Below are 51,371 nucleotides of genomic sequence, written 5' to 3'. Positions count from 1 at the left end.
TAACGCTGTTCGCCAACAAGACCGATATCCCCCATCAAGTGGCGATGGTGGATTATGACACCATCAAAGCGAGCGATTATAATTTGGCGGTGAGCTCTTATGTAGAAGCCAAAGATACCAGAGAAGTGATTGATATTGATGTGCTAAATGATGAGATTAAAAGCACCGTTACCAAGATTGATACGCTACGCCGTCAGATTGATGAGATAGTCGGGCAGATTGAGGGGGCGTAAGATGAGTGAATTAACGACTTCTTTGGTTGCTAGAAATAATATTTTAAACAATCAATATGCCATTAATGAACTTGAAACACATTTGCAATTGGGTGGGTTGTCATTTGAGGGTGAAACCGTTTTTACCAAAGCTCAAGTTGCTCAGATTTTGGAAATTGATATTCGAACGATTGAAAGATATTTGAGTGATTATATAGATGAATTGCAACAAAATGGTTATCGTGTTTTAAAAGGAAAATCTTTAAAAAACATAATTTTATTATATGTCTCCGACACAAATGTCGGAGACATCAGTGCAAAAACACCAGCACTGGGTATTTTTAGTTTTCGGGCGGTGCTAAATCTTGCGATGCTGGTTACAGAGAGCGAGCGAGCTAAGTTTATCCGCTCAAAAATGCTAGATATCGTGATTGATGTCATCAATCAAAAAGCAGGTGGCTCAACCAAATACATCAACCAAAGAGATGAAAACTATCTTTCTAGTGCTTTTACGGAAGAAAACTATCGGCGACAGTTTACAGACGCTTTAAAAAACTATCTAGAAATGGATAGGCATAAATATATTGTTTATACCAATAAAATTTATAAAGCAATTTTTTGTGGAAATGCTCAGGAGTACAAAAAAATCTTAGACCTTGCCAAAAAAGATAGAGTCAGAGATACCATGTATACTGAAGTGTTGCAAATTATCGGTAGTTTTGAAAATGGCTTGGCAACCCAAATGAAAGAATTATCTGAAAAATTAGGTAGGAAATTGTATCCAAAAGAACTGGATGAATTGATTAAACAAGCCGAGAATAGTCCTTTTATAAAACCTTATATTTTGGATGCTAGAATAAAAATGTCTAGCCGTGATTTATGTTTTAGAGATGCTTTACATTATAAATTACAACAATATGTTCAAGTAGTGCCACAAGGTGATTTTGAGAAATTTTTGGGTGAAAAAAGTCGCTCGCTCCAAGAACAGCTATCCGACCCTGAAACTTTGGCGGTATTAAAACGCTTAAAGGATAGATGATGGAGCTTACGATATTTTATTTTGATGTAAATTACGCAATAGCTACTCATGACTGGATTATTGAGCAATCAGGCGGATTGTCAGGTGTATACCCTGATGGCTATGGTAAGATTGAAAGTGTGCTAGAACATATCCAAAACGATTTTTATTATCCCAGTTTTGAAGATAAATTAACACATTTGGTGTATTCTATCAATAAACTTCATGCTTTTTGTGATGGTAATAAGCGTTCAAGTTTGGTTTTGGGTGCGTATTTTTTGGAATTAAATGGCTATGATTATTGTGTCAAAAAATTTACTTTGGAGATGGAAAATATTGTCGTTTGGCTGGCTGAAAGTAAAATATCCAAAGAAGTATTATGTAAATTGATAGGCTCTATTATTAATTATGAAGATGAGTACTCTGAAGAATTAAAATACGAACTTATCTGCTCAATGCAAGGTTGGGAGAATTAAATCATGCACCCATTTTTACAACAATTATTACAAGGGCAAGCGGTAGAGTGGAAAACTTTGGGGGAGGTTGCAAACTTAAATCGTGGTAGAGTGATGTCAAAAACCTATTTGGCTGATAACATTGGGGAATACCCTGTTTATAGTTCTCAAACGGCAAATAATGGAGAAATTGGCAAAATTAATACATTTGATTTTGAAGGAGAATTTATTACTTGGACAACCGATGGAGCAAATGCAGGAACAGTTTTTTATAGAAATGAAAAATTTTCTATTACCAATGTTTGTGGTTTGATTACATTGAAATACGATTATTTAACTTATAAGTTTTTATTTTATTGGCTGTCAATCCAAGCTAAAAAACATGTTTATTCAGGAATGGGAAATCCGAAGTTAATGAGTAATCAAATGGAAAAAATCCAAATCCCAATCCCGCCCCTATCCGTCCAAAGTCAAATCGTGCAGATTTTGGACACATTTACCGAGCTGACCGAACAGCTGACCGCCGAGCTTAGCATGAGACAAAAACAATATCACTATTATCGGGATTTGTTATTATCAGAACATGAATTGGCAAAAGTGGGATTTGAGTGGAAGCGTTTGGGGGAAGTGGCTAAGATTAAGCATGGCAAAGATTGGAAAAAATTAGCTATTGGTGATATCCCTGTTTATGGTAGTGGTGGCATTATGGGTTATGTGGATACATTTTCTTATGACAAGCCAAGCGTTTTAATTCCACGAAAAGGATCAATTACTAATTTATTTTATGTTGAAACACCTTTTTGGAATGTTGATACTATTTACTATACTCAAATTGACACAAGCCAAATTTTACCAAAATTCCTTTACTACTTTATAAAAACAATTGATTTGATGCAATTAGATACAGGGTCAGGCAGACCGAGTTTAACTCAGGCAATTTTAAATAAAATCCAAATCCCAATCCCACCCCTATCTATCCAAAGTCAAATCGTGCAGATTTTAGACACATTTGACGCGCTGACCCAATCCATAAGCGATGGTCTGCCCAAAGAAATACAGCTACGCCAAAAGCAATATGAGTATTACCGTGAGCTGCTGCTTGGGTTCCCAATGATTTAAGATGAGATTCCAAAAAATAACTGATAAACATTCTAAACTTATAGAAGGGAGTTGCGATGCATATTGATCTTACTGGTAATGATTTATTCATACGCAATAAAATTATATTTGATAAAAAAGTTAATTTTATTTTTGGTAAAAATGGTTGTGGGAAGTCTACAATCACTAAATTGGTAAAAGATCAATGCAATAACTATGATGTCAGAATATTTCAAGGATTTGAGAGTGTTATTAGTGAAAATAATACTCTAGATACCGTTATTCTAGGAGAAGAAAATGCTCAAATTAATCAAGAAATATCTAAAAAAGAAAACCAAATAGAGGGTATTAGAAAGGATATAGAATCCATTCGAAAGAATATCATCAATAATGGAACGGAAAATTTATGGAAAGAGTATGAGGCAAAACAAAAAGAATTAGAAAATATTCAAAATGAGATTGATGATTTTTGCAGAAATAAAGCAAGAGAGATCAAAAATCGTAGTTTGAAGATATCTTCAACATCATATGATATCGGAGCATTTAAAAAAGATATATTATATGCTAAAGGCTTGGAGACACAAGAGATTGAAAAGCTTGAATCATTACTGAGGTCTGAAGTTAAATCAGCTCAAATAATAAATAAACTAAACATCAATCTAAGCAATGAATTAATGGATGTAAATACATTGCTTCAAGAAAAAGTTGTAGAAAAAACGAGGTTAAGTCGTTTGGATGACAACGCTCAAAAAAGAGATTTTGCTGAAAAAGGACTGGTTCTACATCAAGCAGGAGATCATTGTGTCTTTTGTAATCATATTGTTTCAGAAGAAACATTAGCAGAACTAGCGAGTTATTTTTCGGCAAATGAGGTGAAAAATTTTAGATACGAGATAAAAAATAAAATTGAAAAATTAAAATCTTATATCAGCGATATTCAAAATATCAGTATAGATAGCTCAAATTTTTATGCCGATTATCAATCTAAAATTGATGAAATCAACCATGATATAGAAAAATTAAAAAATGAATATCAACATTTTTTAAACGAATTAATGTCCAAATTAACTAATAAGTTGGCTTATTTATTTGAAGAGTGTGAAAAACTCACTCTGACTTGTCCTGATAATATTGATTTTATGATTGATCATTATAATCAGATTGTGAATGACAATAATAGTAGCGACTTAATAAAAAAACAAACAGATGCTCGTGAAGCCCTGCGTTATCATTTTGTGAAAGAGTATTGTGATGAATTTCAATACGAAGTAAATAAGTCTAAATTGGCTCAACATCAGAGTCTGCTTCAAGCTTTAAAAAATAAAGTTGATGATGAAAAATCAAATATCAAAGCATTAGAAAATCAAATTAACGGAATTGAAGAAAATATCAAGCAATTATTGGAAAGTACAAAAAATGAAAAAATTCTAGTTGAAAGAATAAATAAGAAATTAAAACTTTATGCCAGTTTTGAGCTGATTCATCAAGAGACAAGCAATGATTATAAAGTCAAGTGCTTAAGAAATTTAAATATAAGAAGCGTTCAAGAGCTATCTACTGGAGAGAAAAATCTGATTGCTTTTTTATATTTTATTGAAAAATTAGATGAATTGATTGATAACTCTAATTTAAATCAAAGATGTATTGTTTTTGACGATCCAATGAATTCCAATGATGATGCGGTTCAGTATTTAATTATTGAAGAATTGCAGAGATTAAAAGATAAGCATCTTTGTGATAATGATATATTTATTTTATTAACACACAATATTCATTTCTATTTAAATGTAAAATATGGTTGCAAATATGATAAGTGTAATTTTTATCATTTAAGAAAGGTTAAAAATAGCGTTGATATATTTAGAATAGTTAGTGCAGAAAAAGATTTTAAAACAAACTATGCTGCACTTTGGCAGGAGTTACAGTTTCTTTTGAGTCAGGATAATGCTAGCCCAAACATGCTTTTAAATCCTATTAGAAGGATTATTGAAACTTATACTAAATTTAATGGATTGAATCAAAGTGATTTTTTTGTCAATACACCAGGTGCAAGAAAGTTATTCAATGTGAATTCTCATTCTATAGATGATTTAGAAGCCGAATTAAATGGAAAATTAAAACAAGAGATTGTTGCGTTATTTAAAAGTTGTTTTGAAGAAAATAATGCTATAGCACATTTTCAGAAATTTTTTGGAGATAACTCATGACAACCCAAACCACCCCCATCACTGAAACCAATCATTTTATCGTACTGGATAAATATGACAAAATCGAGCAGGTCGGTAGCTATCAGACCGAGAGTGAAATGGAAAAGGAGTTGATCGCCGACCTTGTGGCTCAAGGCTACGAATATCGCACCGATCTAAATACGCATGATAAATTACTTGCCAATGTGCGTGCACAGTTACAGAAGCTGAATAATACAACTTTCACTGATTCAGAATGGCATCGCTTCGTGGCTGAATATTTGGATAAGCCCAGTGAGCATATGATAGAAAAAACTCGTAAGCTGCATGATGACAGTGCTTATGATTTTGTGTTTGATAATGGGCGTATCCAAAATATTCATCTGCTGGATAAGATGAATCTGGGCAATAATAAGCTGCAAGTCATTCATCAATTTGAGCAAACAGGCACACACGCCAACCGCTATGATGTGACCATTTTGGTCAATGGTCTGCCATTGGTGCAAATTGAGCTAAAAAAACGAGGCGTTGCCATTCGTGAAGCCTTTAACCAAATCCACCGCTATACCAAAGAGAGCTTTAATAAAGACAATTTGCTGTTTAAATACTTACAAATCTTTATCATCTCAAACGGCACCGATACCCGCTATTTTGCCAATACCACCAAACGAGACAAAAACAGCTTTGATTTTACGATGAATTGGGCAAGGGCGGATAATACGCCGATTAAGGATTTAAAGGATTTTAGTGCCACATTTTTTGAAAAGAAAACCCTATTAAATGTACTCATCAATTATAGTGTATTTGATATCCGCCAAACCCTGCTTATCATGCGACCGTATCAGATTGCGGCGACCGAGCGGATTTTGTGGAAAATTGCCAGTTCATACCACGCCAAAAACTGGTCAAACCCAACCAGCGGCGGCTATATTTGGCACACCACAGGTTCAGGCAAGACGCTGACGAGCTTTAAGGCAGCAAGACTTGCCACAGAGCTTGATTTTATTGATAAAGTGTTTTTTGTGGTGGACCGTAAGGATTTGGACGAGCAAACCATAAAAGAGTATAAGCGGTTTAGCCCTGACAGCGTCAATGGCTCAACCAGCACCACCCAGCTAAAACAAAATTTAGAGCAAGATGATAATAAAATCATCGTGACCACCATTCAAAAACTCAATAACTTAATCAAATCTGAAAATAACCTGCCCATTTATGATAAGCAGGTGGTGTTTATCTTTGATGAATGCCATCGCAGTCAGTTCGGTGAAGCCCAAAAAAATATCCAAAAAAAGTTCAAAAAGTTCTATCAATTTGGCTTTACAGGCACGCCGATTTTCCCTGACAATGCCAGCGATGCCCAAACAACCGCCGATGTGTTTGGTCAGCAGCTACATTCTTATGTCATCACCGATGCCATTCGTGATGAAAAGGTGCTTAAATTTAAGGTGGATTATCATAATGTTTTGCCCAAGTTTAAAACCGATGAAAACGAGCAAGATTTGGCAAAACTCTCCGCCGCCGAAAACCGTAAGGCACTCATGCACCCTGAACGCATTCGTGAGATCAGCCGCTATATTTTGGACAGATTTCACCAAAAAACCCACCGTAACAACGCCACAGGCAAGGGCTTTAATGCCATGCTGGCGGTCAGTAGCGTTAATGCTGCCAAGCTGTATTACAAAACGCTAAATAACCTTCAAAAAGACCATGCCAAGCCATTAAAAATTGCCACCATTTTTTCTTATGCTGCCAACGAAGCACAAGACGCCATCGGTGAGATTGAAGATGAGAGTTTTGAAGTGTCAGCGATGAACAGCACCGCCAAGGAGTTTTTGCAGTCTGCCATTAACGATTATAACGCTTATTTTAAGGAAAATTTTGGCGTCAGTAGCAAAGAGTTTGAGAATTATTATAGGAATCTCAGCAAGCGGGTCAAAAACCAAGAGATAGATTTGTTGATTGTTGTGGGCATGTTTTTGACAGGGTTTGACGCCCCAACGCTAAACACCTTATTTGTGGATAAAAATTTGCGTTATCATGGCTTGATACAGGCGTATTCTCGCACCAACCGCATTTATAACGCCACCAAGACCTTTGGGAACATCGTTACCTTTCGTAACCTAGAAGAGCCGACCATTGAAGCCATTAAATTATTTGGCGATAAAAATACCCGCCATGTCGTGCTAGAGAAGCCCTTAGATGACTATTTAGATGGCTATACCGATGTATTGTCAGGCGATGCCCATCGTGGGTTTATTGCCATCATCAATGAGCTAAACGAACGCTTTGGCGAGCCTGATAATATCATCAGCGAAACAGACAAAAAAGACTTTGCCAAACTGTTCGGTGAATATCTACGCACCGAAAACGCCCTAAAAAACTTTGATGAATATCAAGCGATGATGGAGCTAAACCGCCTGCCAGCAATCAGCGATGAGATGGACGAGGCGACGGCAGCCCAAATTGCCCAAAGCATTCAAGAGATTCAAAATAAATACCAACTTGATGATGACACTTTGGGCAGATTGGACGCCATCGCTTTGCCAAGTGAGCGGATGATACAGGATTATCGTTCTACTTATAACGACATTTGTGATTGGATCTCTCATAACAAACACGCCCAAACACAGGCAGATTCTACCATCAGTTGGGATGATGTGGTCTTTGAGGTGGATTTGTTAAAATCCCAAGAGATTAATTTAGATTATATTTTGGGGCTGATTTTTGAGCATAATCAACAAGCCCAAGATAAAACCGCCATCGTCGATGAGATTCGCCGCCTGATTCGTTCAAGTTTGGCGCACCGTGCCAAAGAAAGTCTGATTGTGGATTTTATCAATCAAACCGACTTTGATGAGTTGCCTGATAAAGCAGGCGTGATAGAGTCCTTTTATCAATTCGCCCAAGATAGGCAGAAAAAAGAGGCAGATGGGCTCATCACGGATGAAAATCTAAACCAAGATGCCGCCTTGCGTTATATCGCCGCATCGTTAAAACGAGGATACGCCAGCGAAAACGGCACAGGGTTAAATGACATGTTACCCAAAATGAGTCCGCTAAACCCCAACTATCTGACCAAAAAACAAAGCGTATTCCAAAAAATCGCCCATTTTGTGGAAAAGTTTAAGGGCATTGGTGATTTGGCTGGGTTATTAAATAAGGAACACAACTGATGGCACAACATTCATTTTTACAAAATCTGTTACAAGGGCAGGCGGTTGAGTGGAAAACTTTGGGGGAAGTGGCTGTTATAGGCACAGGAAACTCAAATCGCCAAGATGAAAGTGAAAATGGAGATTATCCATTTTATGTTCGTTCAAAAAATGTTTTACGCTCTGATAGTTATCAGTTTGATGAAACCGCCATTGTTATTCCAGGGGAAGGGGGCGTTGGTGATATTTTTCATTATGTGGAGGGCAAGTATGCCTTACATCAAAGAGCGTACAGAATTTGCATTCATGATGGGGATATTAATACTAAATTCTTATATCATGTTATGCGTAATAGTTTTAAACAATATATATTATCAAAAAGTGTGGGTGCAACTGCCACATCAATTAGAAAGCCGATGTTAGAAAAGTTTCTAATCCCAATCCCACCCCTATCCGTTCAAGCCAAAATCGTGCAGATTTTAGATACATTTACCGAGCTGACTGAACAGCTGACCGCCGAGCTTGGCATGAGACAAAAGCAATATCAATATTATCGTAATAAACTATTGACATTTGATTTTGAAGCCGTACAATCCTTGGCGACAGCGAGCGACAGCGAGCGACAGCGGATGGCACTGGTATGGAAGACTTTGGGTGAGGTGGGTGAGCTTATTCGTGGTAATGGCTTAACCAAAAAAGATTTAACAGATGATGGTGTGCCTGCCATTCATTATGGGCAAATTTATACACGCTACGGACTAAGTACAGAAAAAACACTTTCTTTTGTTTCAACAGAATTAGCCAAAAGATTAAGAAAAGTGGATACAGGCGATGTTGTCATCACCAATACCAGTGAAAATTTAGCCGATGTTGGCAAATCATTGGTATATTTGGGCAAAGAGCAAGCGGTAACAGGTGGGCATGCGACTATTTTTAAACCTAATAAACAAATCATTTTGGGTAAGTATTTTGCTTATTTTACCCAAACTGATAATTTTGCCACACAAAAAAGAAAATATGCCAAAGGTACAAAGGTTATTGATGTCTCTACAAATGATATGGCAAAACTTAAAATCCCAATCCCGCCCCTATCTGAACAAGCCCGAATTGTCACCATTTTGGACACATTTGACACGCTGGTCAATTCCATCAGCAACGGTCTGCCCAAAGAAATACAGCTGCGTCAAAGGCAATATGAGTATTATCGCAATGTACTGCTTGGGTTTTAGCGTACCTGTTTTGGGCGACTGATGGCGTGCCAATTTTTAAAAAATGTGTTAGAATCAAAGTTTTATTTAACATTGAGAGCCTGCCTTTATGTCAAGCACATCCCATCTATCCAAACACAAACAAGCCCTACTGTGCAACGACCCACAATCCATCGCCGATTATGAACGCACGATGACGCACGCCGTCCAAGCGGTCAAGACATGGCTACAAGATGATAACATGTATACAGGTGGCAGTATCAGCCAGTTGCGTTCACAGATTGCTTTTAACCCAACCAAAGACGGCTTAGGCATTGATGGGGCGTTAGAGCGTGCGATAAATCTGTTTTTAAACAACAGCCTAAAAGTACATCATCCGCATTCGCTTGCTCATTTGCATTGCCCAACCATGGTAACATCACAAATCGCCGAGATACTCATTAACGCTACCAACCAATCAATGGACTCATGGGACCAGTCGCCAGCAGGCTCGCTCATGGAGGTTTTGCTCATTGACTGGTTACGCCAAAAAGTGGGCTATGGGGCAGGGCAGGCAGGCGTGTTCACATCAGGCGGTACGCAGTCTAACCTGATGGGCGTGCTTTTGGCTCGTGATTGGTGTATTGCCAAACATTATACCGATAAAGACGGCAAACCGTGGTCGGTACAGCGTGATGGTATCCCCCCTGATGCCATGCAAAATGTCAAAGTACTGTGCTCCCAAAATGCCCATTTTAGCGTACAAAAAAACATGGCGATGATGGGCATGGGTTTTGCTTCGGTTGTAAGCGTCCCTGTCAATGACAACGCCCAAATGGATACCCAAGCCTTAGCCGATATCATGGCAGATTTGCACGCCAAGGGTAACATCGTGGCGTGTGTTGTGGCAACGGCAGGGACAACCGACGCAGGGGCGATTGACGACATTAAAGCCATCCGTGCCTTGTGCGATAAATTCGGTGCGTGGTTACATGTAGATGCGGCGTGGGGCGGGGCGTTATTACTGTCTAATGATTATCGTTCTATGCTGGACGGCATTCATCTGACCGATTCGGTGACGCTGGATTTTCATAAGCACTATTTTCAAAGCATCTCTTGTGGGGCGTTCTTGCTAAAAGATGAGCAAAATTACCGCTTTATGCACTATGAGGCGGAGTATCTCAACTCAGCCTATGATGAAGAGCATGGCGTGCCAAATCTGGTCTCAAAATCCTTGCAAACCACACGCCGATTTGATGCCCTAAAACTGTGGCTGACGATAGAGGCGTTGGGCGAAGAGCTGTACGGCTCTATGATTGACCATGGGGTAAACTTAACAAAACAAGTGGCGGATTATATCCGTCATGCTGATGGGCTAGAATTGCTCGTTGAACCGCAGTTTGCTTCTGTGCTGTTTCGTGTCGTGCCAAAGGGTTATCCTGATGAGTATTTGGACAGCCTAAACCAAAATGTGGCAGATGAGTTATTTGCCCGAGGGGAAGCGAACATTGGCGTAACTCGTGTCATTGACAGCCGCCAAGATGTGCAGTCGTTAAAGATGACGACACTTAGCCCCATCGCAACGCTTGAAGATGTCAAAGCCTTGCTGGATCAAGTATTAGCAGAGGCACACAGAATTGGCGATGCCATCAAAGACGGCACTTATACGCCGCCCATTGGGTGAGTTGGGCTGTGCGGTCGTGAAGATCAGCGTTTGAGGTCTTATACGCCGCCCATTGGGTGAGTTGGGTGTTTTTGTTTTGAATGAATAAAAGTAAACAAAAGCCGCTTTGATCAATCAGCGGCTTTTTATTATTCATTATTCATGCAATGCCTTATAAATCGTACCAGCCAGCATGGGCCCAATGCCTTTGACCTGTGCGATCTCATCTTGTGATGCACCAAGCAGCTGTTGTATACCGCCAAAATGATTTAATAAATCACGCCTGCGGACTTGCCCAAGTCCTGGGATAACCTCAAGCACTGAGCTTGAGCGTTTTTTATCTCTTTTTTTGCGGTGGGCGGTGATGGCAAATCGATGCGCTTCATCTCGAATTTGCATGATGAGATGCAAAGCCTTGCTATCAGCGGGCAAATCTATCGGCTCATGTGTCACAAAATGTAGTACCTCAAGACCAGCTTTACGCCCCTCACCTTTTGCCACACCGACAAGCAAAGTATCGGTTAATTTGCCAAGCTCGCTTAATACTTCGATGGCAACATTTAATTGACCCTTACCACCATCAATCAATAATAAATCAGGTAACGGATGTTTGGTATAGCGACGCATTAAGACCTGACGCATGGCCGCATAATCATCGCCTGCGGTAATATCATGAATGGCATATTGACGATAATCACGCTTTTTTGGGCCATTTTGGTCAAACACCACACATGAGCCGATGGCAGCTTCGCCCATGGTGTGGCTGATGTCAAAACATTCAATACGGTCAATGGTGCAAGTGGTGATGGGGGCAAGCACTTGTTTTAACTGCTCAAATCGTGCTTGTAGCTCCCGACTGTCTTTGAGCTTGGCTGATAACGCATTATTGGCATTTAAGTTTGCGATGGATAACCAATCATCACGGTGTGTGGTTACTTTGTGCTTAATCGTGGTGCGTTTGCCAAACTGTACTTGCAAAATATCTGCCAATATAGATGCCTCTTCAATAGCAACAGAGCTGATAATTTCATCAGGCAAATCATCACTCACCTGAAAATAAAACGACAATAAAAATTCTTTTAAACGCTCTTGGTTGCTCTTAATGGCTGGTTCGATATCATCAGGAAAATAGTTTTTTACCCCCAATACCTGACCGCCTCGCACCGTCAAAACACACACGGCAACCGCACCAGCATCAGCAGCAATGGCAAAGACATCCGCTTCACCCTGTAGGCGAAATACTGCCTGTTTGGCTTGTAAATCGCTAATCATGGCAAGCCGATCTCGATAAAAGGCGGCTTGTTCAAAGTTTAATGCCGCAGCAGCTTCCTCCATTTTTTTGACCAAAATGGCTTGCACTTCATGAGAATGCCCCTGTAAAAATGCCAAAGCAGCACGCACATCGGACTGGTATTGTTCGGCAGAAACCATACCAACGCAGGGCGCTTTACACCGTTTAATTTGGTATTCTAGACAAGGACGCTGCCTTTGTGCAAAAAAACTGTTCGTACAGCTTCTAATCATAAATAATCGCTGCATCAGCTGTACTGATTCTTTGGCATTGCGTGCCGATGGATAAGGACCAAAAAAACGCCCTTGAGTATACCGACCTTTACCACGACCAATGGACAGTCTGGGAAATTTATCCGTACTGATATAGATGTATAGATAAGATTTATCATCTCTTAGTAGGACATTATAAGGCGGTCGATGGTTTTTGATGAGATTTTGCTCGAGTAATAACGCTTCGGTTTCGCCACGGGTGATGATAATCTCAATCTGTTCAATGCGTTGTACCAGTGCTTGGGTTTTTGGGTGTTCGATGGTTTTGGCAAAATAGCTACCAACACGATTTTTTAGTGATTTTGCTTTACCAACATATAAAATTTCGCCTGATTTACCCAGCATTTTATAAATGCCTGGACGATTGGGTAGGGCGTTGGCGTGTTGTTTTAGTCGCTGTCTTTTTTGTGTTGGGCTTTCAGCTTGGGGGTGTGTTGTTGTCATGATATGAATATCAATTTAAGTAATGAATAACATTAAGAAGCTTAAAATAAAAAGAGCGTTAAGATAAAGCGGGATTGAGTGAACTTTATTGTAAAATATGATTCATTAAAGTATCAAAATCATCAAACGCAGCATCAGGGTTTGCTAAATCAATTTTTTCACCATAATTATAGCCATAACGCACAGCAAGCGTAGTTATGCCAGCGGCTTGCCCTGATAAAATATCATTTTTGGAATCACCAACCATAATGGCATCAGTCGGTGCGATGCCCAGTGATTGACACAGGTATAATAAAGGCGTTGGGTCGGGCTTTTTGACGCTGAGCGTATCACCGCCAATCACTTGGTCAAACAGTGTCAGCCATCCAAAATGTGATAAAATTTTAGGCAAATAACGCTCAGGCTTATTGGTACAAATTGCCAAATAAAACCCCGCTGCTTTTAATCGTTCAAGCCCTTGTATAACCCCTGCATAGCTTTGCGTATTTTCAATTGTTTTATGGGCATATTCTGCCAAAAATAACTCATGGGCATGATGAATCATAGCATCATCATGGATATGCTGTGTCAGCATTGCCCGCTCAACCAATTTTAGCGAACCATTGCCCACCCAGCTTTTGATGATATCAATTGGCATAGTCGGTAAGTTAAGCTTGGCATACATGCCATTGACCGCTGCCGCCAAATCAGGGGCACTATCGATAAGCGTACCATCCAAATCAAATATAATCAGTTTTTTGTCGGTCATTGACAGTGTTTGCATAATTTTCCCTTGTTCTTAAAAATTTGGCGGCTGTTTGGTATTTTTTAAATCAGTCAATTTTTACCATTTGTCATATAATGACAAAGTACAAATTTAGCAATATTTTAGTGCATTTTTTGGCGAAGTTTTATGAAAACTGGTCATTGGTTGCAAAACTTTACACAGTACCTATAAAACTTGCACAGTTAATAAGAAATATTTTGTTACTATAGGGGCGTCATTTGGAACAAGACAGTTATTTGTAAATAGTTATTTGCAAAAGACGGCTAAAAGACAGAACAGCGTTTGTTTCAGTGATTAACTAGGAGAAAAACAATGAAAACTTTAAAAACACTATTGGCAGTATCAGCTTCTTCGTTATTGGCGATGAGTGCTAACGCTGCCATCAGCTATGGCAATTCTGCTGATGCCCAACCTTATGTTGGTGCCAAAATTGGTCAAGTAGATGCCAAGCAAATCAACGGTAAAAATACCGCTTATGGTATTTATGCAGGTTATAACTTTGACCAAAATTTTGGCGTAGAAGCCGAATTTGTTGGTTCAGACGCCAAAGAATTTAATGCAGGTATGAGTCCTGTAAAAGGTGATGTGAAGTCTTTTGGTGCTTATGGCACATATCGCTATAACTTCATCAATACCCCATTTTATGCCAAGGGCAAATTGGGCATTGCTAAGACTAAAGTAGATGTTACCAGCCGTAATGCAACTACATACTCAAACAAAAGCGACAAAACCAGCCTAGCAGGCGGTGTTGGTGTTGGCTTTAAACCATTAGCAAATGTGGGCGTTGAAGCAAGCTACAACTATCTATCAGAAGATGCCAATGCAATTAGTTTGGGCGCTCATTTGGCTTTCTAATTGCCAATTGCTTGAACAACATAAAAAAGATCCTCGAATTGAGGGTCTTTTTTATTGGTCAGTTTATCCGTAAGATAAGCCATCATGATAAATTATCTTTGCTTAAATGATGGCCAAAGTGTGGCGATGTTTTAAAGGGGTGTTATCCCAATGCTCAATGGCATGGCGAAGAATCTCATGCGGTTTGGCGGCATGCATTTGTTTGACGGTGTGTTGACCTAATAGCTTTAGTGCGTATAAAAGCATTTCACTGGGCTTGGTTGTATTGATTGGTGTGGCAAGATTTTGTTTGGATAGCTTTTGCCCATCTGTATTCATCAATAATGGCAAATGATAAAAATAGCTCGGTATTGGTAGGCGACATTTATGTAAAATATTAATTTGAGCGACTGTCATGGGCATAATATCCAGTCCACGCATGATGTGAGTGATATTTTGCAAACCATCATCAATGGCACAAGCCAAAATATAATTAATCATTTGGTTTTGGCGTTTGACCACAACATCACCAAGGCTTAACGCAGGATTATCCCAAATCACGCCTTGTAGCTCATCTACAAATGCTGTCTCAACATTGGGCAGCTGTAAGCGAATTTTACTTTTGGGGTGAGATTTATCCAAATCTTTATGTAGGCAAAAGCGTGGGTAGAGGGTTGGCTGGTTGAGTGCGTGGGGCTTAGCGTTTTGATTTCGGTGTGCCTCAAGTTGTTTTCTTGAGCATTGGCAGGCATAAGTGATGTCAGATAATCGATTGGATAAAATCTCATCATAAATATCTGTGCGTTTAGATTGGTAGGTAACTTCTTTGTCCCAATGTAACCCAAGCTTATCCAAATCATGTAAAATACTGTCTGTATACTTAGGCTGACAACGCTCAAAATCCACATCTTCGATGCGTAACAGCCAATCACCACCTAATGATTTGATATGACAAAAGCTCGCTACCGCCGTGGTCAGCGAGCCTAAATGCAGATGGTGTGTAGGCGAGGGTGCAAATCGCCCAATGGGTCTAGATATCAATGGGCTATTGACCGTGATTTTGTCTTTCTTTAATTTCAGACAGTGTCTTACAGTCGATGCATTGTGTCGCCGTTGGGCGTGCTTCTAGGCGACGCAGACCAATTTCTGTACCACATGTCTCACAATAGCCATAATCTAAGGTCTCAATGTCAGCCAAAGATTTGTCAATTTTGCGGATAAGCTTACGCTCACGGTCACGGGTACGCAGTGCCAATGCAAACTCCTCTTCTTGAGTCGCTCGGTCGTTAATATCTGGCATGGTATTGGTTTCTTCGTGAATATAAGTCTTTGTGCGTTCAGCTTCTGTAATTAATTCTTCACGCCAGTTTTTTAAGATGGTGCGAAAATGTGCTAACTGTGCATCAGACATATAGTCTTCGCCTTCAGTAGGTTGATAAGGGGTAAAGGTGGCTGCGTTCATCATCCCGTTCATCCTTATGGGTGCAAGTATTCATGATAAAACAAAGCTTGCAGGCTATTAAACTGCCTTTCGGCAAAAAAAATTGCGGTTACTATATCAAAAGATGATTAAAATAGCTAATATTAATTTGCATTATTAAGACAAAATGAATGCGTATTTTGCACAATTTGTATGTAACTTGATACGATGCCTTTGTTGTCAATCTGTATCATACGGCAGCCAGCAGGCGTGTCAGCAATTTGAAAATTATCCACAAAAGGCATGAATTGACGGTCTGTTGAAGGGCAGCTTAGCAACTGAACCTGATGTGCTGGTAGTGGATGCAGCGTATGTACTTGATGTACATGTCCGCACAAAATCGTGTGAACATGAGCGTGTTTTTTAATCACGCACCAAAAATCTTGATGATTTTTGAGTAGATGAGCATCTATCCAATCTGAACTGACCTTTGTGGGGTGGTGGTGTAGGGCGATGATGGTTTGTTCAAAGTGAGTGGTTAAAGTTTGATCAAGCCAAAGTAGTGTTTCATGAGTTAATAACCCAAATATTTCGCCTGATACACTGGAATTTAGTAATAAAATTTGCCAATCATGCCCTGCTTGAAAAGTATACCGAAAGCAATTTTTTAGGCGTCGATCGGGTAAAATCGGCACGTGTATCCGCTCTTGGTGTGCCAAATGAATGCCAATTTCGTGTGTCACATCATGATTGCCAGCGACAGCCAAATAGGGTATTTTGGTTGCTTGTAGCTGATTAAATAACCAATCATAAGCATCGCTATTACCATCATTCACCAAATCACCTGTCAAAAGCCATAAATCTGGGTTTAGATGCTTTGCTGTCTGAAAAACTGCCAAAAATCGCTGATAACTGGGGGCTTGACCAATGCCCCCCGTCAGGTGTAGATCGGATAATTGAACGATATTAAAGGTACGGTTGTTGGTGATGTTAGGCATATTTGCTTAGGATTTTTTTGCAGGCAAAGGTAATAAAAAAACCAATGGCAAGCATGAGTACGATGGATAAGCCTGTTTGAATGTCAAGCCACACACTCCCCCAAACCCCTGCGGTAACAGCCATTTGGGCAAATATGATGGATAAAAATACCATCATCGTTGGCGATTGTGCAAACAAACGGGCAATCAAGGCAGGTAATATGAGAAGTCCGCTGATTAATAGACTGCCAACCGCCTGAAGTGCCACAGCACAAAATCCCGCCAAAAGCCCCATAAAAAATAGGTGTTGGTGTAATGGGTTAATGCCCTGAATTTGGGCAAGTGCTTCAGAGGTTGCCAGCTTAACCTGAGATTGCCAAATGCGTTTTAAAATAACTAAGCCCATTGCAATTAGTATACCCAGTCTTGGTAAATCCGACCAATCCATATCAAGCAAGCTACCAAACAAAAATCCAAGCACATTTGCTTGTTGCTGGGTTAGCTGAGTGAGTGTCAGTAACCCCAAACAAAGTAGCGTAGACGCTAACACTGCCAAGGTGGCATCATTGGGCAATCTTTTATCTTTGAGCAAGGTTAAAGCGATGATGACGGCAATGCTAATCATACCAATGCCCAAATCAGCAGGCAGGTTTAGCCATACGGCAAACGCTATACCGAGCAATGCACCATGTGCCAAAGTATCCGAAAAAAAAGCCATACGCCGCCACAAGACTAGGCATCCTAAGGGTGCGGATAATAATGCAATCAAGACACCAGCAATCCAAGCAGGTGCGATAATTGGTAGCCAGTCACTCATGCGGTGTCTCGATGTCTATGGTTGCTCTCAAGATGCTCATGATCCAGATGATGATCGCAGTGTGTATGTTGATGGATGTAAGGTGCTTGATAGCCAAAAAGTTGTACAAATTCAGGTGCGATTGCAATTTGACTTGGCACACCTTGACAGCAGATGTGTTTATTTAAGCAGATGACACGGCGAGAGCCTTTCATGACCCAATGCAAATCGTGTGATACCACAAGCATCGCACATTGTAAAAACTCAGGCAGCTGATCTAAAAACTGATACAACCAGCTTTCACTTTCTGGATCTAGCCCTTGCATGGGTTCATCAAGGATTAATAGTTCAGGCTTATCTAATAAGGCGCGCACAAGTAGCACACGCTGCGTCTCGCCACCTGATAAATGATGCATCTGTTTGGATAATAACGATGTTATCGATAACTTGTCAAAAATATCATCTTTTTGAGCTTGATTTAATCGCTTTGGATTGGCCTGTCTGAGCAAATCTATGGCACGCAAGGGCAATATGGTTGGTATGTTAAAGCGTTGAGGCACATAGCTGATATGTCGCACTTTTTTGGTGATTTTACCGTGAGTTGGAGTTAATAAGCCCAAGATAAGCTTAACTAAGGTGGACTTGCCTGCACCATTTGGACCGATTAAGCTAATCATCTCGCCTGCATGAATATTCAGGCTGACACCACTCACCAAATCGCCATCGCTCACACGATAGCTGACTTGGTCTAATTGTAGGATGATAGGCGTATTATGGCTTTTGGTGGCAATCACGGCACACGCCTTTAAGCTCTATGGTGCTACGCTCAACCAAAAAGTTTGCATCTTTGGCGGCAAAATTCATCATACTATCAACAGGAAGATTGCTACATTCTTCCACTTTTTGACAGCATCGGCAGATTAAAAATGCCGCCGCGTGCCGATCTCTGGGGTGGCAACAAGGGACATAAGCATTCATGGAACTTAACTGGTGAATCAACCCTTCTTCAATCAAAAATTCCAATGAGCGATACACGGTTGGCGGTGCGATATTGGTTTTTTTTGCATTTGCATCAGATAAGCGGCTTTGTTGAAGTGCGCTGATTAAGTCATATGCACCCATGGGTTTTTCTGCTTGCAAAATTAGCTGAAAGACCTCTTCACGCAGTGGCGTAAATCTGGCACCTCGTTTGGCACAGTAGGCTTTTGCATCAGCCAAGCGCTGCTCGGGATTTTGATGATAACTATCATGATGATGGCTATGGCAGTGATGATGAGCTGAATGCATAACAACCTTTTAAAATTGGGTAATTAATCAATAATTATCAGTGATATCCGATTATGGGTATCCAATAATCCAATCACTGTGGGAGATTGATTTAGTCCATACATTGATAAATTTGACTGTGGATTAACGATTGACTTTATTTTTATCAGTTATATTATAGCAGTAGTAGTAATTATCAATCAAGGCCATCATTTTAAGTTATATTACAAACAAAACCAAGTTATTATCCAATTTTTATGGCAAGTCTTATGTTATAAAATAACATTTTTATGACAGCTGTGCTATAATTTTAATCATTTTTAGACATCAGGGTACTTATCAATGACAACATTTGCATTACGAACGCTTTTTAAAAGCTCTGTTTTGTATCAATCTTTAAAAGCTGTGATCCTATTACCCATCACCACGATTTTTTCAGTATCTGCGATGGCTGGCATGGTCAGCGTTAGTAATTATCCGCTTGCACTTTTGAGCCATGAAGTTACCCAAGGTCAGCATGATGCCAAAGTGCTGCTTACCGCTGGAGATGTTGGGCATCATGGCTCACTCTCACCAAGTAAAGTCAAATTGGTTGAAGATAGTGATTATGTCATTTGGTTTGGGGAATCGCTTGAACAAAATTTGGTCAAAACATTGGCAGATGCACCGAATGCAATTTCATTATTACAGTTTAATGCCTTCAACCGTCTGCCTTTAAGGCATATTGATGGCAGCCAAAAACCAGATTCAGAAGATGCACATATTTGGCTTGATCCAGAAAATGCTAAAGCCATTGTGCGTGCGTTGTCTGTGGTGCATGGTCATGCCAATCCAGAGCATAAAGCCAAATATGCCCAAAATGCCACAGATTTTGAGCGGCGTATGGATAAAGCCGTCCAAAGCGTACAGGTCAATGGCATGACACCATATTGGGCGTATCATGATGCTTTTCAGTATATCGAACAGGCGGCAGGACTGAAATTTGCAGGGGCTTTGACGCCTGATCATCACTTAAACCCAAAAGCCAGCCAATTTAAGCGACTGAATCAAACAAGACCGCAGCCATTTATGTGCCTTGCGTCTCAAGGGGTGGTCTCAGACGGCATTAAAAATAAACTTGGTAATGTCAATGTGACTATTATTCAAGAGGACATGAGTGGCATGGGTGAAGATTTTATCAGTGCATGGGTGGCACAGGTGAATGCACTACAAACATGTGCTGGCATCAAATAATTCTTGCTTCGTGTCAGATGGCTCTTTATAATCAAGCCTTTTAATCAAAATCAAAATCAAAATCAAAATCAAAATCATGAAGCTTATGAGCCGTCCTGCCCAGCGTAATAAAAAATCTGCCATCTATCAAGTCCAAATGCGTCAAATTTGGGTCGTTTTGGGCGTCATGATATTTGGCTTGGTACTCAGTTATGTGATGGCAGATGGCGATAGGCTGATTGCCAAAGGTTTGTCGATTGGTGCTTTGATTGCCTTTATTGGACAGTTGATTTTTACTCGCATCGCTTACCACACTGTGGGTGCTAAGCACGCTCGTCAAATCATGCTGAATACTTATTTGGGCTTTGTGATCAAATGGGCGACGACCTTAGCTTTATTTGCTTTTGTGTTCTTAAAGATTCAACCAATCAGCACAGTTTCGGTTATCATAGGATATATCATCTTGATTATCAGCCAAAATTTGGTCTTGATCAAGATGAAATAATTTGCCCATAAAATCCCCACTTGCATCATTTGTATCAGAATTATCAATCAATCAACCCATAAAGACCATGTATCTTAGATAGAAAATCGAGTAATGTATCAGTAGCTTTTGTGAAACATTAGATTATTTTAAAATATTAGTAATATTAGCTATCATTGATAAAACTCTTGAAAATAGTTTGATAACAAATTGTTTGCTCTTAAGAAAATCATAAAATTATGCAATTTTCCCATAAATTTGTAAAATTTCGGCAATAAAATGGTGATTTGGTCTTTACATATTGCCAACACTAAAGTAAGATACTCTATTAGTTACAAGTACAATTTATTGTTATGAATTTCATAAGTATTTATGAAATTCATTGATTTTTTAAATCAATGCAAAAGTATGGATTTTGTCGAAATTAATGGACAAGGGAAGTACGGTTGATAAAATATTAATCAGCCAAGCTGCTAACAATGGATTGAAAAGAGTTAAATGGTAACTTCGTTTTTTGATTTGGCGTTTATCACCAATTTTTCTTTTTTGAGTTAAAATAAGAAGCTTATTTATGGCAGCCGAACAGACATCTACAGAATATATTGCTCACCATTTGACCAATTGGACATTTGGACACCACCCTGAATTGGGCTGGAAAGTGGCTCATGATGCCGCTGAAGCTCAGCAGATGGGATTTATGGCGATCCATGTGGACTCCATGCTTTGGTCAATTGGTTTGGGTATTTTCTTTTTGGCGCTTTTTTGGGCGGTTGGTCGTAAAGCGACTTCAGGCGTTCCAACTAAGCTACAAGCTTTTGTTGAGATGATTGTTGATTTCGTAGACAACAGTGTTCGTGAGTCTTACAATGGTCCATCAAAGCTGATAGCACCGCTGTCATTGACGATTTTTGTGTGGATTTTTTTGATGAACTTAATGGATTTGGTGCCTATTGACTGGATACCAAGCCTGGCTCAATGGGTAGGTTCATTAATGGGTCATGATCCACATCATGTATATTTCAAAATTGTACCAACCACAGACCCAAATATTACTTTGGGTATGGCGATTGGCGTATTTTTCTTAATCATTGGTTTTGGTTTGAAATATAAAGGCGTTGGTGGCTTTATTGCAGAATTTACATTGCATCCTTTTAGTGCAAAAAATCCAATTTTGCAAGCTATCTTAATCCCAATTAACCTAGTACTTGAAATTGTTACCTTATTAGCAAAACCAATCTCATTGGGACTGCGTCTATTTGGTAACATGTACGCAGGTGAGCTTATTTTCATCTTGATTGCACTGATGCCATTTTGGATTCAGTGGGCACTGAGCGTGCCTTGGGCAATCTTCCATATTCTAGTTATTACTCTTCAGGCGTTCGTGTTTATGATGTTGACGATTGTATACTTGTCGTTAATCTCAGCAGAATCCGAACATTAATTTGAACCTTTTTTAATAACCCTTGATTTTAGGTCATAAGGAGACATCATGGATCCAGTAATCGCACAGTACACACTACTTGCAGTAGCTCTACTAATCGGTGCAGGTGCACTAGCAACAGGTATTGGTTTTGCTATCCTAGGCGGTAAATTCCTAGAAAGTACCGCTCGTCAACCTGAGCTTGGTTCACAACTACAGACCAAAATGTTCATCGTTGCAGGTCTGCTTGACGCTGTACCAATGATTGGTGTTGGTATCGCAATGCTTCTATTGTTCGCCAACCCATTCGCATAAGCTGAAACCGTCAGTTTAACGACCACCTTTGGGTCTTAGAAACAAAGGTGGGCATCACCTGACTTTCACTAACAACGAGGTGATTGGATGATCAATTTAACCATTTTCGGTCAGCTGATTGCTTTTGCAATCTTTGTGCTATTTTGCATGAAGTTTGTATGGCCACCACTGATCGGCGCGATTAATGAGCGTCAACGCAAAATCGAAGAAGGCTTAAATGCCGCAGAAAAAGCAAAAGCGGATTTGGTTTCTGCTGAAAAGCAAGTAGAGGCAGAATTTGCAGCTGCTAAAACCGAAGCTGCATCTATCATTGAGCGTGCGAATAAAACCGCTAACCAAATGATTGAAGATGCTAAAGAACAAGCTCGCCTTGAAGGCGAACGCATCATCGTTGCAGCTCATGCAGCTGTAGAGCAAGAAGCTGCCCAAACTCGTGAACAACTTCGCTCACAGGTTGCCAGTCTTGCTGTACTGGGTGCCGAAAAGATTTTGCAAGACAAAATCAATGAACAAGAACACGCCAGCATGCTTGAACAGTTGGCGGCTAAGCTGTAATTAGAGGATATCATGGCTGAACTTACTACCTTAGCTAGACCATATGCCAAAGCAGCATTTGATTACGCTAAAGAGCATAATGCGATCAGCAATTGGGAAGCTTTTTTGTTGATTGCAAGCGATGTTGTACGCAATGAAGATTTTGCTTCACTGCTGAACAATCCAGCCATTTCTGCACAACAAAAAGCAGATATTCTGATGGATGCCTATGGCAAATTAACAGCAGAGCAAGCATCACAAGCGTTAACCAACTTTATAAAACAGTTGGCAGAGCATGACAGATTGGCGCTTATGCCTGAAATCACTGCTCATTACACCAAGCTAAAATCACAAGAGCTTAAACAGGTTGATGCTTATGTAACTTCAGCCTTTCCACTAACCGAAGCTCAAAGTAAAAAGCTTCAAGAGCGATTAGCACTTTCAACAGGTTCTATCGTGATTTTGCACGAATCTGTAGACCCAAATTTGTTGGGTGGAGCTACGATCAAGGTGGGTGACAAGTTTACTGATGGCTCAGTGCGTGGCAAGTTAAAACAATTAAAGACTCAGCTAACTGCGTAAGTAGTCAGCTGTCTAAATCAAAGGAAACAAGGCAATGCAACAATTGAATCCAGCCGAAATCAGCAATCTGATTAAGCAGCGTATTCAAGACCTTGACGTAAGCGCAACTGCAAAAACTGAAGGCGTTATCGTCAGTGTCTCTGATGGTATTGTGCAAATCCATGGCCTAGAAGAAGCTATGTATGGCGAGATGATCGAGTTTGAAGGCGGTGTGTATGGTATGGCACTAAACCTTGAACAAGATTCAGTCGGTGCAGTTGTACTGGGTGAATATCTGTCCCTACAAGAAGGTCAAAAAGCATATTGCACAGGTCGTATTTTGGAAGTACCCGTAGGTCCTGAACTACTTGGTCGTGTCGTCGATGCATTGGGTAACCCAATCGATGGCAAAGGTCCTATTAATGCCAAGCTGACCGATAAAGTTGAAAAAATCGCTCCTGGTGTTATCGCTCGTCAGTCTGTTGATGAGCCTGTCATGACTGGTTATAAAGCAGTTGATACCATGATTCCTATTGGGCGTGGTCAGCGTGAGCTTATCATTGGCGACCGTCAAACTGGTAAAACCGCTTTGGCAATCGATGCGATTATTGCTCAGAAAAACTCAGGCATTAAGTGCGTGTATGTTGCTATTGGTCAAAAACGCTCAACCATTGCAAATGTGGTGCGTAAATTAGAAGAAACAGGCGCATTGGCTTATACGACTGTTGTTGTTGCGTCTGCCTCTGAGCCAGCAGCATTACAATATATCGCTCCATATTCTGGTTGTACGATGGGTGAGTACTTCCGTGATCGTGGTGAAGATGCCTTGATTGTTTATGACGACCTATCAAAACAAGCTGTCGCTTATCGTCAGATTTCCTTGCTATTACGCCGTCCACCAGGGCGTGAAGCATACCCTGGTGATGTATTTTATCTACACTCACGCCTGTTAGAGCGTGCATCTCGTGTCAATGCTGACTATGTAGAAGCGTTTACGGGTGGCGAGGTTAAAGGTAAAACTGGATCTTTGACAGCATTGCCCATCATTGAGACTCAAGCAGGGGATGTATCAGCATTCGTACCTACTAATGTGATCTCAATTACCGATGGTCAGATTTTCTTAGAGTCTAATCTATTTAACTCAGGTATTCGCCCTGCGGTAAACGCTGGTATCTCAGTATCTCGTGTGGGTGGTGCAGCTCAGACCAAAATCATCAAAAAGCTCTCAGGTGGTATCCGTACAGCACTTGCTCAGTATCGTGAACTTGCTGCGTTTGCCCAGTTTGCCTCTGATTTGGATGATGCAACCAAACAACAGTTGGAACATGGTGTGCGTGTGACTGAGCTGATGAAGCAAAAGCAATACGCACCGATGTCTATTGCTGATCAAGCGGCAGTTATCTACGCCTCAAATGAAGGCTATTTGTCTGATGTACCTGTAGAAAAAATTGGTGCATTTGAAGAGGCTTTCTTACGCTACCTACGCAACGATCATGCTGCATTGATGAGTGAAATTGATGAAACTGCCAACTATAATGATGACATCGAAAGTCGTCTAAAAGCTGCAGTTGAGTCATTTAAAGCATCAGCAAGCTACTGATTGTAGCAAAGAAATATGGTGTGTTAAGCGTTGGTTTTAACGCACCATAAACCCTTTTATAATAAGTCCAGTATTGGAATAATTATGGCAAGCTTAAAAGAAATTCGTGCTAAAGTAACCAGCATTAAAAGTACGCAAAAGATTACGCGTGCAATGCAGATGGTGGCTGCCAGTAAGATGCGTCGTGCCCAAGAGAGAATGGAATTGGGTCGTCCTTATTCAGATGGTATACGCCGTGTCATTTCACATTTGGTGCAAGCGCAATCAGATTATAAGCATCCCTATATGATTAACCGTCCGGTCAATCGTGTTGGTTTTGTGGTTGTAACTTCTGACCGTGGTTTGGCAGGTGGTTTGAACATCAATCTATTCAAAAACTTGTTAAAAACAGTCAAAAGCTATCAAGAGCAGTCAGTTGAAATTGAATTTGCAGTAATAGGTGCAAAAGGCGTGGGCTTTTTTAAGAACTTTGGCGGTAGAGTAACCTCAGCTGTCACTGATTATGGCGATAACCCTGCACTTGAGCAAATTAATACACCAGTTCAAACCATGCTTGATGATTATCTCAATGGAAAATTAGATCGCATTTACTTGGTGTATAACCAGTTTATCAATGCTATGGCTCAAAAACCCGTGGTTGAACAGATTGTACCATTGGCAGAGAGTGAGTTTGATGACACTGAGCTTCAGGCACACAGTTGGGATTATATTTATGAGCCAGACACCAAAACGCTCATTGATAGCCTACTATTGCGTTACATTGAATCTGTAGTCTACCAATCCGTTCGAGAGAATATTGCCTCTGAACAGTCAGCCCGTATGGTGGCGATGAAAGCAGCGACAGATAATGCTGGTAACTTAATTAAAGATTTACAATTGGTTTATAATAAGCTCAGACAGGCAGCGATTACACGAGAAATCTCGGAAATCGTTGGTGGTGCTGCCGCTGTTTCTTAGGGAATCATTTAAGGCGTTTAATATGTTAAATCATCATATTCGCCTGACTATTTCCGCTTTACTGACGGCACTTTTGGTAACAGGTTGTGTTTCTACTGGTAATGTTGCAATGAAAGAGCAAAACCAACAAACCATTGAGCAGACCATCATTAAGGGCAAGACCAATAAGCAAGAGATTTTTGGTAGATTTGGTTCTGCTGATAGCATCTCTTTTATGATAGTGGTAATAAAATTTGGACATACCGCCATACTCGCTCCAAACCGATGGCAAGAAATTTTATCCCTTATAATTTCTTTTCTTTGGGTGAAACCATACAGACCAAAGAACTTGTCATTTTATTTGACAGCAAAGGCATAGTTTCAAATTATACTTTTAGAGAAACCGCCAACCAATCCAAAGCTGGTTTGGCAGAATAAAAAACAAGATAAGCAAGCAGGAGAACGCAATGAGCGGTCGTATTGTACAGATTATTGGTGCGGTAATTGATGTTGAGTTTAGCCGTGGCGATGTCCCCCAAATCTTTGATGCACTTCATGTTGATGGTACTGAAACCACCCTTGAAGTCCAACAACAGTTAGGTGATGGTGTGGTGCGTACCATTGCCATGGGTTCTACCGAAGGCTTAAAGCGTGGCTTGCCTGTCTCTAATTCAGGTGCACCCATTTCGGTACCAGTCGGTCAAGCAACACTGGGTCGCATTATGGATGTCCTAGGTCGCCCAATCGATGAAGCAGGTCCGGTAAATGCTGAACAAAAATGGTCCATTCATCGTGAAGCACCAAGTTATGATGAACAGTCAAATAGTACAGAACTTTTAGAAACAGGCATCAAAGTGATTGATTTGCTTTGTCCATTTGCCAAAGGTGGTAAAGTCGGTCTGTTCGGTGGTGCTGGTGTTGGTAAGACCGTTAACATGATGGAGCTTATCAATAATATCGCCCTAAAACACTCAGGTCTGTCGGTTTTTGCTGGTGTGGGTGAGCGTACTCGTGAGGGTAATGACTTCTACCATGAAATGCAAGAAGCAGGCGTTGTTAATACCGAAGATTTTACTCAGTCAAAAGTTGCCATGGTTTATGGTCAGATGAATGAGCCACCAGGAAACCGTCTGCGTGTTGCCTTAACTGGTTTGACCATGGCAGAGTATTTCCGTGATGAAAAAGACGAAGCAACGGGCAAAGGCCGTGATGTTCTGCTGTTCGTTGATAATATTTATCGTTACACATTGGCAGGTACTGAGGTATCAGCACTTTTAGGTCGTATGCCATCTGCGGTAGGTTATCAGCCGACTTTGGCCGAAGAGATGGGCTTGCTACAAGAGCGTATCACCTCCACCCAATCAGGCTCAATTACATCTGTGCAGGCGGTTTATGTACCAGCAGATGACTTGACTGACCCATCACCTGCAACGACTTTCGCTCACTTAGATGCAACGGTTGTACTAAGCCGTGATATTGCATCACAAGGCATTTATCCTGCGGTTGACCCACTAGACTCAACATCTCGTCAGTTAGACCCACAGGTTATTGGTGAGGAGCATTACAGCGTAGCGCGTGGCGTGCAAGAGGTGCTACAACGCTACAAAGAGCTAAAAGACATCATCGCCATCTTGGGTATGGATGAATTGTCAGAAGAGGATAAACTGGTGGTTTATCGTGCTCGTAAAATCCAGCGTTTCTTGTCTCAGCCATTCCATGTGGCAGAAGTGTTCACAGGGGCACCTGGTAAATATGTGGCATTGCGTGATACCATCGCTGGCTTTAAAGCAATCATCAATGGTGAGTATGACGATCTACCAGAGCAAGCATTCTATATGGTTGGCGGTATTGACGAAGTTGTTGCTAAAGCTGAAAAATTAAAAGCATAAACTGACGCAGCCACAGTCAGGTAGGGATTTGGCTGTGGCATGATCTAACGACTGCTGGTCTATTGGGAGGATGATATGGCAACTTTTAAGTGCCGAGTGGTAAGTGCTAGAGAAGAGATATATGTCGGTGATATTAGTATGTTGATTGCAAATGGTCACTCTGGCGAAATTGGCATTCTGGCGGGTCATACACCATTGATTACTTTGCTAAAACCAGGTCCTATGCGTATGAAATCTGCCGATGGATCAAGCGAAGAGGTGGTTTATGTGTCAGGTGGCGTACTCGAGGTGCAGCCTCATGTTGTGACAGTTTTGGCTGATTCTGCCGAACGAGCATATGATTTGGATGAAGCAAAAATTGCCGAAGCTCGTCGCAATGCTGAGCAGGCTTTGGCAAATCAAAGTGCCAATATTGACACAACTGCTGCTCTAACCGCATTGGCAGAATCATTAGCACAGTTACAAACCATTCAAAAATACAAAAATCGTGCTTAAGATGATTGACATGATTAAATCATGATAAAATAAAATCAGTTTAGGTTATTGTGGCGATCACATCACTTTAGGATAATTATGACTACTGAAAAAGAAAACATGCCTAGAATCTTAATCGTCGAAGATGATGAAAGATTGGCAATGCTGACACAAGATTATTTACGAAAAAATGGGCTTGATGTGGCTATTGAGACTGATGGTGCTCGTGCCATTCGTCGCATTATCGGTGAGCAGCCTGATTTGGTTGTGCTTGATGTCATGCTGCCTGGAAGTGATGGTTTGGCGGTTTGTCGTGAAGTTCGTGCACATTATCAGCAGCCTATCTTGATGTTGACTGCACGAACAGATGATATGGATCAAGTATTAGGGCTTGAAATGGGGGCGGATGATTATGTGGCAAAACCCGTTCAGCCCCGTGTGCTATTAGCTCGCATTCGTGCTTTATTGCGTCGCTCTGATACTGTGCCATCTGATACCTCTCCACAACGCTTAGAGTTTGGTGATTTGGTCATTGATAATGGTGGTCGTTCGGTTACGCTTAATGACGAATTGGTAGACTTTACCAGCGCTGAATATGATTTGTTGTGGTTGCTGGCATCAAATGCAGGTCGAATTTTATCTCGTGAAGATATTTTTGAAAGACTCCGTGGTATTGAATATGATGGTCAAGACCGTTCCATTGATGTACGTATTTCTCGCATTCGCCCCAAAATTGGCGATGACTCAGAAAACCCAAAACGCATCAAAACCGTACGCAGTAAAGGCTATCTATTTGTTAAAGAAGGCAATTAATTCACGGCATTTTGTTTCGACAAAGTGATACGTGTGAAGCCAGCTATTGCTGGCTTTCATTTTATCAGGCGCTGTTTGATATGACTTTGGTTAGTTTTACAGAAAGAAGTATCTTTTTTAGAATTTATGCAGGACTTTTGCTTGTCTGCTTATCTGTTGCTTTTTTTGCGTATCTATTGGTAGATACCATTAACCAAGAACGGGCTCAGTCTTATCGAGAAACAGTGGCAACGGGCGTTTTTTATTTGATTGGTCAAGGTGCCATTCATCAAGAAACCAACGCCCAAAAAAATTATTGGTTAAATGATATCAGTGCGTTATTTGGGAGTAATTTTGAAATTATTCCCATGGATGCTATCGAATTTAAAGCCAGAGAAATGCGTCGCATTGAAGAGGCAAAAACTGTTGTACGGTACGATCCTTACACCAATCAATCAACATTTTACCATCGTCTTGAGGGTACTGATGAGATTTTGACGGTCAAATTGGCTCAGGTTGGTGAGCGTCAAGTGCGTGCCATGACCATTTTTTTGTTAGATGATTTATCGTATTTTCATGGTTATGAGCAAAAACAGGCTCGCCTTGAATATTTGAGTGAAAAATTCAGTTATCCGATTTATCAACAGTCTATCAATAATTTGCATCTTGACCATGATCAAATTGCCAGACTAAAACGGGATGAATTGGTCATTTCTTATCAAGATGGGATTCGAGGTCAAAATTCTACCATGTCGTTCATTGTTGCCTCAGAGGTAGAAGATATGGTAATTGTAGTCGGTCCTGTGACTTTATTTAATTGGTTTCCGCTGAATCTTTTGGCAAGTGTTGCACTGATTTGTGTTTTATTGATTGCACTTGGCGTGTATGCTTTGATTTTTCCTTTAGAAAGGCGTCTTCAGTTGCTACAACTTGGTGTTAATCGTGTGGCTCAGGGTAATCTTGATACCAAAGTTCAAGTAGTGGGACAAGATGACATTGCCAGATTGTCAATGACATTTAATGCCATGACAGAACACATCAAACGCTTGATTGAATCACAAAGAGAGCTTACTCGAGCGGTATCACACGAACTGCGAACACCTGTTGCACGCATTCGCTTTGCGGTCGATATGCTTGCTGATACAGACGATGAAGACTCTCGGCAGCTGCAAAGACAGTTTATTGATGAAGATATTGAGTCGCTCAATGAATTGATTGATGAGATTTTGACTTACGCAAAGCTTGAGGAGGGTTCTCCGAAGCTTGATTGGGAGATGGTGAATTTGTGTGACCTGACCGAGCAAATTGAGCGTGAAACCAATGCATTAGGCAAGCCCATTCAACTGATTTGTAAATTACCACCTGCTAAAGCTGTGGCGATGGCAGATAGGCGGTATCTACACCGTGTGGTTCAAAATTTGGTTGGTAATGCACTGCGTTATGCACAATCAACCATCATGCTAAGTGCTGGCGTTGTTAAGGGTGAGGCGTTTATCAGTGTTGAAGATGATGGGCATGGTATTTCTGAGGAAAATCGTGAAAAAGTTTTTATCCCATTTGCCAGATTAGATGATAGCAGAACTCGGGCGTCGGGTGGTTATGGTTTGGGGTTGTCTATTGTTAGTCGAATTGCATTTTGGTTTAATGCCAAGCTATCGGTAGATGAAAGCCCAACGCTGCATGGTGCAAGGTTCATTATGAAATGGCCTGCAAAGCAAGTGGGCGTTGTGGTTGCAGCCGATGAGTTGACTCAAGACAGAGTTGAAAAAACCATCCATCAAAAAGGCAGTATTAAGCCAGATTAGCTGGCGTAGTGTCAAAATCATCATTTGGCGTATCATTAATCTGGGTCATTAACGGGATTTTGATACAAACTTGTAGCCCGCCATTGGGATGATTGATGGCCTCAACGACACCTTGATGCAGATGAGCAATGCGACTGACGATGGCAAGACCCAGTCCGCTACCTTGTGTGGTACGAGCAGACTCACCACGCTCAAACGGCTGCATAATTCGCTCCAATTGGTCTTCAGCAACGCCTTCACCTTCATCTTTGACGCATAAAACCAGTGTTGGGTAGTGATCAAAGATATGATCATTTTGTGTGTTCTGAGCTGGGGGTATGATTTTTGCGATCAAATGTATTGGCTGCTCTCCATAGCGAATGGCGTTATTGACCAAATTGACAATTAACCGCTTTATTGATAAAGTTCGGACAGGCACAGGTTGAGTAATGGTTGAGTTGTAAATAAACTGAATACCATCAAACTGAACCAAAATTTCTTTAAATATTGCATCCAAATTGGTTGGTTTAACAGGCTCATCAGAACCATCTTTCATAAAAGAGATGAATTGTTCTAAAATGGCATCCATATCTTCAATGTCATAGACCAAACCCTCACGGAAAAATTCATCAGGCAGCATCTCGGCAGTCAGCCGCATACGAGTTAAAGGTGTTCGCAAATCATGACTGATACCTGCAAGCATAATAGTGCGTTCTTTTTGGGCTTGATTGAGGGTTGTAAAGAGCCGATTAAATGCTGTATTGGCTTTGCGAATTTCATTGGGCCCTGTTTGGGTGGGTAAGGTGGTTGCGTGACCATGAAGGATATAATTGTTTGCAGCACGCTCTAATTTTTTTAAAGGACGGTTTAGTCCTCGTACCAAAACTAAAATAGTCATAATGGTCAGTAGTGGCAAGCCAAATAAAAATCCGTAAATAACGCCTGTGCTGTACTGTGAATAATACATCATCGGCTCACGAATCCAGATATCAGGATGAGCGCTGTCATGAATCCAAAGTTTGGGGGTGGGTTTGAATTTAAAATACACTTCCACCTCACGACCAAGTGATTGCGATATTTCTTCTGCCATAATTTGGGTAAGATAAACAACTACAGGTTTATCGGTGATGCTTGGAAAATCTTGGGGATTGGTGATGATTTCAATGTGCGTATTGTCTGTTAGCCATTGCATAAATTCAGGATTATCATGCCATTTATCGCCCACTGAGGTTAATAGTTTAATTTCCGTGGATAAATAACTGGCATGGTTTCTAAGCTCAGGCAAATAAAGGCTTCTCCAAAATAATGATATGGATAATGCAACACTAACAAAGACAATAAAGCATACCATGAGCAATGTTTGTAGCGTATTCGAATACAGTTTATAATTAAGTTTTGCTAAAAAAATTCGAAATTTTTTATTCGTGTTTTTATTCATGACCAGCTGCCTATGATTTGCCCAAGCGTATTTTAACACAGCTTGAACCGAGCTTTTTAAGCAAATTTTGATAAAAATTCATTTTTTGCTTTTAACTTGAGTAATTTCTTGTTATAATTAGTCTTTTAGTGGTTCAGGTTCGAACGGCTCATCCTCATTAATATCGAATCTGTACCATGCTCTAATTCTTGCAAATGATTTTTAGATTTTTATTTTATAAAAGAGAGTTATCATGGTAGTTATTCGTCTAGCTCGTGGCGGTTCAAAAAAGCGTCCATTTTATCAAGTTGTTGTTGCTGATAAGCGCGCATCTCGTGATGGTCGTTTTATCGAGAAAATCGGCTTTTTTAACCCAATGGCACGAGGTCAAGAAGTTGAAACCCGCATTGATTTAGAAGCTTATAATGCTTGGATTGCCAAAGGTGCACAGCCAACAGAGCGTGTTGCTTCTTTAGTCAAAGCTTTGAATAAAGCTGCTTAATCATTCTTATTAAGTACGGTTTGCGTTCAAATTGAGCGTAAACCGTTTTGTGCTATTTGATTTACTATTATATTGATGTATCAAAGATCCCATTTTTGGGTATTTTTAGATCATCAACCGATATTTAAGTACTTATTAACTTGTATATGACCAAGCCAAACCTTTGTAAAACAAATCTGGTACCTGATGCTTCTGAGATGATTAAGATTGCTACCTTAAAAAAACCTTACGGCATCAAAGGTTGGCTCTGGGTTTTTAGCCAGACCGACGAAAGAGCCAGCATTTTTCAGATGCAACCTTGGTGGATGAAAACGGCAACAGGGTTTAAGCCATTAACTGTTAAAGATTGGCGTATCCAAGGTCAGGGTTTGGTTGCTTGCTTTAATGAAGTGCCTGATCGCAATGTTGCTGAAACGATGAACGGTACGAGTATTTGGGTTTGTAAAGACCATTTACCTAAGCTTGCTGATGATGAATATTATTGGTCAGATTTGATCGGTTTGACTGTGATGAATGAGCAAGCAGAAAATCTTGGGGTTATCAAAGAGATGTTTGAGACAGGTGCTCATGAGATTATCTCACTTAAGCCAACAGCACAGAGCATTGATAATGAACCTCGTTTGATCCCATGGCATAGCGATGTGGTGCTTTCGGTTGATTTGAGTGCTGGGACGATGCTTGTAGCTTGGCAATCTGATTATTAGCCATCATTCGTGATTTGATTTAGGATAATTTGAGTGTTTTTTGCGGTTATCAGCATTTTGCCAGAGATGTTTAGTGCTATTAAAGACTATGGCATCGTGGGTCGTGCGGTTAAAAATGGTCAAGTGAATATCCAAGTCATCAACCCAAGGAATTTTACGACAGATAATTATAAACGCATAGATGAGCGTCCTTTTGGTGGCGGTCCTGGCATGGTGATGATGGCAGAACCGCTTGAAAAGGCAATTTTATATGCCAAAAAATTAGCTGGCAGGGCAGGTTGTGATATCCAAAATGGCAGATGCCCTGTGGTATATCTATCACCACAAGGCAAAACTTTAAGCGAGCCTTTGGTTGCCACCATGCCAAATCTTGATGGCATGATACTATTATGTGGTCGATATGAAGGCATTGATGAGCGATTGATTACTTGCTATGTTGACCAAGAGATATCTATTGGAGATTATGTTCTGACAGGTGGTGAATTGCCTGCGATGGTATTGATGGATAGCGTCATTCGGCGATTGCCCCAGATTATGGGCGATGATCTGTCCGCCGAGCAAGATTCGTTTGTTGATGGCCTTTTGGATTGTCCGCACTATACCAAGCCGCTTGATTTTCATGGTCAAACTGTACCGTCAGTTTTACTTTCAGGACATCATGCCAATATTAATAAATGGCGTTTTTTAGAGCAAGTCAAACGCACCAAAGCCCGCCGCCCAGAGCTTTGGCAAAATTTTATACCAAATAAACAGCAAGCCAAGTGGCTAAAAGACTTGGAAGATTGATTTAAATTCATTAAAATCTGTATGGTTCAGATGTAGCGTGCGTGATGCCGCTTTATTAACGATGGTATGCGACTTTTTAACCATTGCCTAACTTTGTGTTTTGCAAGAAAGTTTTAGCCTCTGCCATGATTATCAGGAGAAATCTTGTGAGTAATAAACATCCTTTAGTTCAAGTTGTTGAAAATGCACAACTAAAAGACCATCCATCATTTGCACCAGGTGATACGGTTGTTGTTCAAGTTAAAGTTCGTGAAGGTGACCGTGAGCGTCAACAGGCCTTTGAAGGCGTGGTTATCGCTAAGCGTAACCGTGGGCTAAACTCAGCATTCACTGTTCGTAAAATCTCAAGCGGTGTTGGCGTTGAGCGTGCATTCCAATTACATTCACCATTGATTGCTAGTATTGAAGTGAAGCGTCGTGGTGATGTTCGTCGTGCCAAACTTTACTATTTGCGTGAGCGTTCAGGTAAATCTGCACGTATTAAAGAAAAGTTGGGTGTTCGCAAAACTGCAGAATAATTCTGCCATTTGCCCAACCCAAAAAAAATCCCCAAGTTATCACCTTGGGGATTTTTTAGTGGATTTTCTTTATGTTTGGCTAAAAAAACCATAGAATTTTAAGACACATATCATTAAGTTAAGCTACTGGTATATTATAGATAACCTAAGTAAAGATAAGCTTAAGAAGATGATTGAGGTGAAGATGATTGAGGCGTCGCAGAGCTTGTGCATCCTTTTGGTGCAAGGTCTTTATCGACGGTGGTGGCACAATGCCAGCCGCCTGACGCTGTGTGTGACCAAGTGATACTTTGATTGTGTAAAGCATTGGCAGCGGTATTATTAAAATTTGCCTTAATAGTGCTGGTACCAGTGGCCTGCTGTGCCAGTTCAATAATTGGCTTATCTTTTATCAAATCACTTGAGATGGTCGTATCACATTTGGTACTGTCTGTAATGCCTTGGAGTAGACACATTTCAACAGCCGTACGCAGTTGGCTGGTTTCCATCATGACACGATTTACTTGGGCGGTAACGACGCGTTTTTGGTATTGAGGTATGGCAAACATCGCCAAAACGCCGATGATTAATATGACAATCATCAGCTCTATGAGAGTAAATCCTTGTTGTGCTTTCATACGATTATCCAAACAATTAAAATTCTCATTTTGCCATACCGTTTATAAATATACAATAAAAAATTATTAAAACAAGCGTTGTATTGTATCTTTAATCATCGTGCGAATATTAATCACATCAATTTAAAAGACAAACTTGGTAAATTTTTAATAGTTGTTAGCCATTTAGATATATTTATTAATTTAATAGGATATTTTTTAAATAAATATTGAGTATCTTTGGATATTTTTTGTAATTATTGCAGTTTTAGGCTATTATTATCAGTGGAGAAGTAACGCTTGTTTGTATTCAAAACAGGTAAGGTTATCTTTAGGCACTTGTAAGTTTATCAATTATTCTTGATTTGCAAGCACCGATTAAGATTATTTAGTTTAAAAGAGGATATGCTATGTCGCAAATGCTAACCGAATACAGAGTCCATGTCGCTGAGCGTGAAGTCTTAGGCGTGCCACCACAACCATTAACTGATGTCCAAACTGCCGATTTGATTGAACTCCTAAAAAACCCTCCACAAGGCGAAGAAGAGTACTTGATAGACTTGCTTGAAAACCGTGTGCCAGCAGGGGTTGACCAAGCCGCTTATGTCAAAGCCGCCTTTTTAAATGCCATCGTCAAAGGCGAGACCAGCTCCCCACTCATCAACAAAGAGCGTGCGGTATATCTATTAGGTACCATGTTAGGCGGCTATAATGTTGCACCTTTGGTTGAATTGCTTGATGATGATGAACTGGGCGAATTGGCTGCCAAAGCACTCAAAAAAACCCTTTTGGTCTTTGATGCTTTTCATGATATAGAAGAAAAAGCCAAAGCGGGCAATGCCAATGCCAAAGCCGTGCTAGAATCTTGGGCAGAAGGCGAGTGGTTTACAAATCGCTCCAAAGTGCCAGAAGAGATGACCATCACCGTATTTAAAGTCACTGGCGAGACCAACACAGATGACCTATCACCTGCCCAAGATGCGTGGAGTCGCCCTGACATTCCGCTACACGCTAACGCCATGCTAAAAAATGAGCGTGAGGGCATTCATCCAGAAAAAAATGGTGAGGTTGGTCCTTTGACCCAAATCCAAGAGCTGCTTGACAGAGGTCATCCTGTTGCCTATGTGGGTGATGTTGTTGGTACAGGTTCTAGCCGTAAATCAGCAACTAACTCTGTATTGTGGTTCTTTGGTGAAGAGATTCCCCACATTCCAAACAAAAAAGATGGCGGTGTGTGTTTGGGCGGTAAAATTGCCCCCATTTTCTTTAATACCATGGAAGATGCTGGGGCGTTGCCTGTTGAGATTGATGTAACCGAGATGAACATGGGTGATGAGATTACCCTAAAAATTGACCACGCAAATGCAACTGTTGCCGCCTTTAAAGATGGCACACAAATTGCCAAATCTAAACTAAAAACCCCTGTACTGCTAGATGAGGTGCGTGCTGGTGGTCGCATTAACCTTATCATCGGTCGCAACTTAACAAGCAAGGCTCGTGAATCCTTGGGTCTTGAACCATCCACTCTATTTCGCACCCCAGAGCAACCTGCCGATACTGGCAAAGGCTTTACCTTAGCCCAAAAAATGGTGGGTCGTGCCTGTGGTCTGCCAGAGGGGCAAGGCATTCGCCCAAATACCTACTGTGAACCGAAGATGACAACCGTAGGCTCACAAGACACCACAGGCCCGATGACTCGTGATGAACTCAAAGATTTGGCATGTCTGGGCTTCTCATCTGACCTTGTCATGCAGTCGTTTTGTCATACCGCCGCTTATCCAAAGCCGATTGATGTGGTAACGCATCACACCCTACCTGATTTTATCATGAACCGTGGCGGTGTCAGCTTACGCCCAGGCGATGGGGTGATTCACTCATGGCTAAACCGCATGTTGTTGCCTGACACCGTTGGTACCGGTGGCGACAGTCATACTCGCTTTCCTATTGGCATCTCATTTCCAGCAGGTTCAGGTCTTGTAGCGTTCGCTGCTGCCACTGGTGTGATGCCACTTGACATGCCTGAATCTGTACTGGTCAAATTCAAAGGCAAAATGCAACCTGGTATTACTTTGCGTGATTTGGTTCATGCCATTCCTTACTATGCCATCCAAGCGGGTGATTTGACGGTTGAGAAAAAGGGCAAGAAAAATATCTTTTCTGGTCGCATCTTAGAGATTGATTTGACTGAGATGGAAAATGACTTGACCGTTGAACAAGCGTTTGAGTTATCCGACGCTTCTGCTGAACGCTCTGCCGCAGGCTGTGCCATCACGGTATCAGAAGAAAAAGTGGCAGAATACTTACGCTCTAACATCGTCATGCTAAAATGGATGATTGCCGAAGGTTATGGCGATGCTCGTACACTGGCTCGCCGTGCTGAAAATATGCAAAAATGGCTTGACAACCCAAGCCTACTAAAAGCAGATGCTGATGCTGAGTACGCCAAAGTATATGAGATTGACCTTGCTGACATCAAAGAGCCAATCCTATGCTGTCCAAATGACCCTGATGATGCCAAACTGCTCTCAGAGGTTGCAGGCGATAAGATTGATGAGGTATTCATCGGTTCGTGCATGACCAACATTGGGCATTTTCGTGCCGCAGGTAAGCTGTTGCAAGAAGTACCAGCGGGCAGCCTAACCACTCGCTTGTGGATTGCACCACCCACTAAAATGGATGAACGCCAACTGATGGATGAGGGTTATTACAACACTTATGCCCAGGCAGGAGCAAGAACCGAAATGCCCGGCTGTTCACTGTGCATGGGCAACCAAGCACGCATCGCACCCAACTGTACCGCCGTTTCAACATCCACCCGTAATTTCCCAAATCGCTTAGGTCAAGGGGCAAATGTCTATCTGGCATCTGCTGAACTTGCCTCTGTGGCATCTGTACTGGGCAGACTGCCAACTGTTGAAGAGTATATGGGGTATGCAGGTAAACTAGAATCCATGGAGGCGGAAGTTTATAACTACCTAAACTTTGACCAAATGGGTGAATATACTGGCAGAGCTGATAGAATTGATGTTGCACAGCTGAACTAAGATATCATCTTTATTCAAAATACCGTTATCTGATGATGACGGTATTTTTTGTTTAAGATTGAAAAATCATTTGTACAGATAATTATTTTTTGCTATTATTAGTATATACAATTTATTACGATCTTTAATAATTTAAATTTTAGCAAAAAGGACATTTTTATGAACCAATTTACTCGCACTGACACAAGCCGTGTCATCAAAGCCCCAACAGGCACAGCATTGACCTGTAAAAGCTGGCTTAGCGAAGCCCCTTACCGCATGATACAAAATAACCTACACCCTGATGTCGCCGAAAACCCCCAAAGTCTTGTGGTCTATGGCGGAATTGGGCGGGCGGCACGCAACTGGGAATGTTATGACCAAATTTTGGCAAGTCTAAAACAGCTAGAAGATGACCAAACACTGCTCATTCAATCAGGCAAACCCGTTGGCGTGTTCAACACTCACGAAAATGCCCCCAGAGTGTTAATTGCCAACTCCAACCTTGTGCCACGCTGGGCAACTTGGGAGCATTTTAACGAGCTTGACCGCAAAGATTTGTTCATGTATGGGCAGATGACCGCAGGCAGCTGGATTTACATTGGCACACAAGGCATTGTGCAGGGTACTTATGAGACCTTTGCCGAAGCAGGGCGGCAGCACTTTGGCACAAAAAAAGGCGACAAAAGCACCGATAACTGGAAAGGGCGTTGGATTTTGACCGCAGGGCTTGGTGGCATGGGTGGGGCTCAGCCACTGGCAGCGACTTTTGCAGGGGCGACATCGCTTAACATTGAATGCCAACAGTCAAGCATTGATTTTCGTTTGCGTACAGGCTATGTGGATAAGCAGGCAAACGACTTAGACCACGCTTATGAACTCATCAAAGAACACACCAGTAAAGGTGAGGCGGTATCCATCGCTCTTTTGGGCAATGCCGCTCAAATTTTGCCACAGATTGTTCAGCGTGCCAAAAATGGCGACATCAAGCCTGATTTTGTTACCGACCAAACATCAGCCCATGACTTAATTCATGGTTACCTGCCCATTGGCTGGACGGTGGATGATTGGAGGGCTGCCCAACAAGACCCAAGCCAACACGCCAAATTGACCCAAGAGGCTGCCAAATCGTGTGCCATTCATGTGCAAGCCATGCTTGATTTGCAAAAGATGGGCGTGCCTGCCACCGATTATGGCAATAATATCCGTCAAGTTGCCTTTGACGCTGGGGTGAAAAATGCCTTTGATTTTCCAGGCTTTGTGCCTGCTTATATTCGTCCGCTATTTTGTCAAGGCAAGGGCCCGTTTCGTTGGGTGGCACTCTCTGGCGACCCTGAGGACATTTATAAAACCGACCAAAAAATCAAAGAGCTGTTCCCAGAGAACACACATGTACATAATTGGCTGGACATGGCAAAAGACCGCATTCACTTTCAAGGTCTGCCTGCCCGCATTTGCTGGCTGGGTTTGGGTGAGCGAGACAAGGCAGGTCTGGCATTTAATGAGATGGTGAAAAATGGCGAACTAAAAGGCCCGATTGTCATCGGACGAGACCACCTAGACACAGGGTCAGTTGCCAGCCCCAACCGAGAAAGTGAATCCATGAAAGATGGCACCGATGCGGTGTCCGACTGGGCATTATTAAATGGCATGCTCAATGTGGCAGGCGGGGCAACCTGGGTAAGCCTGCACCATGGCGGTGGTGTGGGCATGGGTTATAGCCAGCATTCTGGCATGGTGATTGTCGCCGATGGCACAGAAGCGGCCGCCAAACGCCTTGCCAATGTGCTGGTCAATGACTGTGGCAGTGGCGTCATGCGTCATGCTGATGCAGGCTATGAATTGGCGATTGAAACTGCCAAAAACTATGGCTTAAATCTGCCGATGGTGAAATAAGTTGTCAATGATGGTTTTAAAAAATGTTCAGTTGTTGCCAATAAACCCAAATCAACAAACTTAATAAACTTAAAACAAATTATTGTTTGGAGAAACCATGAATTCGCTCATATTAACCCCACGAAACCTCACCTTTGCCCAGCTTCGCCAAGTGTACGATGGCCCTGTCAAAATCAGCCTTGACCCAACAGCGTATGAAGCGATTGACGCATCTCGTCAAGCGGTGCAAGCCATCATTGCCAAAGATAAGCCCGCCTATGGCATTAACACTGGCTTTGGCCTGCTTGCCAAAAAACGCATCAGTGATGATGAGCTTGAGCTGCTTCAACGCAATTTGATTTTATCGCATTCGGTTGGCACAGGCGACAGATTGCCTGATGAGGTGGTACGACTGATTATGGTGATGAAAGTATCAAGCTTGGCTCAAGGCGTGTCAGGCGTTCGCCGTGAAGTGGTGGACAGCCTTTTGGGCTTAATCAATCACAATATCATTCCCCATATTCCTGCCAAAGGCTCGGTTGGGGCGTCAGGGGATTTGGCGCCTTTATCGCACATGACGCTTGCCATGTTGGGATTTGGCGATGTGTCTGTGAATGGCGAAAACATGTCAGCAAAAAAGGCCCTTGATGACGCAGGGTTAACTCCGATTGTGTTGGCGGCCAAAGAAGGATTGGCACTGATTAACGGCACGCAAACATCGACCGCCTTGGCTTTGCGTGGCTATTTTATGGCACAAGATTTGCTGGCGGCCGCCACGGTGGTTGGCAGCATGTCCATTGACGCTGCCAAAGGCTCAGATGCCCCATTTGACGCTCGCATTCATGACGCTCGTGGGCATCATGGTCAGACACAAATCGCCAGTGCTCATCGCCAGTTAATCGCTGACAGCCAAATCCGTGCATCACACAAAGAAGATGATGAAAGAGTACAAGACCCTTATTGTTTGCGTTGTCAGCCACAAGTGATGGGGGCGTGTTTGGATGTGATTAACCAAGCAGGCAAAACTTTGTTGATTGAAGCCAATGCCGTTACCGATAACCCCTTGATTTTTAATGACAATGATGGCCCTGTGGCAATCTCAGGCGGTAACTTTCATGCCGAACCTGTGGCATTTGCTGCTGACATGTTGGCACTTGCCATCAGTGAGATTGGTTCAATGAGTGAACGGCGTATCGCTTTGCTCATTGATGCCACTTTATCGGGCTTGCCTGCCTTTTTGGTCAAAAATCCAGGGGTGAACTCAGGATTTATGATAGCCCATGTGACCGCCGCCGCTTTGGCCTCTGAAAATAAATCACACGCTCACCCAGCATCTGTCGACAGCATTCCAACCTCTGCCAACCAAGAAGACCATGTGTCAATGGCGACTTATGCAGGCAGGCGTTTATATGACATGGCTTGTAATACCGCCACCATTGTGGGCATTGAGCTTTTGGCAGCGGCTCAAGGCGTGGATTTTCATCTGGAAGAGGGTTTACACACCTCACCAAAACTTGCCAGTGTTCATCAAACATTACGCCAAAGCGTCGCCCATTATGACAAAGACCGCTACTTTGCCCCAGACATCGAAAACGCCAAACAGCTGGTGATTGATGGCAAGCTGATTGACAGCTGGCGGGAGTTGCGTACGGATTGGTTTTTGGCAAAATAACATCAATGTGTGTCTGTCATGTTGTCATGTCTGTGTTTTTTCATAAAGGGAAATGATTCAATGTCCTTTTATGAAAGAACCATTCAAGCTTTATAGGTTAGGAAATCATTATGACACCCCCCAATGTTTATCATCAAGCCCCTGATTTTAAGGCATACACAGGCAGGGCAGAACCTTTTGAAAATGACAAAGCTTGCTATTGGTATCAGTACATTCAAGCGTTTGATGATGCTCTTAATCGAAAAAACAATCAAAAAAACCAGCCAAAAATTGCCCTAATTGGATTTGCTTGCGACCAAGGGGTGAACCGCAACCAAGGACGCATTGGGGCTAAGCATGCCCCTGATGCCATTAAAAGCAGTTTTGCCAAATTACCAATTTCATATCAAACACAACAAGCCTTTCAATCAATGGCGGGCATCGTGACCGATGCAGGCAATGTTGTCTGTGATGATGATGACACAATTTGCCCCAATTTGTTAGAAATTGCTCAACAAGATTATGCTGATAAAATCAGCACGGTGCTAAACGCCAATGCCTTGCCGATTGGTTTGGGCGGTGGGCATGAAATCGCTTGGGGGTCGTTTTTAGGCTTGTGGCAACACATGGCAGTCGCCCCCACGCCTTTGGCAAACATTGGCATCATCAATTTAGATGCCCATTTTGATTTGCGTCAAGACCAATACGCCACTTCTGGCACACCGTTTCGCCAAATTGCTGAGCATTTGGACATAAAAGAGCAGCCATTTCATTATTTGTGCATAGGCATCAGTCAGTTTAGCAACACCGCCAGTTTATATGAGCAAGCCTTTGATTTGGGGGTGAGTGTGATTGGTGATGATGATTGCCATCGCCTTGATTGGCAAGCGATTGAACAAAAAATTTTGGCGTTTATTGCGCCGCTAGATGTGATTTATTTGACCATTGATATGGACTGTTTGGCAGGTTCTGTCATGCCTGCGGTGAGTGCGGTGGCGGCCAAAGGTTTAAGCCTTGATTTTGTTGAGCGTTGTGTTTTGCTGATTATCAATACAGGCAAAGTTAAGGTGATTGACATGGCAGAAGTGTCACCAAAATATGACATTGATGGGCGTGGGTTAAAAGTTGCTGGTCGTTTATTGGCGGTGATGGTTGAAGCGGTTTTATCATCATCATTCAAATCATTATCTAGATAAATCAGACCTAATTGTCAAATCAAGCACGGTGTTTTAAATCAAGCACATTGTTAACACAATGTTAAATTCAACCATTTGTTATGTATGATAAAACCATGAAAAATACCATGATGAAAACACATTTTGACTTATTAATCACCCATGCCAATATCGCCACCATGAACAGCGATTTTGGCTTTCATCTTGATAATCAAAGTAATCAAAGCAATCAAACAACCAAGACGGCAACGCCCTATGGGCAACTGACCAATCACGCCATTGGCATCAATGATGGCAAAATTACATGGATAGGCCATCATGATGATGCATCGTCATTCACCGCTGATAGGTTGATTGACGCTCAAGGCAAATGGCTTACCCCAGCCTTGATTGATTGCCACACCCATTTGGTGTATGCAGGCAACCGCAGTGATGAGTTTGAAGCACGGCTAACAGGGGTAAGTTATGAACAAATCGCCAAAAATGGCGGTGGCATCATCTCAACCGTCAATGCCACACGCCAAGCCAGCTTTGATGAATTATACGCCCAAAGTGAAAAACGCCTAAAAGCATTGCTTGCTGAAGGCGTGGCAACCCTTGAAATCAAATCAGGTTATGGGCTGGATTTGCAAAACGAACGCAAAATGTTGCAAGTTGCTCGCAAGCTTGGACAAGATTATGGCATCACGGTCAAAACCACCTATTTGGCAGCTCACGCCACACCGCCGGAGTATAAAGACGATGACGGCAATGCCCAAAACGATGCTTATATTGATAAAGTCTGTGAGTGGTTGCCAATTTTGCATCAAGAGGGTTTGGTCGATGCGGTAGATGCGTTTTGTGAAAACATCGCCTTTAACAAACAGCAGGTAAAAAAAGTCTTTGAGGTTGCTCAATCGTTGGGATTGCCTGTCAAATTACACGCCGAACAATTAAGCGATATGAGTGGTGGGGTGTTGGTGGCAAGTTTTGATGGTTTGTCTGCTGACCATATTGAATACCTAAGCGATGATAGCATTCAACGCATGGCACAATCAGGTACGGTGGGCGTGCTACTGCCAACGGCATTTTATGTGTTAAAAGAAACGCAATTACCTCCGATTGACAAAATGCGACAGCAAGGCGTATCTATGGCAATATCCACCGACTGCAACCCCGGAACATCGCCGTCTACTTCTATTTTGCTGGCGATGAACATGGCGTGTACCTTATTTAAACTCACGCCAGAAGAGGCGCTGGCAGGCACAACATTAAACGCCGCCAAAGCGTTGGGATTGCAAGACAGCAAAGGCAAAATTGCCATTGGTTATGATGCGGACATCGCCCTTTGGGACATTGAGCGTCCTGCGGATTTAAGTTATTTGATTGGGCAAAATACCTTGCAAGCTTTTTTGGTGGGTGGTCAGATTTATGCAATTAACGCCCAATAAACCAACGCCAAGGCTGTAACGCACCGATTGCCATGCCAATTAAGCCCATAACTAAGGTGGTATTTAGCATCTCGTCAAGTAGTGGTACTGCAATGATACTGGCAATAAAGGGTGCTAAGTTGGCGATACTACCTGCTTTGAAGATGCCAATTTTTGCGACAGCTTTGGCATAAGTTAATGTGGCAATAATGACCACAAAGATGCCATGAAAAATACCCTGAATTGCCAAATGCGTAGGTAGGGCGGTATGAAAAGCAGGCGTGATAAACATGGCATAAATCAGCGAATAGATGACCGCCGACCAAATCGCAACACCGCACATGATATGCCATGCCGAAAAGCTCCACTTGCGAAGCAGTACCGAAAACAAGCCCCAACATAAACCACTGGCAATAAACATCAAATCGCCACGCCCAAAATACCCATCGCCAATGATTATGCTGATGGTCATTAAAAGTAAAGTCATCACGATGATTGATAAGCCGATGCCTGTTTGTCGGTCGATGGGCGATCTTAGCATTATATAGCCAATAAGAGCGGCAAATAGCGGAAATGTACCATTTAAAAAAACCACGCCATGTGCCACAGGTGCATAAAAAAATCCGTTATAAACAAAGATACAATACCCAATACTGCCTACTAGAGCCAATATCAGCAGTTTAAAATCAAACAAAAATTGATAATCTTTTTTCCACCATAAAATGGGTAAAAGTACAGCAGCAGCGATACCAAATCGCAAAAGCAACACATCCCAAATCTGAATATGCCAATAGGCATTCATGCGAGCCATTAGCCCAAAAGCACCCCAAATGCACATGGTGATAAAGGTAAACAGATAGCCTTGTTGTTTATCAGATAAGCAATGAAATACAGCCATAACCAACCGCACAGACAAAAAGGTCATTGTATCATGTAAATCCCCGAACCTAAGCAATGAATGCCTAAAAATATGTTGGTGTGATGGTGAAATGGGTAAAATATTGTTACAAAAATGACCCATTGGTCAAAGTTGATATTTTTTGAGTGAAAATTTGCGTTCTATGGTTTACAAACCTGCGTGGAATGTGTATTGTATTGGGGAGTATGTTTTTATTTTATTTACCCAAAACTATTTTATTTACCCAAAACAAGTGATAAAAAAGAGGATTTTATGAAAATATTAGTCGCAGTCAAGCGTGTTGTTGACCATAATGTTAAAGTGCGTGTCAAAGCCGATGAATCAGGCGTTGAGCTTGCTAATGCTAAGATGAGCGTTAATCCATTTTGTGAAATCGCCATTGAAGAGGCGGTTCGCCTAAAAGAAAAAGGTGTCGCCAGTGAGATTATTGCAGTTTCTATTGGCACGAGCCAATCATCAGAGCAAATTCGCTCAGCATTGGCATTGGGTGCTGACCGTGGTATTTTGGTTGAAACAGACGCCAAAGCACAGCCATTACAAGTCGCCAAAATCCTAAAAGGCGTGGCAGAAGCTGAAGGTGTGCAGATTGTACTACTGGGTAAACAGGCCATTGATGATGATAATAACCAAACAGGGCAAATGCTTGCCGCCTTAATGGGTGTGGGTCAAGGCACATTTGCATCAGAGGTGGTTGTTGAAGGCGATAAAGTGCATGTGACTCGTGAAATTGATGGCGGTTTACAAACGGTGGCATTACCATTGCCTGCAGTGATTACAACTGACTTGCGTTTGAATGAACCTCGTTTTCCTAAGTTGCCAAATATCATGGCAGCCAAGAAAAAACCCCTTGATACCAAATCTCCTGCAGATTTTGGGGTGGAAATGAACGCTAAGCTTGAGACCATTAAAGTATCTGCACCAAAAGAGCGTTCGGCAGGCGTTAAAGTGTCATCCGTTGATGAGTTGATTGACAAGCTAAAAAATGAAGCACGTGTTATTTAATACCCATGATAAACCGATAAAGCTTAAGGATAAAAATTATGACAATTTTAGTATATGCAGAACATGATAATAAAGAATTAAAGCCAGCAACACTTGCAACTGTTACCGCAGCTGTGCAAATGGGCAGTGATGTACATCTTTTGGTAGCAGGTGCTGATTGCCAAGCTGTGGCACAAGAAGCCGCCAAAGTGGCAGGCGTGAGCAAGGTTTTGGTGGCAGATAATGCCGCTTATGCCAATCAGCTGGCAGAAAATGTCTCGTTGTTGGTCAAGGCTTTGGCAACTGATTATAGCCATGTTGTTGCCCCTGCAACTACCACTGGCAAGAACTTTTTGCCACGAGTGGCGGCACTGTTAGATGTGAGCATGGTATCAGACATCACCGCCGTTATAGATGCCAATACTTTTGAGCGTCCAATTTATGCTGGTAACGCAATCGCCACAGTCAAATCAAGTGAAAATGTGGTTGTGGTGTCAGTGCGTGGTACAGCATTTGAGCCAGCAGAATTGACGGGCAGCGCTTCTATTGAATCGGTAGATATCGCCGAAGATGCTGATAAATCAAGTTTTGTGAAAGAAGAGCTTGCCAAAACTGATCGTCCAGAGCTGACCTCAGCCAACATTGTCGTTTCAGGGGGTCGTGCATTGGCAAGTGGTGAGAATTTCACCAAATACATTGAACCTTTGGCTGATAAGCTGGGTGCTGCGGTTGGTGCCAGTCGTGCTGCTGTTGATGCAGGTTTTGTACCCAATGATATGCAAGTGGGACAAACTGGTAAAATCGTTGCACCTAATTTGTACATTGCCATCGGTATTTCAGGGGCGATTCAGCATTTGGCAGGCATGAAGGATTCAAAAACCATCGTGGCGATCAACAACGACCCAGAGTCACCCATTGCATCGGTGGCTGATTATTTCTTAGAAGGTGATTTGTTTCATGTCGTGCCTGAACTGATTGAAAAGCTATAAGCTAAGCCATCAATTATTGATATACACAGTTGATGACTTGTGTCCAAAAAAGCATCCAAATTGATTGGGTGCTTTTTTTTTGATGCATAAGTTTTTGGGGCATGCTACGCTTGATAATCGATTAATACTTTAAAAAGTTTATTAAAAATTTATAAAAATAAAAGGGTTGTTTTTAGATGAAAATTAAATCAATTATTAAGTTTTATCATCGTTTAAACAATGTGATTAAGCATGGCTATGGCGTTTAACCATCATACAAGATAATGACGCTGACGCAACATTTCATAAAAACATACCGAACCTGCGATACCAACATTTAGGCTTTCTTGTCCGCCTGGTTGTGGTAAGGCGATGGGTATTGCATTGTTTAAAAATTCATCACGCACACCTTGACCTTCATGCCCTAGCACCCAAGCGATGGGGCCGGTTAAATCATGGTCATAGATCACTTTATTTGTATGTGAACTTGTCGCATATAAAGGCGTTTTTAGCTTTTGTAAAATCTCATCAACAGCGATATGTTCATAAATTGACATTGAAAAATGAGCGCCCATCCCTGCACGCAGGCATTTGGGTGACCACAAATGAGCGGTATTAGGCGAGGTGATGACCGTCTGAATGCCAACCGCCGAAGCAGTTCGTAATAGTGTGCCGATATTACCCAAATCCTGCAAGCCATCAAGAATTAAGCAATCACCGCTGATCGTTGGTAATGACCGATGGGGAATATCAATCACAGCCATGACACTGACACTATCGCCCAGCGTGCGTATTTGTGGGTATAAAGTATCGCTGATGATGGTGATTTGTTTGGGGTCAATTTGGGATAATAACGGTAAAACCTCATCATGAGCCGTGGCAGACTCTGAGACAATAAGCCTGTGGACGGCTGGCGTTTGTTTAAGATAGGCTTCTACCAAATGCACGCCCTCGATAACCGTTTGCCTGCTTTTTTTGCGAGTGCGATGATGGCCAAGTAGGGCGTGAGTGTGTTTGATGATGGGGTTGTCTTTAGAAGTGATGGTCATAATTGTGTGTGATCATGAATGATAATTGATAGTGATAACATAAAGCTAATAAATCAAAAGCCGCCTTGATGGCGACTTTTTGGAGAATTATGCCATCTCACCATTTGCCAAGATACCTGCTTTGGCATGTAAATTTTTGACATAATCAACCTCTTCTTTGGCACCAAGTACCACAGGAATACGCTGATGAATGTGGCTGGGCTGAATGTCCATAATGCGTACCACGCCATCAGTACTTGCACCGCCTGCTTGCTCAATGATAAAACTCATGGGATTGGCTTCATACATCAAGCGTAGCTTACCTGCTTTACCTGCAATTTTGGTGTCAAAAGGATACATAAACACCCCACCACGAATCAAAATACGATGCACATCTGCAATCATCGCTGCCACCCAACGCATATTATAATCTTTATTGCGGATACCCATATCACCTGCAACCAAGCCATTGATATATTCTTTGATGGGGTCTAGCCAGTAGCGATAATTTGACGCATTAATGGCGTATTCTGTTGCACTTTCATCAATTTTTACTTGATTATCAATGCGTAGGTATTCTTGTGTTGTTGGGTCAAGACTAAACATGACAACACCTTGCCCCAGCGTCATTGCCAGCATGGTACTGGTACCATAAATAAAATAGCCTGCTGCCAATTGTGAAGTACCTTTTTGTAAAAAGTCGGCTTCGGTGGCTTGGCTACCCACACGCTGATACGGCAAAATAGAAAAAATCGTACCCACAGTCATATTAATATCAATATTTGATGAGCCATCTAATGGGTCAAAAGTGACCAGTAATGTTCCATCATCATGAGCAGGGCTAATTTCATCCAGCTCTTCGGAGGCAACGCCTGCACAGTGTGGGTTCTTGGTTAGGGCATCAAGGAGTAAATTATTGGCGATGACATCGAGTTTTTTTTGGGCTTCGCCTTGAATATTTTGGTTACCTGCTTCGCCGTGGATGCCTGCCAACGCCCCTTTATCAAGTAAGGCACTGATGGCGATACTGCTGTTTGCCAAAGTGCCGAGCGTGCTGGCAAGCTCATCACTTGCGTGTGATTGTAAATATTGGGTTAATGTCATCATAAAATATCCTTAAAAATATCTTGAGAATTATCATCATCAAATCAGCAGACTAAGCCAATCAGACCGTGATAATTTTTTGGCATATTTTACCATAAATCTGATGGTCTGTGTGTTGCCTTGTTGGTATGGATTTTTGTGGGTTTATTTTGTAAAACAATATTGTTTTGAATGGGAAAAATTTGTTAAAATGACTTAATTTTATTTTGCCACGGCACAAGCACGCATCACAAGCATGCACCTAAGGAAAACCCATGACCGCCACCACCGCCCGCCTAAATCAAACCCTTGTCCGCCCACAGCTTATCCCCAATGACAATACTGGCATCCGCCATTTTATCGGTGTGGAGGGGTTAAATAAAAGCCAGCTTGAAAGTATCATTGATAAGGCGATGGGTTATTTTGATGAAGATGGCAAGCTGATTAACACCACAGAGCTGTCAGGCAAGACGGTGATGAATCTGTTTTTTGAAAATTCCACACGCACTCGCACCACCTTTGAGGCCGCCCAAAAACGCTTGGGTGCTAATGTGCTAAACCTTGACATCGCGCGTTCAAGCACCAACAAAGGCGAGACTTTGCGTGATACCCTTTGGAATTTGGAGGCGATGAGTGCCGATATGTTTGTGGTGCGTCATTCTGCCAGTGGGGCGGCCCATTATATGGCGACCGAGGTTACCCCCAATGTTGCCATCATCAACGCAGGCGACGGCTGGCACGCCCACCCAACGCAGGCAATGCTTGACATGCTCACCATTTACCGTGAAGCAGATAAGCCCTTTGATGAACTTTCTGTGGCGATTGTTGGCGACATCAAGCACAGCCGTGTGGCTCGTTCGGACATTTCGGCTTTGACGACTTTGGGGGTGCGTGATATTCGTGTCATCGCCCCCAAGACTTTGTTACCAAAAGGCATAGAACGCTATGGCGTCTTAGTATTTGATGACATTGATAAAGGCGTGGCAGATGCTGATGTGATTATTGGCTTACGCATCCAAAATGAACGCATCGGCTCACCACTTTTGCCATCAACTTCTGAATATTTTAAAATGTATGGCATCACCGAACAACGGCTAAAACTTGCCAAGCCCAATGCATTGGTCATGCACCCAGGCCCTATGAACCGTGGTGTGGAGATTGCATCAAGCGTGGCAGACGGCAGTCAGTCGGTGATTTTAAAACAAGTCAATAACGGCATTGCGGTGCGTATGGCGGTCATGGCGTTGGCGATGGCAGGACAACGACAAGCAGGTGATTTTAAAGCTTACAACTAAGATGGATTTTTTATTTTATTTTTTATAAGGATAAAGTCATGTTAACAAAATTCACAGCATTAGCCATGGGTGTGTTGTTATCGGTATCGGCAATGGCGGTGGATATGGCGACGGCGGATGATATGGCAACTTTGACACGCCAAGCCCAAAGTGGTGATGCAGTGGCTCAGGTTGATTTGGCTCGTGAGTATTATCAGCAAGGTAACCATGCCAAAGCGGTGGAATGGATTACCAAAGCCGCAGGTCAAGGGCATGCAGGTGCTCAATATGGTTTGGGGTGGATGTATAGACAAGGTCAAGGCGTACGCCAAGATTATCAAAAAGCGGTGGAATGGACCACCAAAGCCGTAGGTCAAGGGCATGCAGGTGCTCAATATAATCTGGGTGTGATGTATGCCCAAGG

General features: G+C 41.8%; 48 protein-coding genes. 35 read left to right on the top strand and 13 right to left on the bottom strand.

The annotated features are described in order from the left end of the window. From HMPREF2573_RS03355 to HMPREF2573_RS03320, 8 genes are all read left to right on the top strand, one after another. Positions 1 to 233: N-6 DNA methylase (locus HMPREF2573_RS03355; RefSeq protein ID WP_148129126.1), on the top strand; the 233-nt coding region annotated here is incomplete at its 5' end. Between the two features lies 1 nt (position 234). After that, entirely contained in the window at positions 235 to 1,251 is a 1,017-nt protein-coding gene (locus HMPREF2573_RS03350; RefSeq protein WP_003673590.1) for a hypothetical protein, read from the top strand. Next, positions 1,251 to 1,706: a type II toxin-antitoxin system death-on-curing family toxin gene (locus HMPREF2573_RS03345; RefSeq protein WP_003673591.1), complete on the top strand. Its 456-nt coding sequence runs from the start codon at positions 1,251 to 1,253 to the stop codon at positions 1,704 to 1,706. The genes HMPREF2573_RS03350 and HMPREF2573_RS03345 overlap by 1 nt, the downstream gene beginning before the upstream one ends. A gap of 3 nt (positions 1,707 to 1,709) precedes the next feature. Beyond that, positions 1,710 to 2,804: a restriction endonuclease subunit S gene (locus tag HMPREF2573_RS03340; protein WP_070472555.1), complete on the top strand. Its 1,095-nt coding sequence runs from the start codon at positions 1,710 to 1,712 to the stop codon at positions 2,802 to 2,804. Between the two features lie 56 nt (positions 2,805 to 2,860). Further along, positions 2,861 to 4,990: an AAA family ATPase gene (locus HMPREF2573_RS03335; protein WP_070472552.1), complete on the top strand. Its 2,130-nt coding sequence runs from the start codon at positions 2,861 to 2,863 to the stop codon at positions 4,988 to 4,990. Then, positions 4,987 to 8,142, top strand: coding sequence for a type I restriction endonuclease subunit R (locus tag HMPREF2573_RS03330; protein ID WP_070472550.1), 3,156 nt, complete (start codon positions 4,987 to 4,989; stop codon positions 8,140 to 8,142). Before HMPREF2573_RS03335 ends, HMPREF2573_RS03330 begins: the two co-directional genes overlap by 4 nt. Then, positions 8,142 to 9,350: a restriction endonuclease subunit S gene (locus tag HMPREF2573_RS03325; protein WP_070472548.1), complete on the top strand. Its 1,209-nt coding sequence runs from the start codon at positions 8,142 to 8,144 to the stop codon at positions 9,348 to 9,350. The genes HMPREF2573_RS03330 and HMPREF2573_RS03325 overlap by 1 nt, the downstream gene beginning before the upstream one ends. 88 nt (positions 9,351 to 9,438) lie before the next feature. Further along, positions 9,439 to 10,992: a pyridoxal phosphate-dependent decarboxylase family protein gene (locus HMPREF2573_RS03320; protein WP_070472545.1), complete on the top strand. Its 1,554-nt coding sequence runs from the start codon at positions 9,439 to 9,441 to the stop codon at positions 10,990 to 10,992. A gap of 135 nt (positions 10,993 to 11,127) precedes the next feature. Here HMPREF2573_RS03320 and uvrC read toward each other — a convergent pair whose 3' ends face one another. Both uvrC and HMPREF2573_RS03310 read right to left on the bottom strand, forming a co-directional pair. After that, positions 11,128 to 12,978, bottom strand: coding sequence for an excinuclease ABC subunit UvrC (uvrC, locus tag HMPREF2573_RS03315; RefSeq protein WP_003672884.1), 1,851 nt, complete (start codon positions 12,976 to 12,978; stop codon positions 11,128 to 11,130). A gap of 85 nt (positions 12,979 to 13,063) precedes the next feature. Beyond that, entirely contained in the window at positions 13,064 to 13,741 is a 678-nt protein-coding gene (locus tag HMPREF2573_RS03310; RefSeq protein WP_070472542.1) for a phosphoglycolate phosphatase, read from the bottom strand. A gap of 315 nt (positions 13,742 to 14,056) precedes the next feature. On the opposite strand from HMPREF2573_RS03310, the gene HMPREF2573_RS03305 reads away from it, so the two are divergent. After that, positions 14,057 to 14,599, top strand: a complete 543-nt coding sequence (locus HMPREF2573_RS03305) for a porin family protein (protein ID WP_003658939.1) — start codon at positions 14,057 to 14,059, stop codon at positions 14,597 to 14,599. Positions 14,600 to 14,701: 102 nt separating this feature from the next. Here HMPREF2573_RS03305 and gluQRS read toward each other — a convergent pair whose 3' ends face one another. The 6 genes from gluQRS to HMPREF2573_RS03275 all read right to left on the bottom strand — a co-directional run bounded on the left by gluQRS (position 14,702) and on the right by HMPREF2573_RS03275 (position 19,058). Then, on the bottom strand, positions 14,702 to 15,619 hold the full coding sequence (gluQRS, locus tag HMPREF2573_RS03300) for a tRNA glutamyl-Q(34) synthetase GluQRS (protein ID WP_003658942.1): 918 nt from the start codon (positions 15,617 to 15,619) through the stop codon (positions 14,702 to 14,704). A gap of 4 nt (positions 15,620 to 15,623) precedes the next feature. Beyond that, positions 15,624 to 16,043: an RNA polymerase-binding protein DksA gene (dksA, locus tag HMPREF2573_RS03295; RefSeq protein ID WP_003658944.1), complete on the bottom strand. Its 420-nt coding sequence runs from the start codon at positions 16,041 to 16,043 to the stop codon at positions 15,624 to 15,626. A gap of 119 nt (positions 16,044 to 16,162) precedes the next feature. Next, positions 16,163 to 16,996: a metallophosphoesterase gene (locus HMPREF2573_RS03290; RefSeq protein WP_070472539.1), complete on the bottom strand. Its 834-nt coding sequence runs from the start codon at positions 16,994 to 16,996 to the stop codon at positions 16,163 to 16,165. Next, positions 16,989 to 17,792 carry a metal ABC transporter permease gene (locus tag HMPREF2573_RS03285; RefSeq protein ID WP_003658948.1) on the bottom strand — a complete coding sequence of 268 codons (804 nt, stop codon included), beginning with the start codon at positions 17,790 to 17,792 and terminating at the stop codon, positions 16,989 to 16,991. Before HMPREF2573_RS03285 ends, HMPREF2573_RS03290 begins: the two co-directional genes overlap by 8 nt. Next, the gene (locus HMPREF2573_RS03280; protein WP_003658950.1) at positions 17,789 to 18,565 is read right to left on the bottom strand and encodes a metal ABC transporter ATP-binding protein; all 777 of its coding nucleotides are present in this window, start codon (positions 18,563 to 18,565) and stop codon (positions 17,789 to 17,791) included. The genes HMPREF2573_RS03285 and HMPREF2573_RS03280 overlap by 4 nt, the downstream gene beginning before the upstream one ends. Further along, positions 18,543 to 19,058 carry a Fur family transcriptional regulator gene (locus HMPREF2573_RS03275; RefSeq protein ID WP_003669351.1) on the bottom strand — a complete coding sequence of 172 codons (516 nt, stop codon included), beginning with the start codon at positions 19,056 to 19,058 and terminating at the stop codon, positions 18,543 to 18,545. Before HMPREF2573_RS03275 ends, HMPREF2573_RS03280 begins: the two co-directional genes overlap by 23 nt. Before the next feature lie 321 nt (positions 19,059 to 19,379). Here HMPREF2573_RS03275 and HMPREF2573_RS03270 point away from each other — a divergent pair, with 321 nt between their 5' ends. The 13 genes from HMPREF2573_RS03270 (at position 19,380) to HMPREF2573_RS03210 (ending at position 31,059) form a co-directional block, all read left to right on the top strand. Then, positions 19,380 to 20,270 carry a metal ABC transporter substrate-binding protein gene (locus tag HMPREF2573_RS03270; RefSeq protein WP_003658954.1) on the top strand — a complete coding sequence of 297 codons (891 nt, stop codon included), beginning with the start codon at positions 19,380 to 19,382 and terminating at the stop codon, positions 20,268 to 20,270. Positions 20,271 to 20,355: 85 nt separating this feature from the next. Further along, on the top strand, positions 20,356 to 20,754 hold the full coding sequence (locus tag HMPREF2573_RS03265; RefSeq protein WP_003658956.1) for an ATP synthase subunit I: 399 nt from the start codon (positions 20,356 to 20,358) through the stop codon (positions 20,752 to 20,754). Between the two features lie 550 nt (positions 20,755 to 21,304). Then, positions 21,305 to 22,174: a F0F1 ATP synthase subunit A gene (atpB, locus tag HMPREF2573_RS03260; RefSeq protein ID WP_003658960.1), complete on the top strand. Its 870-nt coding sequence runs from the start codon at positions 21,305 to 21,307 to the stop codon at positions 22,172 to 22,174. A gap of 48 nt (positions 22,175 to 22,222) precedes the next feature. Continuing rightward, on the top strand, positions 22,223 to 22,468 hold the full coding sequence (gene atpE, locus HMPREF2573_RS03255) for a F0F1 ATP synthase subunit C (RefSeq protein WP_003658962.1): 246 nt from the start codon (positions 22,223 to 22,225) through the stop codon (positions 22,466 to 22,468). Between the two features lie 87 nt (positions 22,469 to 22,555). Continuing rightward, positions 22,556 to 23,023, top strand: a complete 468-nt coding sequence (locus tag HMPREF2573_RS03250) for a F0F1 ATP synthase subunit B (RefSeq protein ID WP_003658964.1) — start codon at positions 22,556 to 22,558, stop codon at positions 23,021 to 23,023. Positions 23,024 to 23,035: 12 nt separating this feature from the next. Then, positions 23,036 to 23,584, top strand: coding sequence for a F0F1 ATP synthase subunit delta (locus HMPREF2573_RS03245; RefSeq protein WP_003658966.1), 549 nt, complete (start codon positions 23,036 to 23,038; stop codon positions 23,582 to 23,584). Between the two features lie 34 nt (positions 23,585 to 23,618). Next, the gene (gene atpA, locus HMPREF2573_RS03240; RefSeq protein WP_070472536.1) at positions 23,619 to 25,163 is read left to right on the top strand and encodes a F0F1 ATP synthase subunit alpha; all 1,545 of its coding nucleotides are present in this window, start codon (positions 23,619 to 23,621) and stop codon (positions 25,161 to 25,163) included. A gap of 84 nt (positions 25,164 to 25,247) precedes the next feature. After that, complete coding sequence (gene atpG / locus HMPREF2573_RS03235) at positions 25,248 to 26,120, top strand: F0F1 ATP synthase subunit gamma (protein WP_003658971.1); 873 nt, start codon at positions 25,248 to 25,250, stop codon at positions 26,118 to 26,120. 22 nt (positions 26,121 to 26,142) lie between these two features. After that, positions 26,143 to 26,478 carry a hypothetical protein gene (locus HMPREF2573_RS03230; protein WP_070472533.1) on the top strand — a complete coding sequence of 112 codons (336 nt, stop codon included), beginning with the start codon at positions 26,143 to 26,145 and terminating at the stop codon, positions 26,476 to 26,478. An 88-nt stretch (positions 26,479 to 26,566) separates the two neighbouring features. Next, positions 26,567 to 27,988: a F0F1 ATP synthase subunit beta gene (gene atpD, locus HMPREF2573_RS03225; protein WP_003658974.1), complete on the top strand. Its 1,422-nt coding sequence runs from the start codon at positions 26,567 to 26,569 to the stop codon at positions 27,986 to 27,988. A gap of 75 nt (positions 27,989 to 28,063) precedes the next feature. Beyond that, positions 28,064 to 28,483 carry a F0F1 ATP synthase subunit epsilon gene (locus HMPREF2573_RS03220; protein WP_003658976.1) on the top strand — a complete coding sequence of 140 codons (420 nt, stop codon included), beginning with the start codon at positions 28,064 to 28,066 and terminating at the stop codon, positions 28,481 to 28,483. Between the two features lie 78 nt (positions 28,484 to 28,561). Beyond that, complete coding sequence (locus tag HMPREF2573_RS03215) at positions 28,562 to 29,275, top strand: response regulator (RefSeq protein WP_003658977.1); 714 nt, start codon at positions 28,562 to 28,564, stop codon at positions 29,273 to 29,275. An 80-nt stretch (positions 29,276 to 29,355) separates the two neighbouring features. Further along, positions 29,356 to 31,059, top strand: a complete 1,704-nt coding sequence (locus HMPREF2573_RS03210; RefSeq protein WP_013107726.1) for an ATP-binding protein — start codon at positions 29,356 to 29,358, stop codon at positions 31,057 to 31,059. Here the strand turns inward: HMPREF2573_RS03210 and HMPREF2573_RS03205 are convergent. Further along, complete coding sequence (locus HMPREF2573_RS03205; RefSeq protein WP_003660872.1) at positions 31,046 to 32,476, bottom strand: ATP-binding protein; 1,431 nt, start codon at positions 32,474 to 32,476, stop codon at positions 31,046 to 31,048. The two genes, HMPREF2573_RS03210 and HMPREF2573_RS03205, sit on opposite strands and share 14 nt — an antisense overlap. 232 nt (positions 32,477 to 32,708) lie before the next feature. Between HMPREF2573_RS03205 and rpsP the strand changes: the two genes are divergently transcribed. From rpsP to rplS, 4 genes are all read left to right on the top strand, one after another. After that, the gene (rpsP, locus tag HMPREF2573_RS03200) at positions 32,709 to 32,957 is read left to right on the top strand and encodes a 30S ribosomal protein S16 (RefSeq protein WP_003658982.1); all 249 of its coding nucleotides are present in this window, start codon (positions 32,709 to 32,711) and stop codon (positions 32,955 to 32,957) included. Between the two features lie 146 nt (positions 32,958 to 33,103). Then, positions 33,104 to 33,661, top strand: coding sequence for a ribosome maturation factor RimM (gene rimM, locus HMPREF2573_RS03195; protein WP_003658984.1), 558 nt, complete (start codon positions 33,104 to 33,106; stop codon positions 33,659 to 33,661). A 33-nt stretch (positions 33,662 to 33,694) separates the two neighbouring features. Further along, positions 33,695 to 34,447: a tRNA (guanosine(37)-N1)-methyltransferase TrmD gene (trmD, locus tag HMPREF2573_RS03190; protein WP_070472529.1), complete on the top strand. Its 753-nt coding sequence runs from the start codon at positions 33,695 to 33,697 to the stop codon at positions 34,445 to 34,447. 146 nt (positions 34,448 to 34,593) lie between these two features. Then, a complete protein-coding gene (gene rplS / locus HMPREF2573_RS03185; protein ID WP_003658988.1) occupies positions 34,594 to 34,965 on the top strand; it encodes a 50S ribosomal protein L19 in 372 nt (123 codons plus the stop codon). 161 nt (positions 34,966 to 35,126) lie between these two features. Here the strand turns inward: rplS and HMPREF2573_RS03180 are convergent, their stop codons facing one another. Continuing rightward, positions 35,127 to 35,582: a pilin gene (locus HMPREF2573_RS03180; RefSeq protein ID WP_003669341.1), complete on the bottom strand. Its 456-nt coding sequence runs from the start codon at positions 35,580 to 35,582 to the stop codon at positions 35,127 to 35,129. Positions 35,583 to 35,980: 398 nt separating this feature from the next. Between HMPREF2573_RS03180 and acnB the strand changes: the two genes are divergently transcribed. From acnB to hutI, 5 genes are all read left to right on the top strand, one after another. Further along, a complete protein-coding gene (acnB, locus tag HMPREF2573_RS03175; protein WP_070472586.1) occupies positions 35,981 to 38,605 on the top strand; it encodes a bifunctional aconitate hydratase 2/2-methylisocitrate dehydratase in 2,625 nt (874 codons plus the stop codon). Positions 38,606 to 38,764: 159 nt separating this feature from the next. After that, positions 38,765 to 40,480, top strand: coding sequence for a urocanate hydratase (hutU, locus tag HMPREF2573_RS03170; RefSeq protein ID WP_003665283.1), 1,716 nt, complete (start codon positions 38,765 to 38,767; stop codon positions 40,478 to 40,480). Between the two features lie 97 nt (positions 40,481 to 40,577). Further along, on the top strand, positions 40,578 to 42,131 hold the full coding sequence (hutH, locus tag HMPREF2573_RS03165) for a histidine ammonia-lyase (protein ID WP_070472527.1): 1,554 nt from the start codon (positions 40,578 to 40,580) through the stop codon (positions 42,129 to 42,131). Between the two features lie 110 nt (positions 42,132 to 42,241). Beyond that, positions 42,242 to 43,306, top strand: a complete 1,065-nt coding sequence (gene hutG / locus HMPREF2573_RS03160) for a formimidoylglutamase (protein ID WP_003663335.1) — start codon at positions 42,242 to 42,244, stop codon at positions 43,304 to 43,306. Between the two features lie 95 nt (positions 43,307 to 43,401). Next, entirely contained in the window at positions 43,402 to 44,715 is a 1,314-nt protein-coding gene (gene hutI / locus HMPREF2573_RS03155) for an imidazolonepropionase (protein WP_070472583.1), read from the top strand. On the opposite strand, the gene HMPREF2573_RS03150 is transcribed toward hutI, so the two are convergent. Further along, the gene (locus HMPREF2573_RS03150; protein ID WP_070472524.1) at positions 44,702 to 45,619 is read right to left on the bottom strand and encodes a DMT family transporter; all 918 of its coding nucleotides are present in this window, start codon (positions 45,617 to 45,619) and stop codon (positions 44,702 to 44,704) included. The two genes, hutI and HMPREF2573_RS03150, sit on opposite strands and share 14 nt — an antisense overlap. 246 nt (positions 45,620 to 45,865) lie before the next feature. Between HMPREF2573_RS03150 and HMPREF2573_RS03145 the strand changes: the two genes are divergently transcribed. Both HMPREF2573_RS03145 and HMPREF2573_RS03140 read left to right on the top strand, forming a co-directional pair. Next, positions 45,866 to 46,615, top strand: coding sequence for an electron transfer flavoprotein subunit beta/FixA family protein (locus HMPREF2573_RS03145; RefSeq protein ID WP_003659002.1), 750 nt, complete (start codon positions 45,866 to 45,868; stop codon positions 46,613 to 46,615). A 38-nt stretch (positions 46,616 to 46,653) separates the two neighbouring features. Further along, positions 46,654 to 47,583, top strand: a complete 930-nt coding sequence (locus tag HMPREF2573_RS03140) for an electron transfer flavoprotein subunit alpha/FixB family protein (protein WP_003659004.1) — start codon at positions 46,654 to 46,656, stop codon at positions 47,581 to 47,583. 251 nt (positions 47,584 to 47,834) lie between these two features. On the opposite strand, the gene HMPREF2573_RS03135 is transcribed toward HMPREF2573_RS03140, so the two are convergent. Both HMPREF2573_RS03135 and HMPREF2573_RS03130 read right to left on the bottom strand, forming a co-directional pair. Further along, entirely contained in the window at positions 47,835 to 48,611 is a 777-nt protein-coding gene (locus HMPREF2573_RS03135) for a TrmH family RNA methyltransferase (protein ID WP_042510223.1), read from the bottom strand. A gap of 87 nt (positions 48,612 to 48,698) precedes the next feature. Further along, the gene (locus tag HMPREF2573_RS03130) at positions 48,699 to 49,697 is read right to left on the bottom strand and encodes a class 1 fructose-bisphosphatase (RefSeq protein ID WP_003659009.1); all 999 of its coding nucleotides are present in this window, start codon (positions 49,695 to 49,697) and stop codon (positions 48,699 to 48,701) included. Between the two features lie 251 nt (positions 49,698 to 49,948). Between HMPREF2573_RS03130 and HMPREF2573_RS03125 the strand changes: the two genes are divergently transcribed. Both HMPREF2573_RS03125 and HMPREF2573_RS03120 read left to right on the top strand, forming a co-directional pair. Further along, positions 49,949 to 50,968, top strand: a complete 1,020-nt coding sequence (locus HMPREF2573_RS03125) for an aspartate carbamoyltransferase catalytic subunit (protein WP_042510224.1) — start codon at positions 49,949 to 49,951, stop codon at positions 50,966 to 50,968. Between the two features lie 38 nt (positions 50,969 to 51,006). Beyond that, positions 51,007 to 51,371: tetratricopeptide repeat protein (locus HMPREF2573_RS03120; protein ID WP_070472521.1), on the top strand; the 365-nt coding region annotated here is incomplete at its 3' end.

Source organism: Moraxella sp. HMSC061H09 (assembly GCF_001809255.1).
Taxonomy (GTDB): Bacteria; Pseudomonadota; Gammaproteobacteria; order Pseudomonadales; family Moraxellaceae; genus Moraxella; species Moraxella catarrhalis.
Note: the sequence above shows the minus strand (reverse complement) of the source record. Positions and strands in the feature narration are given on the sequence as shown.

Bases quoted from the DNA above. Each gene is read 5' to 3' on its own strand.
- HMPREF2573_RS03350 (WP_003673590.1), top strand. From the start codon at position 235: ATGAGTGAATTAACGACTTCTTTGGTTGCTAGAAATAATATTTTAAAC.
- HMPREF2573_RS03345 (WP_003673591.1), top strand. From the start codon at position 1,251: ATGGAGCTTACGATATTTTATTTTGATGTAAATTACGCAATAGCTACT.
- HMPREF2573_RS03340 (WP_070472555.1), top strand. From the start codon at position 1,710: ATGCACCCATTTTTACAACAATTATTACAAGGGCAAGCGGTAGAGTGG.
- HMPREF2573_RS03335 (WP_070472552.1), top strand. From the start codon at position 2,861: ATGCATATTGATCTTACTGGTAATGATTTATTCATACGCAATAAAATT.
- HMPREF2573_RS03330 (WP_070472550.1), top strand. From the start codon at position 4,987: ATGACAACCCAAACCACCCCCATCACTGAAACCAATCATTTTATCGTA.
- HMPREF2573_RS03325 (WP_070472548.1), top strand. From the start codon at position 8,142: ATGGCACAACATTCATTTTTACAAAATCTGTTACAAGGGCAGGCGGTT.
- HMPREF2573_RS03320 (WP_070472545.1), top strand. From the start codon at position 9,439: ATGTCAAGCACATCCCATCTATCCAAACACAAACAAGCCCTACTGTGC.
- uvrC (WP_003672884.1), bottom strand. From the start codon at position 12,978: ATGACAACAACACACCCCCAAGCTGAAAGCCCAACACAAAAAAGACAG.
- HMPREF2573_RS03310 (WP_070472542.1), bottom strand. From the start codon at position 13,741: ATGCAAACACTGTCAATGACCGACAAAAAACTGATTATATTTGATTTG.
- HMPREF2573_RS03305 (WP_003658939.1), top strand. From the start codon at position 14,057: ATGAAAACTTTAAAAACACTATTGGCAGTATCAGCTTCTTCGTTATTG.
- dksA (WP_003658944.1), bottom strand. From the start codon at position 16,043: ATGATGAACGCAGCCACCTTTACCCCTTATCAACCTACTGAAGGCGAA.
- HMPREF2573_RS03290 (WP_070472539.1), bottom strand. From the start codon at position 16,996: ATGCCTAACATCACCAACAACCGTACCTTTAATATCGTTCAATTATCC.
- HMPREF2573_RS03285 (WP_003658948.1), bottom strand. From the start codon at position 17,792: ATGAGTGACTGGCTACCAATTATCGCACCTGCTTGGATTGCTGGTGTC.
- HMPREF2573_RS03275 (WP_003669351.1), bottom strand. From the start codon at position 19,058: ATGCATTCAGCTCATCATCACTGCCATAGCCATCATCATGATAGTTAT.
- HMPREF2573_RS03270 (WP_003658954.1), top strand. From the start codon at position 19,380: ATGACAACATTTGCATTACGAACGCTTTTTAAAAGCTCTGTTTTGTAT.
- HMPREF2573_RS03265 (WP_003658956.1), top strand. From the start codon at position 20,356: ATGAGCCGTCCTGCCCAGCGTAATAAAAAATCTGCCATCTATCAAGTC.
- atpB (WP_003658960.1), top strand. From the start codon at position 21,305: ATGGCAGCCGAACAGACATCTACAGAATATATTGCTCACCATTTGACC.
- atpE (WP_003658962.1), top strand. From the start codon at position 22,223: ATGGATCCAGTAATCGCACAGTACACACTACTTGCAGTAGCTCTACTA.
- HMPREF2573_RS03250 (WP_003658964.1), top strand. From the start codon at position 22,556: ATGATCAATTTAACCATTTTCGGTCAGCTGATTGCTTTTGCAATCTTT.
- HMPREF2573_RS03245 (WP_003658966.1), top strand. From the start codon at position 23,036: ATGGCTGAACTTACTACCTTAGCTAGACCATATGCCAAAGCAGCATTT.
- atpA (WP_070472536.1), top strand. From the start codon at position 23,619: ATGCAACAATTGAATCCAGCCGAAATCAGCAATCTGATTAAGCAGCGT.
- atpG (WP_003658971.1), top strand. From the start codon at position 25,248: ATGGCAAGCTTAAAAGAAATTCGTGCTAAAGTAACCAGCATTAAAAGT.
- HMPREF2573_RS03230 (WP_070472533.1), top strand. From the start codon at position 26,143: ATGTTAAATCATCATATTCGCCTGACTATTTCCGCTTTACTGACGGCA.
- atpD (WP_003658974.1), top strand. From the start codon at position 26,567: ATGAGCGGTCGTATTGTACAGATTATTGGTGCGGTAATTGATGTTGAG.
- HMPREF2573_RS03220 (WP_003658976.1), top strand. From the start codon at position 28,064: ATGGCAACTTTTAAGTGCCGAGTGGTAAGTGCTAGAGAAGAGATATAT.
- HMPREF2573_RS03215 (WP_003658977.1), top strand. From the start codon at position 28,562: ATGACTACTGAAAAAGAAAACATGCCTAGAATCTTAATCGTCGAAGAT.
- HMPREF2573_RS03210 (WP_013107726.1), top strand. From the start codon at position 29,356: ATGACTTTGGTTAGTTTTACAGAAAGAAGTATCTTTTTTAGAATTTAT.
- HMPREF2573_RS03205 (WP_003660872.1), bottom strand. From the start codon at position 32,476: ATGAATAAAAACACGAATAAAAAATTTCGAATTTTTTTAGCAAAACTT.
- rpsP (WP_003658982.1), top strand. From the start codon at position 32,709: ATGGTAGTTATTCGTCTAGCTCGTGGCGGTTCAAAAAAGCGTCCATTT.
- rimM (WP_003658984.1), top strand. From the start codon at position 33,104: ATGACCAAGCCAAACCTTTGTAAAACAAATCTGGTACCTGATGCTTCT.
- HMPREF2573_RS03180 (WP_003669341.1), bottom strand. From the start codon at position 35,582: ATGAAAGCACAACAAGGATTTACTCTCATAGAGCTGATGATTGTCATA.
- acnB (WP_070472586.1), top strand. From the start codon at position 35,981: ATGCTAACCGAATACAGAGTCCATGTCGCTGAGCGTGAAGTCTTAGGC.
- hutU (WP_003665283.1), top strand. From the start codon at position 38,765: ATGAACCAATTTACTCGCACTGACACAAGCCGTGTCATCAAAGCCCCA.
- hutH (WP_070472527.1), top strand. From the start codon at position 40,578: ATGAATTCGCTCATATTAACCCCACGAAACCTCACCTTTGCCCAGCTT.
- hutG (WP_003663335.1), top strand. From the start codon at position 42,242: ATGACACCCCCCAATGTTTATCATCAAGCCCCTGATTTTAAGGCATAC.
- hutI (WP_070472583.1), top strand. From the start codon at position 43,402: ATGAAAAATACCATGATGAAAACACATTTTGACTTATTAATCACCCAT.
- HMPREF2573_RS03150 (WP_070472524.1), bottom strand. From the start codon at position 45,619: ATGACCTTTTTGTCTGTGCGGTTGGTTATGGCTGTATTTCATTGCTTA.
- HMPREF2573_RS03145 (WP_003659002.1), top strand. From the start codon at position 45,866: ATGAAAATATTAGTCGCAGTCAAGCGTGTTGTTGACCATAATGTTAAA.
- HMPREF2573_RS03140 (WP_003659004.1), top strand. From the start codon at position 46,654: ATGACAATTTTAGTATATGCAGAACATGATAATAAAGAATTAAAGCCA.
- HMPREF2573_RS03135 (WP_042510223.1), bottom strand. From the start codon at position 48,611: ATGACCATCACTTCTAAAGACAACCCCATCATCAAACACACTCACGCC.
- HMPREF2573_RS03130 (WP_003659009.1), bottom strand. From the start codon at position 49,697: ATGATGACATTAACCCAATATTTACAATCACACGCAAGTGATGAGCTT.
- HMPREF2573_RS03125 (WP_042510224.1), top strand. From the start codon at position 49,949: ATGACCGCCACCACCGCCCGCCTAAATCAAACCCTTGTCCGCCCACAG.